The 57,671-nt window shown below is 69.1% G+C and carries 48 protein-coding genes and 4 pseudogenes (2 of these 52 cut by a window edge); 23 read left to right on the top strand and 29 right to left on the bottom strand.

Annotation, left to right across the window (positions count from 1 at the left end; all coding sequences use genetic code 11):
- Window positions 1-612, top strand: the 3' portion of a protein-coding gene (locus JE024_RS36160) for an IS630 family transposase (RefSeq protein WP_205371596.1). Its footprint begins 522 nt before the window's first position; the window shows 612 of its 1,134 coding nt (coding positions 523-1,134); its start codon lies off the left edge, out of view; the stop codon is at window positions 610-612.
- Here JE024_RS36160 and pglX read toward each other — a convergent pair.
- The gene (gene pglX / locus JE024_RS36155) at window positions 577-3,108 is read right to left on the bottom strand and encodes a BREX-2 system adenine-specific DNA-methyltransferase PglX (protein ID WP_205378070.1); all 2,532 of its coding nucleotides are present in this window, start codon (window positions 3,106-3,108) and stop codon (window positions 577-579) included. The two genes, JE024_RS36160 and pglX, sit on opposite strands and share 36 nt — an antisense overlap.
- A gap of 63 nt (window positions 3,109-3,171) precedes the next feature.
- On the bottom strand, window positions 3,172-7,845 hold the full coding sequence (gene pglW, locus JE024_RS36150; protein WP_205378069.1) for a BREX system serine/threonine kinase PglW: 4,674 nt from the start codon (window positions 7,843-7,845) through the stop codon (window positions 3,172-3,174).
- Window positions 7,846-8,144: 299 nt separating this feature from the next.
- Here pglW and JE024_RS36145 point away from each other — a divergent pair.
- Window positions 8,145-8,707, top strand: a pseudogene (locus JE024_RS36145) (HD domain-containing protein).
- Here the strand turns inward: JE024_RS36145 and JE024_RS36140 are convergent.
- Both JE024_RS36140 and JE024_RS36135 read right to left on the bottom strand, forming a co-directional pair.
- On the bottom strand, window positions 8,695-9,162 hold the full coding sequence (locus JE024_RS36140; protein ID WP_205378068.1) for an NUDIX hydrolase: 468 nt from the start codon (window positions 9,160-9,162) through the stop codon (window positions 8,695-8,697). The pseudogene JE024_RS36145 and the gene JE024_RS36140 overlap by 13 nt on opposite strands.
- Window positions 9,149-9,459 (bottom strand): annotated as a pseudogene (locus JE024_RS36135) (XRE family transcriptional regulator); the annotation flags it as partial. The gene JE024_RS36140 and the pseudogene JE024_RS36135, both read right to left, overlap by 14 nt.
- A 357-nt stretch (window positions 9,460-9,816) precedes the next feature.
- Here JE024_RS36135 and gltX point away from each other — a divergent pair.
- Window positions 9,817-11,178, top strand: coding sequence for a glutamate--tRNA ligase (gene gltX / locus JE024_RS36130; protein WP_244883646.1), 1,362 nt, complete (start codon window positions 9,817-9,819; stop codon window positions 11,176-11,178).
- A gap of 24 nt (window positions 11,179-11,202) precedes the next feature.
- Here the strand turns inward: gltX and JE024_RS36125 are convergent, their stop codons facing one another.
- From JE024_RS36125 to JE024_RS36085, 9 genes are read right to left on the bottom strand one after another with little or no spacing between them, the layout of a single operon-like run.
- Window positions 11,203-12,189 carry a glycosyltransferase gene (locus JE024_RS36125; protein WP_205378066.1) on the bottom strand — a complete coding sequence of 329 codons (987 nt, stop codon included), beginning with the start codon at window positions 12,187-12,189 and terminating at the stop codon, window positions 11,203-11,205.
- Window positions 12,186-12,800 (bottom strand): HD domain-containing protein, encoded by a 615-nt coding sequence (locus JE024_RS36120; RefSeq protein WP_205378065.1) that lies wholly within the window; start codon window positions 12,798-12,800, stop codon window positions 12,186-12,188. The genes JE024_RS36125 and JE024_RS36120 overlap by 4 nt, the downstream gene beginning before the upstream one ends.
- A gap of 5 nt (window positions 12,801-12,805) precedes the next feature.
- The gene (locus JE024_RS36115; protein WP_205378064.1) at window positions 12,806-14,521 is read right to left on the bottom strand and encodes a carbamoyltransferase C-terminal domain-containing protein; all 1,716 of its coding nucleotides are present in this window, start codon (window positions 14,519-14,521) and stop codon (window positions 12,806-12,808) included.
- A gap of 23 nt (window positions 14,522-14,544) precedes the next feature.
- Window positions 14,545-15,342, bottom strand: coding sequence for a radical SAM protein (locus tag JE024_RS36110; protein WP_205378063.1), 798 nt, complete (start codon window positions 15,340-15,342; stop codon window positions 14,545-14,547).
- 17 nt (window positions 15,343-15,359) lie between these two features.
- Window positions 15,360-16,475, bottom strand: a complete 1,116-nt coding sequence (locus JE024_RS36105) for a hypothetical protein (RefSeq protein WP_205378062.1) — start codon at window positions 16,473-16,475, stop codon at window positions 15,360-15,362.
- A complete protein-coding gene (locus JE024_RS36100; RefSeq protein ID WP_205378061.1) occupies window positions 16,475-17,584 on the bottom strand; it encodes a radical SAM protein in 1,110 nt (369 codons plus the stop codon). The genes JE024_RS36105 and JE024_RS36100 overlap by 1 nt, the downstream gene beginning before the upstream one ends.
- A 3-nt stretch (window positions 17,585-17,587) precedes the next feature.
- Window positions 17,588-18,586, bottom strand: coding sequence for a D-2-hydroxyacid dehydrogenase (locus JE024_RS36095; RefSeq protein WP_205378060.1), 999 nt, complete (start codon window positions 18,584-18,586; stop codon window positions 17,588-17,590).
- Window positions 18,583-19,893 carry a glycosyltransferase family 4 protein gene (locus tag JE024_RS36090; RefSeq protein WP_205378059.1) on the bottom strand — a complete coding sequence of 437 codons (1,311 nt, stop codon included), beginning with the start codon at window positions 19,891-19,893 and terminating at the stop codon, window positions 18,583-18,585. The genes JE024_RS36095 and JE024_RS36090 overlap by 4 nt, the downstream gene beginning before the upstream one ends.
- A gap of 40 nt (window positions 19,894-19,933) precedes the next feature.
- On the bottom strand, window positions 19,934-20,416 hold the full coding sequence (locus JE024_RS36085; RefSeq protein WP_244883450.1) for an ATP-binding protein: 483 nt from the start codon (window positions 20,414-20,416) through the stop codon (window positions 19,934-19,936).
- Between the two features lie 248 nt (window positions 20,417-20,664).
- Between JE024_RS36085 and JE024_RS36080 the strand changes: the two genes are divergently transcribed.
- From JE024_RS36080 to JE024_RS36060, 5 genes and pseudogenes are all read left to right on the top strand, one after another.
- Entirely contained in the window at window positions 20,665-22,110 is a 1,446-nt protein-coding gene (locus JE024_RS36080) for an NsdA family TPR-like regulatory protein (protein WP_205378057.1), read from the top strand.
- Window positions 22,111-22,120: 10 nt separating this feature from the next.
- Complete coding sequence (locus tag JE024_RS36075) at window positions 22,121-23,074, top strand: FAD-dependent oxidoreductase (RefSeq protein WP_205378056.1); 954 nt, start codon at window positions 22,121-22,123, stop codon at window positions 23,072-23,074.
- A gap of 317 nt (window positions 23,075-23,391) precedes the next feature.
- A complete protein-coding gene (locus JE024_RS36070) occupies window positions 23,392-23,601 on the top strand; it encodes a hypothetical protein (protein WP_205378055.1) in 210 nt (69 codons plus the stop codon).
- 58 nt (window positions 23,602-23,659) lie between these two features.
- Complete coding sequence (locus JE024_RS36065) at window positions 23,660-24,046, top strand: hypothetical protein (protein WP_244883449.1); 387 nt, start codon at window positions 23,660-23,662, stop codon at window positions 24,044-24,046.
- A 530-nt stretch (window positions 24,047-24,576) separates the two neighbouring features.
- Window positions 24,577-26,111 (top strand): annotated as a pseudogene (locus tag JE024_RS36060) (ISL3 family transposase).
- Between the two features lie 75 nt (window positions 26,112-26,186).
- Here the strand turns inward: JE024_RS36060 and JE024_RS36055 are convergent.
- Window positions 26,187-27,860, bottom strand: a complete 1,674-nt coding sequence (locus JE024_RS36055; RefSeq protein ID WP_205378054.1) for an SWIM zinc finger family protein — start codon at window positions 27,858-27,860, stop codon at window positions 26,187-26,189.
- A gap of 281 nt (window positions 27,861-28,141) precedes the next feature.
- Here JE024_RS36055 and JE024_RS36050 point away from each other — a divergent pair, with 281 nt between their 5' ends.
- The gene (locus JE024_RS36050; RefSeq protein ID WP_244883447.1) at window positions 28,142-28,444 is read left to right on the top strand and encodes a hypothetical protein; all 303 of its coding nucleotides are present in this window, start codon (window positions 28,142-28,144) and stop codon (window positions 28,442-28,444) included.
- A 621-nt stretch (window positions 28,445-29,065) separates the two neighbouring features.
- Here JE024_RS36050 and JE024_RS36045 read toward each other — a convergent pair.
- Window positions 29,066-29,491 (bottom strand): hypothetical protein, encoded by a 426-nt coding sequence (locus tag JE024_RS36045; protein ID WP_244883445.1) that lies wholly within the window; start codon window positions 29,489-29,491, stop codon window positions 29,066-29,068.
- 167 nt (window positions 29,492-29,658) lie between these two features.
- Between JE024_RS36045 and JE024_RS36040 the strand changes: the two genes are divergently transcribed.
- From JE024_RS36040 to JE024_RS36030, 3 genes are all read left to right on the top strand, one after another.
- Window positions 29,659-30,348, top strand: coding sequence for a hypothetical protein (locus tag JE024_RS36040; RefSeq protein ID WP_205378052.1), 690 nt, complete (start codon window positions 29,659-29,661; stop codon window positions 30,346-30,348).
- Window positions 30,349-30,422: 74 nt separating this feature from the next.
- On the top strand, window positions 30,423-30,602 hold the full coding sequence (locus tag JE024_RS36035) for a hypothetical protein (protein WP_205378051.1): 180 nt from the start codon (window positions 30,423-30,425) through the stop codon (window positions 30,600-30,602).
- A gap of 30 nt (window positions 30,603-30,632) precedes the next feature.
- Entirely contained in the window at window positions 30,633-30,863 is a 231-nt protein-coding gene (locus JE024_RS36030; RefSeq protein ID WP_205378050.1) for a hypothetical protein, read from the top strand.
- 124 nt (window positions 30,864-30,987) lie between these two features.
- Here JE024_RS36030 and JE024_RS36025 read toward each other — a convergent pair whose 3' ends face one another.
- Together JE024_RS36025 and JE024_RS36020 are read right to left on the bottom strand one after the other, a co-directional pair.
- Window positions 30,988-31,173: a hypothetical protein gene (locus JE024_RS36025; protein WP_205378049.1), complete on the bottom strand. Its 186-nt coding sequence runs from the start codon at window positions 31,171-31,173 to the stop codon at window positions 30,988-30,990.
- Window positions 31,174-31,192: 19 nt separating this feature from the next.
- Complete coding sequence (locus JE024_RS36020) at window positions 31,193-31,414, bottom strand: LexA family protein (protein ID WP_205378048.1); 222 nt, start codon at window positions 31,412-31,414, stop codon at window positions 31,193-31,195.
- A gap of 106 nt (window positions 31,415-31,520) precedes the next feature.
- On the opposite strand from JE024_RS36020, the gene JE024_RS36015 reads away from it, so the two are divergent.
- From JE024_RS36015 to JE024_RS41435, 3 genes and pseudogenes are all read left to right on the top strand, one after another.
- Entirely contained in the window at window positions 31,521-31,805 is a 285-nt protein-coding gene (locus JE024_RS36015; RefSeq protein WP_205378047.1) for a DUF6233 domain-containing protein, read from the top strand.
- A 129-nt stretch (window positions 31,806-31,934) separates the two neighbouring features.
- On the top strand, window positions 31,935-32,360 hold the full coding sequence (locus JE024_RS36010; RefSeq protein WP_205378046.1) for a hypothetical protein: 426 nt from the start codon (window positions 31,935-31,937) through the stop codon (window positions 32,358-32,360).
- Window positions 32,361-32,477: 117 nt separating this feature from the next.
- Window positions 32,478-32,948: pseudogene (locus tag JE024_RS41435) on the top strand (HNH endonuclease); the annotation flags it as partial.
- Here JE024_RS41435 and JE024_RS36000 read toward each other — a convergent pair.
- Entirely contained in the window at window positions 32,929-33,486 is a 558-nt protein-coding gene (locus JE024_RS36000) for a sugar nucleotide-binding protein (RefSeq protein WP_280521584.1), read from the bottom strand. The pseudogene JE024_RS41435 and the gene JE024_RS36000 sit on opposite strands and share 20 nt — an antisense overlap.
- Window positions 33,487-33,706: 220 nt before the next feature.
- On the opposite strand from JE024_RS36000, the gene JE024_RS35995 reads away from it, so the two are divergent.
- From JE024_RS35995 to JE024_RS35975, 5 genes are all read left to right on the top strand, one after another.
- The gene (locus JE024_RS35995) at window positions 33,707-35,020 is read left to right on the top strand and encodes an NsdA family TPR-like regulatory protein (RefSeq protein WP_205378043.1); all 1,314 of its coding nucleotides are present in this window, start codon (window positions 33,707-33,709) and stop codon (window positions 35,018-35,020) included.
- Window positions 35,021-35,080: 60 nt separating this feature from the next.
- A complete protein-coding gene (locus tag JE024_RS35990) occupies window positions 35,081-35,599 on the top strand; it encodes a beta-ketoacyl synthase N-terminal-like domain-containing protein (RefSeq protein WP_244883443.1) in 519 nt (172 codons plus the stop codon).
- A 419-nt stretch (window positions 35,600-36,018) separates the two neighbouring features.
- A complete protein-coding gene (locus JE024_RS35985; RefSeq protein WP_205378042.1) occupies window positions 36,019-36,180 on the top strand; it encodes a hypothetical protein in 162 nt (53 codons plus the stop codon).
- Window positions 36,181-36,468: 288 nt separating this feature from the next.
- Complete coding sequence (locus JE024_RS35980; protein WP_205378041.1) at window positions 36,469-36,696, top strand: hypervirulence associated TUDOR domain-containing protein; 228 nt, start codon at window positions 36,469-36,471, stop codon at window positions 36,694-36,696.
- On the top strand, window positions 36,696-37,034 hold the full coding sequence (locus JE024_RS35975) for a DUF3140 domain-containing protein (protein WP_205378040.1): 339 nt from the start codon (window positions 36,696-36,698) through the stop codon (window positions 37,032-37,034). Before JE024_RS35980 ends, JE024_RS35975 begins: the two co-directional genes overlap by 1 nt.
- A gap of 300 nt (window positions 37,035-37,334) precedes the next feature.
- Here JE024_RS35975 and JE024_RS35970 read toward each other — a convergent pair whose 3' ends face one another.
- Both JE024_RS35970 and JE024_RS35965 read right to left on the bottom strand, forming a co-directional pair.
- The gene (locus JE024_RS35970) at window positions 37,335-37,913 is read right to left on the bottom strand and encodes an SMI1/KNR4 family protein (RefSeq protein WP_205378039.1); all 579 of its coding nucleotides are present in this window, start codon (window positions 37,911-37,913) and stop codon (window positions 37,335-37,337) included.
- A gap of 31 nt (window positions 37,914-37,944) precedes the next feature.
- Entirely contained in the window at window positions 37,945-46,680 is an 8,736-nt protein-coding gene (locus JE024_RS35965) for a golvesin C-terminal-like domain-containing protein (RefSeq protein WP_205378038.1), read from the bottom strand.
- A 350-nt stretch (window positions 46,681-47,030) separates the two neighbouring features.
- Here JE024_RS35965 and JE024_RS35960 point away from each other — a divergent pair, with 350 nt between their 5' ends.
- The gene (locus JE024_RS35960; RefSeq protein ID WP_244883441.1) at window positions 47,031-47,576 is read left to right on the top strand and encodes a hypothetical protein; all 546 of its coding nucleotides are present in this window, start codon (window positions 47,031-47,033) and stop codon (window positions 47,574-47,576) included.
- A 1,019-nt stretch (window positions 47,577-48,595) separates the two neighbouring features.
- Window positions 48,596-48,799: a cold-shock protein gene (locus JE024_RS35955; RefSeq protein WP_124264726.1), complete on the top strand. Its 204-nt coding sequence runs from the start codon at window positions 48,596-48,598 to the stop codon at window positions 48,797-48,799.
- 82 nt (window positions 48,800-48,881) lie between these two features.
- Here the strand turns inward: JE024_RS35955 and JE024_RS35950 are convergent, their stop codons facing one another.
- From JE024_RS35950 to JE024_RS35910, 9 genes are all read right to left on the bottom strand, one after another.
- Window positions 48,882-50,846 (bottom strand): TnsA endonuclease N-terminal domain-containing protein, encoded by a 1,965-nt coding sequence (locus JE024_RS35950; RefSeq protein WP_205378037.1) that lies wholly within the window; start codon window positions 50,844-50,846, stop codon window positions 48,882-48,884.
- A 255-nt stretch (window positions 50,847-51,101) separates the two neighbouring features.
- Entirely contained in the window at window positions 51,102-51,671 is a 570-nt protein-coding gene (locus JE024_RS35945; RefSeq protein ID WP_205378036.1) for an SMI1/KNR4 family protein, read from the bottom strand.
- Between the two features lie 106 nt (window positions 51,672-51,777).
- Window positions 51,778-52,167, bottom strand: a complete 390-nt coding sequence (locus JE024_RS35940; protein WP_205378035.1) for a hypothetical protein — start codon at window positions 52,165-52,167, stop codon at window positions 51,778-51,780.
- Window positions 52,168-52,376: 209 nt separating this feature from the next.
- Entirely contained in the window at window positions 52,377-52,733 is a 357-nt protein-coding gene (locus tag JE024_RS35935; protein WP_205378034.1) for a hypothetical protein, read from the bottom strand.
- 40 nt (window positions 52,734-52,773) lie between these two features.
- The gene (locus tag JE024_RS35930; RefSeq protein WP_205378033.1) at window positions 52,774-53,232 is read right to left on the bottom strand and encodes a hypothetical protein; all 459 of its coding nucleotides are present in this window, start codon (window positions 53,230-53,232) and stop codon (window positions 52,774-52,776) included.
- A complete protein-coding gene (locus tag JE024_RS35925; protein ID WP_244883440.1) occupies window positions 53,229-53,954 on the bottom strand; it encodes a S26 family signal peptidase in 726 nt (241 codons plus the stop codon). Before JE024_RS35925 ends, JE024_RS35930 begins: the two co-directional genes overlap by 4 nt.
- A 74-nt stretch (window positions 53,955-54,028) precedes the next feature.
- The gene (locus tag JE024_RS35920; RefSeq protein WP_244883438.1) at window positions 54,029-55,888 is read right to left on the bottom strand and encodes an ABC transporter ATP-binding protein; all 1,860 of its coding nucleotides are present in this window, start codon (window positions 55,886-55,888) and stop codon (window positions 54,029-54,031) included.
- Between the two features lie 107 nt (window positions 55,889-55,995).
- Window positions 55,996-56,517 carry a TlpA disulfide reductase family protein gene (locus JE024_RS35915; RefSeq protein ID WP_205378030.1) on the bottom strand — a complete coding sequence of 174 codons (522 nt, stop codon included), beginning with the start codon at window positions 56,515-56,517 and terminating at the stop codon, window positions 55,996-55,998.
- A gap of 28 nt (window positions 56,518-56,545) precedes the next feature.
- A complete protein-coding gene (locus JE024_RS35910; protein WP_205378029.1) occupies window positions 56,546-57,103 on the bottom strand; it encodes a MauE/DoxX family redox-associated membrane protein in 558 nt (185 codons plus the stop codon).
- 530 nt (window positions 57,104-57,633) lie between these two features.
- Between JE024_RS35910 and JE024_RS35905 the strand changes: the two genes are divergently transcribed.
- On the top strand, window positions 57,634-57,671 hold the 5' portion of the coding sequence (locus JE024_RS35905; protein WP_205378028.1) for an AfsR/SARP family transcriptional regulator. The gene runs 2,974 nt beyond the window's last position; 38 of the gene's 3,012 nt are visible here — the first part of the coding sequence; the start codon lies at window positions 57,634-57,636; its stop codon lies off the right edge, out of view.

Here is a 57,671-nt window from a genome sequence, read left to right as displayed (position 1 = left end):
ATCGCCGACGGCGAGGTCATACCCGAGGACCGCGAGCCCGAAGTCGTCTTCTGCATGGACGAGTTCGGCCCCCTCAACCTGATGCCACACCCTGGACGGCAGTGGGCCGAACGCGGTGGCAAGCACAAGGACCCGGACCGCGAACCCCGCCGACGGCGCCGGGCGACCTACAACCGCTACGGCGGAGTGCGACACCTGTTCGCCGCCCTGGACCTGGCCAAGGACAAGCTCTACGGCCACATCAAGCCCATCAAACGGCGCACCCAGTTCCTGGAGTTCTGCCGCTACCTGCGCACGCTTTACCCGCCTACGGTGCGGATCGCGATCGTCTGCGACAACTTCTCCCCGCACCTGACCACGAAAAGATGCCAACGGGTCGGCACCTGGGCGGCGGCGAACAACGTCGAGATGGCCTACACGCCGACGAACTCCTCCTGGCTGAACCGGATCGAAGCCCAGTTCACGGCCCTGCGCTACTTCACCCTCGACGGCACCGATCATGCCGACCACAAGGAGCAGGGCAGCATGATCCGCCGCTACATCATCTGGCGAAACCGCCACGCCGACGACCGGCGCCTACACGCCGTCGTCAACAAGGCAAACGTTGCCTGATCCGGCACTAGCGAGGGCGCCGGGGGTCGCCGCGGAGAGCGTCAGGGCGAGGGCGTCAAGCTCGGTGGCGAGGGCAGTGGGGTATCTGGAGGGTAGGGGGAATTCCTGGAGCTTGGTCCCGGTGAACTCATAGAAACGCTCCCAGTCGTCGCTGGTAAATCCGCCCCCCTCTCCACGAATTCCCTTGTCATGGCTAACCATCTTGAGCCAGAACCCGGCCGTGGAGCTGTTGAGCAATCCAAGCAGCGCCAGATGCTCTTCCGCTGTGGCGTCCTCACGGAGCTTAATTACCTGCGCCGAGTCCTTCACGGGAATCCGGCCGGTCTGCAGATAGAAGTGATTGTGCGTCGTCACTTTTGCGTAGACGAGCAGCTTTTGCGCCTTGACACGGGAGCCGTAAACCTCACGCCACGAGATCCAAGGAATTCCCCTGTCTAGCATCGTGATACTGAAGCGCTTTCGCAACTCCAGTACGTGACGCAGTGGCCACATGAAGCGCAGCAAGTCCTCGATCTCCGCGCCTTCGAGGAGCTTCATATCCTGGTCGTACGGGCTGGTGAGCCAGGTCGCGCCAGCGAGACCCCAATCCCGTACCTCATCGCCATTGGCGACAGCGGTGGGCCTGGCACCTCGCTGGCGGGCGGCAGCAGTGTTCACCGAGCCAAAAGCGTTGTCCTCGCCAGTAACGATAGACAGGCCAAGCTCTTGTGCAGCAGTTCGCAGCCGCGTTCCCGCGCCTTCGACAATCTTCAGGATGTCTGGTGCGGCGCCTCCTGTCAGACTCCATGGATGCCTTGACAGGTCGTCACGTCGGGTGTCGCGAACGCTGATCCAGTTGCTCTCGGAGCCTGGGAAGTCGATCTGTTGAGTGATAGCCCGCCAGACAATTCCATCCTCCGCCTTCTCCGGAGCCCCTGGCTCCCCCTGAACGCTCCGGACGGTGCGGATGGTGGCCCGGCGAGCGCCCGTGTAATCCAGCGGCCGGCCGACGAGGATGACCGTCGGAGTCCCATGCCCCGGGATGTATGCCCCCGACGTGTCAATGATCTCAGTCAGTTCGACCTGATCCCGGAAGAAGCTCTCGATCAGCTTCGCACCGAACTCCCTCTTCATGAACGAGTTCGCCGTAATCTGGCCGACCATGCCGTAGCCGAGCCCGGACTTCTCGTCGCCCCGAACCGCAAGCTCGAAGAAGCGCTGCGCAAATGGGACCGACAGCGCGTACGTACCCGCGCACGCGCTGTACAGCTTGCGATACAGCTCGTTGAGTGTTTTGTCCTTGACTGTGATATACGGAGGATTCCCCACAACCACGTGGTAACGACCACGGTTCAGGATCTGCGGGTACTCGAACAGGTCCTCCGTGCTCAGCGCGTAGTACGGGTCCTCGGCGTCGCCCGATTCCACACTGTCGCCAAGACTCAGCTGCTCGTCGCCGAAGAGTCCCTCCTGCCGGTGCTCCGTCGGCAGCAGCGAGTCACCTACCGCGAGCTGGATCGGCCACTCGTACTGCCGCGCCTCTGCGAACGTCCGCATGCCGCTCGAAGCCATTGCCGCGACCAGCAGCCGGAAGCGGGCCACCGCAACCGCGAACGGGTTGAGGTCCACCCCATGCACGGACTCCAACGCCGCCCGCACTCGTTCGTACGGGCCGACTTCGGGTCGCTGCGACGCCCACAACCGCACCAGGCGCCTGAACGCGCCGAGCACGAAGTGCCCTGACCCACAAGTCGGATCGATCATCTTCAGTTCTTCGAAGCCGAACTCTCGCACTGCCGGGGTTAGAGTCCGGTCGAGGATGAACTCCTCCACGAACTCCGGGGTTTGCAACAGCGCGTACGTCTTGCGGGCCGCCTCGCTCAGGTCCTGGTACAGGTCGCCGAGGAACCGGGTGTCCCATCCCTCGGTGCCGTCCTCGCTCAGCGGATCGCTGAAGTCGTGTACGAGAACAGGGCCGCCGGCACCGCCATCGCCGTCTCCGCTGAGCTCCCGCTCGCCAGCACGCTGCTCCCGCCAAAACGCGAGCAGCGAGCCCGCCCCGTCGTGCGAAAGCGGGATCTGGTAGAGCGGGTTGTGGTCGCGGTCGAAGAGCAGCCGGCCGGCCTGCCCGGCGCCCAGCTCTGCGAACGCCGTCTCCAGCCAGCCTCGGTACGTCGGGTCGGCGTCCTTCTCCAGGTACTCCTCGTACCGAGCCTGCGCGGTCTCGCGCCCAGCTACATCCGGGGCGGTGATGTACGGCTCGGCGATGAGCCGGTTGTCCTCGCTGAAGCGGACGAAGACGGTGCCGAGCACCCAGGCCACCGCAACCTGGGTGATCCGCTCCCCGAGCCAGGCGTTCCACGTCGCCGCCGTACGACCCAGCTTCCGGGCCTGCTCGTACTCACCGCGCAGCCGCGTCCCTACCTCGGGGACAGCTTTGACCTGCTGTTCAAGGTCGGTCTCTGCCGCCTTGACCTGCTTCTGCAGGTCGGCGAGGAGGCTCTTGCGGTCGATCACGGAACGGCTCCTGTGGAGAAATCGGAGTGGGCGGAAGAAGGCCGGTTCAGGAGGGGAAGAGGGTCAGGCGTCCGGTGCGAGGTGTTTGCGCGCGACCCAGGCATCGGGCACGACGATCCACTCGTCGAACCCTGCCTGGTACGGCACGCTCTGCCCGGCCAGCCGCGGTGCTTTCGCCGGGTCGGACTGAGCGACGAGCAGCCACAGTGGGCTGCCACCTTGCCGCGCTTCCTCCGCGAGCCTTACGAGCAGATCCAGCGCGTCGTACCGGGCGAGCACCGCAGTGTCGGTAAGGAGCAGCGGTCCCCGCCCCTGCCTCAGTCGCTCTCGCAGCTGCGGCTCGATGCGCCCCCACGCCTTGTCTGTACGGATGCGCAGCTGCTGGTGAGCCCGGCTTCCGGGTTCGGCAGCGTCGGCCTTGAGGACGGTCTCCCAGGTCGGTCTGGCCGCCTCGCCGATCACACTGCGCAGTTCGTTCACGAAGAGCCCGGTCAACGACACCGGACGCACACCGTACGGCTCGTCCACCAGGTGTCGCACCGCGTTCTCAGCACCCCGGTGGGGCACCGTCAGGACACGGAAGCCGTCCTGTCGCGCCGAGTGACTGAGTCGCTGTTCGGCCTTGACCGCGGCGGCGACAGCCGCGTCCGCGTCGTACTGGGTGGGGGCGGATCGACGGGCCGCCGAGGCTCCCCAGCTCGCCGAGGTAAGGCCGGCGGTCGCGTCCCCGGCCGGACGGTCCGGGATGAGACGGAGCACCTTGTCGTAGCGCGTCGCCAGCTTCAGCTCGAAGCCGGCCTGCTTCAGGTAGCGGACCAGTGCGCTGCCGGTGGGCAACTCGCGTGGCACTAGCGGGTCTGTGCCCAGGTCGGGGAAGCGGGTCGTGACTCGCTTGTGCAGGGCGTCAACCGTGAGGCCCGACAGTCGCTCCTCCTCGACGCCCGGCTGCACGGCTACCACACCGGCCTGGGTGATCCTCAGCGCGCGCACCAGGTCCAGGTCACGCGGGTAGATCTCCAGTCGGGGGGTGAGAGCGGCTCGGGTGGATGCTGCCACCGCGATCTCGGCGGTGCGCCGCTCGTCCCAGCCCAGGTTTCCCGGCGGCCGTCGCACCGCGTCCAGCTCGGTAAGGACGGTACTGGCTGTCGGCAGAGATTCCAGGTCCGCGAGTCGGTCGGCCCGCGCGCCCAGGTTGAGCGCGTATTCCTGTAGAGCGGGCAGCGTCGGCGTGTCCGGGCCGTCCACGCCCTCCCGGACATCGAGGGCGAGCAGGCCAAGCACCGGATCGGCGCCCTTGGGCATCCGGGCATGGAAGTAGCGGAAGAGCGGCGGGGCCTCGTTGTTGTAGCTCTCTCGCTCGACCACGGCACGCAGCAGCGACAGGGCGAGCGCGCGCCGGTCGCGCCGCTCCACGTGCTGGGTGCCGCGCCGGGCGATCAGCGCGTCGGCGAGCTCGATCACCGGGGCCACCCGTCCGCGCTCAGCAAGGAGCTCCACCACCTCCTCGCGCAGCAGCCCAAGGGCGATGTCCTCGTACCAGCGCTCGCGCGCCTTCTTCACGATCTGCGGGATACGGCCTGCGGTCAGCCCCACCGCGTCAGCGACGTCCCGCTGCCGAACCCATGCCAGGCCCTCGGGCAGCTTGCCTGCCTCGTTGGGCAGCCGCAGCAGCAGCCGGACCGCTTCGCGCTCCTTGGCGTTGGAGCGGGCACTGCCGCTGGATGGCTTAGGGACCAGGCGAGCGGCCAGCGCGTCCAGGCTCAGCGCGCCCAGCAGCTGCGGGTCAGTGACACTTCCGCCGCCGGCGGCGACCGATTCGGCGACCGCCTGTTCCAGCTCGGTGATTTCTTGACCGGCTGCCTTGCGGGCCTCCGCGCTGAGTGGCGCGGGGGCCGATTTGCCGAGTCGGAGGTTCCACTCCTTCTGCCGGCGCTGGATCTCCTCCCGAGTGCGCGAGCCCATGCCCGGCGCAGTGAGGAACTTCCTCGCCGAGTAGTCCAGTACGTCCCCGACGGTGTTCAGACCCATGGCGAACAGCTGGGACTGCGCGGAGAGCGTCAGACCTGCCACGGACAGAGGCGTCGTACGGTCAGCCCTGGCCGCCTGCTGGTCACGCACCTGCTCGACGGAAGCATCATCGTCCTCGCGGCCGATCTGCGGCCCGGCTTCCTGCGTGGTCCCTACACTTTCCGCCGTACCGTGCCCGGAGCTCGGAGCCGTTGTCCGCTGCGCATCCAGGAAGAGTGCCTGCCAGGCACGCTCCATCGGCTTCAGGTCCGAGAACCGGTCCTTTACGTCCCGCGCCAAAGCCTTGCGGAAGAAGGCGACCAGGCCGTCGCGAACTGCCGGCTCGAAAGCGTCGGCGGCGAGCTGCGGGTACGGCCATTCCTTCGGATCGGTCTGCCGGGCCGTGACGGCACCGTCACCCCATCGGGGCAGCTCGTTCGACGCCATCTCGTGCAATGTCGCCGCGAGCGCGTAGCGCTCGGCATGACCGTCATACGAGCCGCGCGTGATGACTCCCACGAACGGGTCGAGATAGCCCTCGGTGCCCGCATCGATCTCCTTCGCCGGGTATCCGGCAAGCGAGAAGTCAATCAGCACCAACTGTCGAGTGCCGTTGGGACGGATCCGGATGGCGATGTTGTCCGGCTTCAGGTCCCGATGCCAAATTCCTTCCGCCTCCAAGTGCTCCACCGCACCGAACAGGTACTTCCCGTACGCCTCCAGCTGGTCCATGCCCAGGCGACCGTTGTCCCGCAGCTGACGGGCGACGGTGTCCTCACGCCGCCTCGGTCCCTTCCCGTCACCACGGTCCTGGTCCTTCAACTCTCGGCTGTCACCGACGTATTCGAGAGCGAGCACCCGACGACCCGCGAGAGTCATCGGCTCCCGCTCATAAAGCGCGATGATGCTGGAATCCCGGTGGATGCGGCCCAAGATCTGGGCCTCCCGGTCGAGGACCGCGTGCTTGGCCTCGCTCAGCGCGACCTTCAGCACAGCCACCGGCAGGGTGCCGCTACGCCGCGGCTCACCCGCGAGATCCCTCACCAGGAACGCCCGAGAGGTCGAGCCCGTGCCGAGCCGACGAACAACCTCCCAGCGCCCGGCCAGTACATCCCCGGCCACGGCCTCCAGCGGGTCCTTCTCCGGCTCGCCCCGATCCTCGTCCGCTTCCGATCCCGATCCCGATCCACCGTCCCCGCCCGTGCCTGCGGCTGCGGCCGAGCCGACGGAATCCTTCTCGGAGAATGCCTGCTCGACGTACTCCAGCATCTCCAGGAAGTCGTCGACCGTGGACAGGCGCCGACCCGGCTCGTACGCGGTGGATGCCTCCACCAGGTCGTCAATGTCCGGGTTGAGTCCGTCGACCAAGGCACTCGGACGCAGGCTCTCGCCAGCTTCCAGGCGGGCCATGACCTCGCTCTGGCTTGCCCCTGGTGCCTGCCCGGTGACCAGCAGATACGTGAGGACGCCGAGCCCGTACACATCGAGGCGCACCGGATCGGCCTTGGGAATCCTCAGCTCCGGCGCCAGATAGGGATCAGCCTGCTCCGAGACGTGGAACCCGGACACATTTGTTGGAGCCAGGGTCAGTGGCCGGCCACGGCTGGCGCTCTGGCCTGTAGCGATCTGCCAGTCCGCGATCTGCGGCCAAGGGCTCAGCCAGCGCTGCTCCTCGCTGAGCTCCCGCCCGCGCGGGCCGCGATCCCGCGGAATGATGTGCACTGCGTGCGCCGACAGCGTGCGGTGATGGAAACGGCGTGAGTGCGCGGAGCGCACCGTCTCCGCGAGCTGCCGTACGAGCGCGAGGCGACCCCTCAGGTCCAGCTGCTTCCCGTGCTGCACCAGAAAGTCATCCAGCCGCAGAGTCTCCGGGTGGTAGTCGAACAGGATCGTCGGCCCAGCCGGATGCCCCGACGGCAGGTAACTCTTCAGCTGTACCGCACCCGGGTGCCGGAACCGGCTGAGCACCAGCGCCTCGCGGGCAGCGGCCTGCTCCACCGAACGCCGCTCGGCGTCCGAAGCACCGCGCTCGCTGAGGAAGACCCGCACCCGCGCTAGATCATGCAGCTGGGAGTGACGGCCCAGGTAGTCGGCCCAGGTGGGTCCAGAGTCGAACGCCTTCGCGTCCAGGAGATAGGAGCCCACCTCATGCTGGCGGCGGATCGGTGCGATGCCGAGCTTCTTCAGGGCCCCGTCGACGCGGCGAGACGTCTCTGCCGTTATCCGGCGCCGGGCGTCACCTGGCGGTTCGGCCAGCATTTCCACGAGCTGCTTGATCGTGCATACGCCGTTCAGATCGGCGGCCGGCAGGTTCACGCGGAGCTTGTCATCGGTGAAGCAGACCGCCTCGCCCACCCAGATCTTCGGCCGGTCCCCGGGCCGACCGGAGACGTCGTTGATCAGGCCGGCCAGTTCCTTGGCCTTCCGATTCGCCAGGTGCAGGGGGTTGCCGTGTCGCCGCTGGGTCCCGCCGGGCGTGGTCTGCACCCAGTCGTTGCCGCCGCCGTGTACCGAACCGTGCCAGTCCTTCAGCTCGAGGAGGAACACCCCGGCCGGCGCTGTCACCAGAAGATCGATCTCGCGGACATGGCCGCTGTTCGCGGTGAACGTGAAGTTCGACCAGGCGCGCCACGGCTCCTCGTCCGGCATACGCCTGCGGATCGCTTCCAGGCCGCGGCGTTCGTGCTCGTGGTCGGACTCGGTGACCGTCGTCCACCGATCTTCCAGCATGCGACTCCCCGCCTGTGTCCGTTTGCGCATATTTGCGCGTACCGCGATCCTGCCGCCGTTCGCAGGAACGTCGGGCTGCCCCCGCTGGATGAATCTTAGAGGGCAGGACTGACAGCAAGAGGGAGAGCGGGCTTCCTGGAGGTCTTTGCCCTTCGAGCGTGATCACCGGGTTCCCGCAGGTCAGGTAGAGATTCAGCCACGGAATGTCAGTGATGGCCCCGCGCTGCCGGTTACGCGAAGGCGTAGGAAGCCAACGATGGTGGGGCTTGTGCGGGCCAAGCGCCGAGCAGAGAGCTCTAATGGGTGGTCTCACCAAGGAATGGGCGACGCAGGTCGCGGAGGCCGAGCTCAGCAGCACGCTTCCACGGAGGTGGGTGCATACAAAGGGAGTGGCCAAGCGCGCAGTCGAAGTAAGTCAGGTTTTCGGCCAGGACGCCGGCCTCCTCATCGCTGCCGCCACACTGCACGACGTCGGGTACGCGCCGCGCCTGGCCACAATCGGGTTCCGTCCACTGGCCGGGGCCCGGTTCCTTCGGGACGAGCACGGGGCCGACGAGCGGCTGGTGCGGCTGGTCGCGAATGACTCGTTCGCGCTCCTGGAGGCCGAAGAGCGGGGACTGCGGGAGGAGCTCGCGGGCGAGTTCCCCTTGCTGGAGGAGCCACTGCTGGTGGAAGCGCTCGTGTACTGCGATATGACGACCACGCCCGATGGGGCCGGACCACCGCCGCGGAGCGGGTCGCGGAGATCCTTGGCCGCTACGGGGACGACAGCGTGGTCGGGCGGTTCATCCGTCGGGCGGCGCCGGAGATCTTCGCCGCCGTGGGGCGGGTGGAGGCGGTGCTGGCGGCTCAGCCGAGGTAGGGGTAGGTGCCGGCGAGGTAGTCGCCGATCTGCTGGCGCATGCTCGCGTGGATGTCGTACTGGTCGAGGTCGGCCGGCTGGACGAAGCGCACGCTGTCGGCCTCGTCGTTGATCGTGGGCTCGCCGCCGACGGGTCGGCCGATGTAGGTGTTCTCGTACTGCTGGCGGATCTCGCCGTCGGTGTACGCCACGATGTGGTTCGGGTTGGTGTAGACGCCGAGGAAGCCGGTGATCTCGGCGACGATCCCCGTCTCCTCCAGGCACTCGCGCACCGCGCACTCGGCGGCGGTCTCGCCGATGTCCTGTGCGCCGCCGGGCAGCGCCCACTGGCCCGTGTCACGGCGGCGCTGGAGCAGGATGGCACCGCTGTCGTCGACGACCAGCAGGTTGCTGGCGGGGATGAGGGTGTTGGCTTTGGGAGCGTCGGGATCGTTGTAGTACTCAGTCCTGCCCATGTGCGGCGGTCCCCTCCCGGTCGGGTGTCCACGGCCGTGCGCGGCCCAGACGGCGTCGAAGCTCTGAGCGTAGTTGTCGAACCAGCCGCCTTCGGTGCCCTGCCGGAGGTGAAGCAGCGGATTGGCGCTGGCCGGGCACCCCCACACGTGAGGATTGACCAGCAGGTTCTCGTCGTAGAGGAAGAGCGAGGTGTACAGGGTGGTGTCGTGCAGCCGTACCTCGCACCCCGACTTGCCCAGAAGGGAACGGTAGTAGGTCAGGGAGGCGATCTTCGCCGCGAGCGTGTTGCCGATTCCTCTCGGTACGAAAGCGCGCTTCAAGGTCGGCGTTGCGATCTTTGTGGCCACGTACTTCAGCGGGCCAGCTGAGAAGTTCGCCACGACGAACGACATCCTCGCCGTCCATCGCGATCACCTCGGGCCTGTGGAACAGCGGGGCCTCGCTGCTGTCGCTCGGCACGGTGAACGGCCTGGGACAAGGGGACCGGCGGCATCGGGAGAGATGGAAGGAGACGTGAGTAGAGGGCGAAGACGGCCAGAAAACGACGGTGCGGGGGTGGGCGGGGTGGTCCAGAGGGGGTGTCCTGCGTCGGTACCCTGGAGCGCATGTCTACTGCTCCGGTTCGCGTTCGTTTCGCCCCGTCCCCGACCGGCATGTTCCATGTCGGTGGTGCACGGTCCGCTCTCTACAACTGGGCCGTGGCGCGACAGTCCGGCGGCACGTTCGTCCTGCGGATCGAAGACACCGACACGGCCCGGAACAAGCCGGAGTGGATCGACGGGATCATCAACGCGCTCGCGGCGATCGGCATCCACGGCGAGGACGCGGCCTTCGAGGGCCCGTACTTCCAGTCGCACAACGCCGACCGGCACCGCGAGGCGGCTCAGCAGCTCTTCGCGGCCGGCCGGGCGTACTACTGCGACTGCACCCGGGAGCAGCTGAAGGAGCGCACCGGATCGGACCACCTCGGATACGACGGGTTCTGCCGGGAGCGAGGGCTGGCCTTCGAGGAGGGCCGGGCGCTGCGGTTCCGGACGCCGGACGAGGGCGAGACCGTCGTGGTCGACCTGATCCGCGGGGAGCCGGCGTTCCCGAACAGCGCCATCGAGGACTTCGTGATCGCCCGCGGCGACGGGTCCCCGGTCTTCCTGATCGCGAACGTGGTCGACGACCTGGACGAGGGCATCACGCAGGTCATCCGTGGCGAGGAGCACCTGTCGAACACGCCGAAGCAGCAGCTGCTGTGGGAGGCGCTCGGCGCGAAGCCGCCGGTGTGGGCGCACCTGCCGGTGATCGTGAACGAGAAGCGGCAGAAGCTGTCCAAGCGCCGCGACAAGGTCGCCCTTGAGGACTACCTCGCCGAGGGCTTCCTCCCCGAGGCGATGGTGAACTACCTCATGCTCCTGGGCTGGGGTCCTGGCGACGACCGGGAGATCATGCCGTACGAGGAGCTGGAGCAGCTCTTCCGGATCGAGGACGTCAACACCGCGCCGGCGTTCTTCGACGTGAAGAAGCTGACGGCGTTCAACGGCGACTACATCCGCGCGCTCTCGCCGGAGCAGTTCGCCAACGCCTGCGCGCCGTGGCTCGTCGCCCCGTACGCACCGTGGGCGCCGGAGGCGTTCGACAAGGACCTCTTCGAGGTGGCGGCCCCGCTGGCCCAGACCCGACTGGCCCTGCTGTCGGAGATCACCAGCTACGTGGACTTCCTGTTCCTCGACGAGCCGGTCGAGGACGAGGCGTCGTGGAACAAGGCGATGAAGGCCGGCGCCGGCGACATCCTGTCCGACGCCCGTGCCGAGCTGGCCACCGTCCCGGACTGGAAGGCGGACGACCTGAAGTCCGTGCTTCTCGCCGTGGGCGAGAAGCACGGACTCAAGCTGGGCAAGGCCCAGGCGCCCATCCGGGTCGCGGTCACCGGCCGCACGATCGGACTCCCGCTGTTCGAGTCGATGGAGCTGCTCGGCCGGGACCGCGTACTGGCCCGTCTGGACGCGGCGGCGCCAAGAAGCTAGCCGCCGCCCAGGCGTAGTCGCCGGTCAGGCGACCTTCGCGAGAAGGTCGCCCCAGGCGTTGCCGAAGTAGTTCAGATCGAACCGGGCCAGGGCCTCGTACGCGGCCTTGGTCTCCGTCTGACGCGCGGCCGCGCGTTCCCGGACCTGCGCAGGCAGTCGGCCGAGGTCCGGGGCTGGCTGGCCGGTCAGCGCGGCGAGGTCGCCCAGGCCGGCCACCGGGCGGATCAGACAGGGCAGGCCGAGCAGCAGCGCCTCGGCCGCGCAGCGGCTCCAGCCTTCCCGCATCTGGGGGAGGAAGACGCCGACGTCGCACGCGCACAGCAGCCGCAAGTACCGCTCGCGCTCCACGTCGTAGTGGGCACCATCGAAGCCGATGGTGTTGCTACCGCTGGTGATCACCCGCAGCCCGGCCGCGCCGGCCAGGGCCGCCGAGACCTCTTCGGTGCCCTTCCAATGCACCGCCTTGCCCGCGTACACCCCGATCACATCCGGCGACAGACCGAACTCTGCGCGGCACTCGGTCCGGTCGAAGCCGCGGGCCCGCTCGACCTCCGTCATGTCGAAGGAGTTGTAGATCACCCGGACGTTGCGGACGCCTCGGGCCTGGAGGAAGCCGGCCCAGTAGGGGGCGACGCAGACCACGGCGGCGCACTGGGGCAGTACGCGGAACAGGTGCTCCCAGAGCATGGCCTCGGCCGGGGCGGAGTCGTGCTGCAGCGGCTCGTAGTGGTGCAGGAGAAATACCGTGCGGGCCCGCATCTCCGGCGTGAAGAGCAATAGGCTCAGGTCGTCCCACATGAAGGTGCCGGTGGTGCTGTCGAGCGCCCGGATGGCCGGGGCCAGGCGGGCGAGATGGCGGAGCTTGCGCCAGCGGCGGACGCGGTAGGTGCGCTTGTGGTCCGGGACCGTGCGCCATTCCACGTCGTCAGCCGTCGCCTCATGGAGCATCCGCAGGTAGACCCGGCCGCCGGTCCGGCCGACCGGCTCCATTGAGTAGACGACCCGCTTCACGTACGTACCTCCTGGTGGTGTCGGACGTACTCGGCGTGGAGCAGCGTGTACATGGCCTCCAGGTGGGGGCTGAGGCCGCGGGCGGCGTCGGCGAGCGGGAGATAGAAGTCCTGCAGGCTCTGGAGGAAACGTCGGCGTCGGTCGAGGTTGGGCGAGGCGGCGAGATCGCGCAGGTTGTGAAGGCGGTCGGCGAGCCGGACCAGGAGGTCCTCGGGCGGGAGCGCGGCCTGCTTGAAGCACCAGCGGGTCTCATCGCTGACGGCCTTGGGGCGCTGTTCGAGGCGGTGGTCGGCCGTCATCGCGCGCAGGCGGTCGGCGAACGGGCCGCCGAGATGCTGGACGAGCAGCGCCTCCGATTCGGGGGCCACCTCCAGGGCGTCGTGGAGGAGCGCGAGGAGAAGGGTCTCGACCTGGCTGACCCTGATCTCCGTGGCGAGCAGCGTGATGATGGCGAGCGGGTGTTCCAGGTAGGGCGTGCCCTGGTCGCGGGTGTGGCCGTCGTAGACGGTGAGGGCGAGGGCGCCGGCGACGCGGGCGCGGGACTGGTCGTCCGTGCTCCACGCGGCGGCGCCGAGCACGGTCAGGACGTGGTCAAGATCGATGGGGTTCATCAGCCTCACCTCGTACGAAGGGCCGTGGCACGGGGGTCCGGCACGCGGTCGGCGAGCAGCAGGGTGTCGCTGACCGCCAAGGCGTCGAGGCTCAGATCCGCCGCCGCTGCCACGGCCTGCTCGGCGGTCCGCAGGATCGGCGTGCCCTTGCGGTTGAAGGAAGTGTTCAGCAGCACCGGCAGTCCAGTGCGCCCGTGGAACTGCTTCAGGAGTTCGTGCAGGCCCTGGTGGTCGGCGGCGACGGACTGCACGCGGGCGGTGCCATCGTGATGGTTGACCGCAGCGATGCGGTCCGCTCGGCATCGGCGGACGCGGGCAACGCGGTTCATGAAGGGGTCGCCCGTCGACGTGAACCACTCCGTGGCGTGCTCGGCGAGGACGGCCGGGGCGAAGGGGCGGTACGTGGCTCGCTTCTTGATCGCGTTGAGCCGGTCGCGCGTGGCGGCGTGGCCGGGGTGGGCGAGGATCGAGCGATGGCCGAGGGCTCGCGGCCCGAATTCGAGCTGTCCCTGCACCCAGCCGACGATGTGGTGATCCGCGAGGAGCGTGGCCACCGTGGGCGCCATCCCCGGTCCGAGATCGGTCAGTGCGCGGTACCCGGCCGGCACTGCAGTGGTCGGCAGAGCGCCCGGGCGCGGGCCCCATGCGGCGTCGGTCGGCACGGGGAGCCGCTCCTGGCCGAGCTGGTAGTGCCAGCCGTAGAGCGCGGCGCCCACGGCGGTGCCCGCGTCGTGCGGGGCTGGTGCCACGAAAAGGGTGTCGAAGCCGCTGTCGGCTGCCAGCTGGCCGTTGAGGTGGGAGTTCAGGGCGCACCCACCCGAGAACACCAACGTCGAGGCCCTGGTGAGCCGTTGCAAGTGGCGGGCGATGTGGACGACGGACTCGGCAAAGACCTCCTGGACAGCGGCGGCCAGGTCGGCCCGCTCGTGTTCCGGCCGCTCCGCGACGTTGTCGGCGGTCCAGGCCCGGCCACCGAGCAGCAGCGGTGTGCTGCTGTCCGCCGAGCCCCAGGGGCGATCGATGCGGACCTCACCGTCGTCACCGAGCCGAATCAGCTCGCGGATCTGCGCTCCGTAGCGCTGGGGATCGCCGAAGGCCGAGAGCGCCATCATGCTGCCCTCGGGCTCGTCGCCGGGCGGGATCACCCGCCGCGCGAGGTTCCGGTAGAAGTGCCCGAGGGAGGAGTGGACGCGCCGGGGGCCTGCCGGGCTGGGCACGACGGTCGGCATGCCCTGGTGGAGGCGGTCGATGCGATCGGGTCGCAGGTCGTACCCGGTGATGCGCTCGCGGCCCGGGCCGAAGTCGGAGCCGAGGGAGGAACCGCCGGCGTCGATGACGAGGCCCGCCGCGTGGTCGTGGCCGGAGAGCAGATAGCCGGAGAGCACATGTGCCGTGTGGTGGGAGAGGAGACGGAGGTGTTCACCGAGCGGCGCGGGCAGCAGGGCGGCGAGCTCGTCGCGCTCCTCGGCCAGCCACCAGCCAGCGGCGGGGCTGGGACGCATGGAGGCGGCCCAGACGGCGTCGATGTCCTGCGGTTCGAGGCCGGCGGCCTCCAGGCACCACTGGAGCGCGCGGGTCGGGGCGGCGAGCGTGCCCTTGCGGATGGGGTGGTTGTGCTTGACGCCGCTCCAGCGCTCCTCCTCGACCGCGTAGAGGCGGCCGTCGACGACCAAGGCGGCGCTGGTGTCGTGGTGGAAGTTCAGTCCGAGGACTGCGGGCATGGTGGTGTACCTCCGGTCTGGGGTCAGACGGCGAGGGCCGAGGTGGGGAGGAGGGCGGCGCCGGAGTCGGTGTACTCGTGGCAGCGCAGGCAGAACCGGAAGTGGTGGCCTCGGGACGCGAACACCTTGGCTGTGAAGTCTTCGTCCCAGATGCTGAATTCGCTGTCGTCCTTCGCCATGGCGTTGAAGCAGCGGTAGCAGGAGCCGTCCATCTCGATCATCAGGTGCTGGTCGAGGTAGCGGTCGCAGATGCCGCGTAGCTCGTTGGCGGGCTGGCCGACGTCGACGTGGTGCACGTGGTTGGTGACGTGGATGGCGCCGTACGTGTCACACAGCCTCGCGAGCTGGGTGAGGCGGGTGGAACTGATGCCTTCCAGGACGCTGTTGATGACCACGGTCTTGCCTGCCTCGCGGAGGCGGGGCACGACGGCGTGGACCTCGTCGTAGTTCTCGTGCTCGTCGTCGCAGCCGATGAGGATCTGGTCGTACGAGCGGAGGGTGACCTCCATGATCCGCTTGTTGCGGGCCAGGGTGATGGCGTTCGTGCCCAGGACCATGACCTTGTCCGGCAGGCGGGTGCGGGCCGCGTCGCTGAGGGTGGGGAAGTCCCGGTGCACGGTGGGCTCGCCGCCGTTGATGTGTAGCTGTTGGAACGGGATGGTCTCCAGCCTGGCCAGGATGGTGGAGAACAGTTCCTGGGACATGTTCTCGCCCTGGGCGCCGTCGGCGAAGATGCAGAAGTCGCAGGACCGGTTGCACTTCGTCGTGATCTTGATCTTGGCCGTCTTCAGGATGCGGGGCAGGGGTGCACGCGCAGGCATGGCGGGGACTCCTTGGGTCAGGGGTGGACGTCACCGGGGGTGAGACTGAGGAAGTCCTGCACGGTGGACTTCTGCCGGTGCCAGAGCGCGAGGGTCGCGCGCAGGGTGCCGGCGGTGGTCGGCCCGGCGGGGATCAACGCCGTCATCCGGGCGGCCAGCCGCTGGGCGGGAGTGGCCTCGTCGGCCGCGAGCGCGTTCAGGGTGTGCGCGGCGGCTCGGAGTTCCTTCGCCTCACGCCGGATCAGATAGCCGGTCGCCACGCCGGGCGGCGGGTCGAGGTAGTAGAGCCAGCGGGCGACTCGGACGCGGAGCATCCCGGTGGTCATCACCCAGTCGGTACGGGTGTGCTCCTCGCCCTGGCCGGCGGGCCCCGCGGCGGGAACGCGGCACATCGCAGCCTCCAGGGCGACGTGGGCCGTGCGGAGGAGGTGACGCGGACTCCGCGGACGGGCATCGGGACGATCTTCGGCGTGCCCGAGGAACAGCTCGGCGTACCCGGCGAGCCCGTCCGGCCGCCACTGAGTGAGGGCGGCTGTCTTGCCGGGGCAGCGGGTCCGTGTCGCGAGCGCGGCGGCGGCGAACCAGCACGGGGCCATGTAGTGCCAGGCCGCGCAGTGGCGCCGGTACGCAACGATGTCCTCCGCCACGTTGTCGGTGCTGTCCGCCGCCAGTTGGTACCGGCCGCCCAGCCGCCCGTGGAGGATCCCCCGGTAGAACCGCTCGTCGACGTCGCACCACGACGCCATCTGGGCTCGGGACTTCCAGCGCTGGAAGTCCCGAGCGCTCCCGCTGATCAGCGACCAGGTTGCGAGCTCGGGCGCGGAGACGAGCCGCCCGTCTGCCTCGGCCACGGTGAACGCGAAGCCGGGCGGATGCTCCAGGAGACGCCGGTGGGAGATCTCCCGGCCGACCGCGGAGGTGTGCGCGGCGGCCAGGCGGTGGTTCCACTCCTCCCAGTCCGTCGGGGGCTGGGAGAGGAGGACCCTTACGTCGATGTCGGAGTGGGGAGCCAGCAGGTCGGCTGGCTGCCACTTGTGGGTGAGCATCATCGCGCCGATGCCGTGGGCATCCAACTCGCGTTCGTACAGCGCTCCGAGCACCGGATAGAGGGACGGCGCTTCGACCACCGCCATCACCGTTCCCCCGAGGAGGCGCGGGCGCAGGCGGGCCGGGCCGCGTCCGTGGTGAGGAGAGGCAGCACGGGCAGGACGGGGGTGCCCTCAGGGCGCTCCATCCGGTCCCAGCGCAGGTCGTAGTCGACGTAATGGAAGCCCTGCCAGGCGTCGTTGGTGTTGCGGTCGAGCATGGCGTGGAAGAGGTGGGCGAAGGCGTCGCCGAGGGTGCTTTCAGCGAGGTGGGGCTTCAGGGGAATGTCGCGGTTGTGGAGGATGCAGGGGCGGGCCACGCCCGTGGGCGTGATCTTGATGCGGTTGGCATCGGAGCATGTGGCGCAGCTGGAGTTGGAGATGAAGCCGATCGAGCCCGCCCAGCCGTCCGGGCGGAGGTACTGCCCGGGGCTGCGGACCCCGAGTTCGTCCCTGCGGACCTCGCCGGCGTTGGAGAACCACTCGTGGAGACGGTCTCGGACCTCCGCCTCGTTGATGAACTCGGTGTCGAAAAGCGCTTGGGCGGGGCCGATGTTCTGGAGCTCGATCAGGCGGACGGCGACGGGCAGGTCGCGGGCGAGTTCGGCCACGGCGAAGGCGTCATCCAGGTAGGTGCGCTGCAGAACGCAGTTGATCTTAATGCGCATGCCGAGGGAGAGGGCGGTGTCGAGGGTGCGCCGGGTGATGCGCGGGTCGCCGCCGCCCATGATCTCGGCGGACCGGGTGGGGTCGAGGCTGTGGAGGCTGAGGTTGAGGTACGTCAGGCCGGCGCGGTGGAGCTGTTCGACGCTCAGACCACGGCGCAGGTTGCCGTGGCTGGTCATGCCGATCGCTGCGCCGGGCCCGAGACCGCCCGCCAGGCCCGAGATCACGTCGAGGATGTCCACCCGGAGGGTCGGCTCACCGCCGGAGCAGTGCGCCTTCTTGATCTCCCAGGCACCGGCCTCGGCGGCGATGGCCGCGTAATCGGAGGCGGTCAGGGGACGGTCCTTGTGCCCGTAGTCCGGCATGCAGCGGGGCTTGCAGAACACGCAGTCCAGGTTGCAGAGCGAGTTCAGGGTGAAGGCCAGGTAGGGGTGGTTGCGGCCGGTCGCGGCGAAGGCGGCGGCCAGGTCGCGGTGGCGTGTGGCGGGCATCGGTCAGCCTCCTACGAGGGGAAAGCGGGCAGCGGGCACCTCGGCCAAGCCGTTGAGCGGCTGGTCGGTGAGGTAGCGACGCAGGTTGTCGGCGAAGAACGCGACCGCCTCGTTCATGTAAGTGCGGCTGAGCGTGGAGCTCTTCGGCGTGAGGACGACCCGGGGGTGCAGCCGCAGCGGATGGCGGGCGGGAAGCGGCTTCGGATCGAAGACATCCAGGGCAGCGCCGCGAAGGTGGCCGGCGTTGAGGGCGGCCAGGAGGGCCGCTTGGTCGACGGTCGCCGCGCGGCCGAGGTTGAGGAAGAGCGACCTGGGCTTGAACGCCGTGAAGAGGTCGTGGTCGAAGAAGCGGTCCGTGGCCCGAGTGGCGGGCAGCAGATCGACCACCACGTCGGCGACGGCGACCGCCTGGTGCACCGCCGACGTGTGCATCCACGCGATCCCGCCCTCGGCAGCCACCGGCGGCGTCCGCCGTACGCCGATGACGTCCATCCCGAAGGAGCGGGCCGCACACGCGAGGTGTCCGCCGATACTGCCGCACCCGACGATGGTCATCGTCGCCCCCGCCAGGTCGAAGAACTCCTCGGCCAGGTCGTCCTTCCACCAGGTCCGGTTCCGCTGGGCGAGCTGGCTCATGAACAGCCCGCGTGAGAAGCCCAGGACCATCCCCATGGCGTGCTCGGTCATGGGTCTGCCGTGGAACCCGTACGAGCGGGTCAGAGCCACCCCGACAGAGTGGGCCTCGGCGACGGGCAGATGGTCGGTGCCGGCCGCCGGGGAGGCGATCCACCTCAGATGCGGCGCGCCGAACAGCCACGACGGCTTGAACGTCCAGCCGAAGTAGACATGCGCCTCGGCCAGCTGGTGCGGCACGGCCTCCTCGGTCGCCGTACGGAACTCGACACCAGGGAAGGCGGCCGACAGCGCGCGCTCGTGCTCGGCGGACAAACGCCAGAAAGAGTGTGGGGACTCCAGACTGATCAACACCACCGGCCGGTTCATCGCACTCGGCCCACCGCACTCGACGTCGGCACCAGAGCCCAAGGAGCGATGCGCTCGACAACGGAGCCGATGCTGGCCTCGTAGTCGTGGCGCGAGCGCACCAGGGCAGCCCCGGCGCTGCGGAGCCGGTCGCGTTCGCGGGGCAGGACGGTCAGGGCGCGGTGGAGCGCAGCGGCCAGAGACCTGGCGTCACGAGGCATGGCGGTGAAGCCGGTCTCGCCTTCGACGACGGTCTGGGCCAGCCCGCCGGCCATGGTTGCCACCACGGGGCCCGCTCCAGCCGCGAACGCCTCCAGGGGGATGCGGCCGAAGGGCTCCTCTCGCGAGGGAACTACGACCGCGCGCAGGGCCGAGTTGTGCAGCCAGGCGCGGATCGTCGGGGAAAAGCGGGTGATCAGAGTCGCGTCCAGGCCGTACGCGCGGATGCGCGTCGCCAAGCTCTCCTGGTATGAGGTCGGGCGCTCGTGCTCGTCCGAGGTCACGGCTGCCAGGAGCAGATGCGGAGCGCGGACCCCGCGCTCCTTGAGGATGCGCAGCGCCTCCAGCAAGTCATCGAAGCCCTTCGTCGGCACGGCGCGCCCCATGGCCAGAAGGAAGCCGGCGCGGGCCCTGACGGGCAGGGGTGGCGCGCTGGCCGGCCGGGCCATTTCCTCCTGGATCAGCCCGTTCGGGACGCTCACGATGTTTTCTCGAGGGACCGCGTATCTGACAACAAGGTGACCCCGCATGTGGGAGGAGATGGCACCGATCCGTCCGCCTCGGACGGTCGCCGCCCGCAGGGCGTCTCGCTCCCAGTGAACTCGAGGCAGGTCCTTGGGCCGTGTCAGCGCCGTCGTCGAGCGGGGAATGAGCAGCAGGTCCGTGGTAGGCGACGTATAGGGGGCAAGCCCGAGGAGCGGGATGTCGAGGCCGATGAGAAGGCACCGGCTCGCGCGGTCGGCGATGCGCGCGGCCGCCTCGCCCGCCAGGTCGCACAGTTGTACGGAACCATGGATCGAGTCTGCAGCCGCCTGGGCCTCCGGGATCGTGATGACGTCGGCCTCGGCCTGCCGCAGCATGTGCTGGACCTCGCCGGCCCACCGTCGATCGTGCGCTCCTGCCGCCTCCGGCACGTGCGGGGTGACCACGGAGAGACGGCCCGGCGGCAGCAGGCGGGCGAGGGCCGTGAGGAAAGCGCGGTTACTGAAGCCGGTGCCCGAAGCCGCACCGAAGAATCCCTCGTGGAGGGCGACGATGACACGGGGCCTGCGAACCACCCCCGGTACGGCCGTGAGCGGGGGCGATGGAGTGGCATGGTCAATGCGCACCGTGTGGTGCCTCCTTCGAAGAGAGGTGCGGACGTGGGCATCAGGCGCTGGCGGTCGTGGAATGGGCCTCACAGATGAGTCGGCACCAGGCACGGGTGCCGTGGGTGCCGGTCGTCAGCGACCAGTCGTCGGCCAGGGCCCCGACGATGACCAGCCCTCGCCCTGATTCGGCCTCCTCGCCAGAAATCGGAGGAGACAACGGCGCGGGGTGAGAGGAGCCGCCGTCGGTGACGGTGATCTCGACCTCCAGGCCGCCGGTGGTCGGTGTCATGCGGTCGACACACAGGACCAGGGGCGGCTTGCCTGAGGCAAACGCGTTCGTCGCGAGCTCGGACGTGATCAGCCGGGCGTCTTCGAGGAGGTCCACCTCGGTGCCGTGGAGTGCGACCGCCACAGCCTCCCGGGCTACCTCGGCCGCCTTCGGCCCGTACGGCAGATCCGTGATCAGCGTGGTCGCGTCGGCGCCGCCGATGTCGTCCTGCCTGGTGACGGAGGTCGGTTGTCCGACGTCGCGCTCCAGCACACTGCCCGGACGGCTTCGGAAGGTGCTCGTGTGATGTCTCAAAGCCCACCCTTTTCTCCGTCGGCACCGAAGGCGGCGCCTTCCGCCGGGATCCAAGAACACCGGAGGAGGCCGGTCACGCAGGACCCGATCAACGGGTCAACTCGGTCAACTTCCTTGAGAAGGAGGTGAATCAGGACTACGAGAACGTCACCATGAGGGAGCGCGAGAAGTGATGGACGAACCGCTGGGGCAAGAGGTGGTCACACGTGGCACCGCAGGCAGGAGAACTCAACGTCGTACTGGCGGGGTGCCTCGACGAGCTCGGGTGGAGCCCGAAGGCGCTCGCTCGCAAGCTCAACAGGGTGTTCGGAGCGGGTACGGTGGCCGAGTCGGCGCCGTACCACTGGCGGGACGCCGGCTCACTGCCGCGCTCGCCCTTACCAATGATGGCCGCCTACGTGCTCTCCCAGGAACTGGGTAGACCTGTCTCGGTGGCCGAACTCTGGCAGGGCCGCGTGGGCGACTCCTCGGCGCTCGTTCCGGCCGACACGGATCTCGCGCGGCCCTGGACCGTGCAGGGCATGGAGGCGATCGTGGAGGACTGGGTGATGGGAGGGCTCGTTGACCGACGCCGGTTCCTCGCGATCTCGGGCGCGGGGCTCCTCGCGATCGTCGCCCAGTACCTCAACGGCACTGCGGGGCGCGGACAGTACGCGCCCAGGATCATGCCGTCCGCAGGCGCCGATCCGCTCGTGAACCAGGTCGAACAGCACCTGCCCCTACTCTCCGCGCTCGACGACGAGCACGGTGGAGCACGTCATCTCCCCTATGTAGGAGCTCAGTTCCGTGCGGTCGGCCTGCTGATCCGCGAGGGCGGTCATGCTCCCGCCGTCGCGAGCCGCCTCATCCGCGCGCTCGCGGAGATCGGCCAGCTGGCCGGCTGGATGGCCTTCGACGCTGCCGACCATGGTCTGGCGCAGCGCTACTTCGCCACGGCACTGCGGGCAGCACACCAGGTCAACGACCTGCCCCTGTGTGCCCACATCCTCGGCGACCTCTCCTTTCAGGCCGCGAGCCGGGGACACCCGGCGGACGCCATCACCCTCGGCGAGGCCGCCCGCCGCGCCAGCGACGCCGCGCCGCCGGTCGTTCGGGCATCCGTCCTTTCCCGGCTCGCGTACGCGTACGCCACCGCCGGCCGCGACAACGACTTCGCCCACACCCGCGGGGCCGCCCGTGACCTGATCGCCAGCCGGGACGGCGGCCAGGAGGAGCCTCGCTGGATGTACTTCCTCACCGACAACCACCTGGACTGTCAGGCCGGTTATGGCCTCATCCAGATGGGGCGCGCCCGGCTGAAGGCGGACGGTGACACGAGGGGACGGCGCTTCCTCGCCCAGGGAGCGGAGATGCTGAGTTCCGGGGCGTACAACGTCCCACGCGGCGACCCCAGCCAACGCAGGGCCATGTTCGAAGGGGCCTGGCTGGCCCTGGGCCACAGCGCTCATGGTGACCTAGAGGCCGCTTGCCAGATCGGCCAGATCGTCGCTGACCGCCTCGACGTCGTGCGCTCGCCACGTAGCGCGGCCCTGCTCCACCAGCTCGCCGCAGATTTACGCCGCCGACAGCGCAACGCCCACGTGCGCAGCTTCCTGCCGACCCTTGAGCACGCCCTTGCCGAACACGCCCCGTCGACGCAACCCGGCCGTTAGGGTCAGGATCATGACCGCAGGGGAGCGCGTTGTCGTTGTCGGGGCTGGGGTGGCAGGGCTCACCACCGCCGTCGTTCTCGCCGAGGCCGGAGCCTCGGTGCACGTGATCGCCGAGCAGGTGCCGGGCGTCACCTCACTGGCCGCTGGGGCGACGTGGGGGCCATACCTGGTCGAGCCGAAGGACATGGTCGACCAGTGGGGACAACGATCCCTGGAGATCTTCCGCAAGCTGGCCGAGAACCCGGCCACAGGCATCCGGCTCACCAGCGGCATTGAAGCGTCCCGCACGGCCGAAGCCCCGCCGGACTGGGCCACCACGCTGCCCGGCATCCGACCGTGCAAGCCGGCCGAACTGCCAGCAGGTTTCACCGCCGGGTACCGATTCACTGTGCCGCTGATCGACATGCCCACCTACCTCGGCTACCTCCTGCGCCGGCTCGACGCCGCTGGAGGAACGGTCGAGCGGCGGCACCTGGCCTCGCTCGCGGACGCCGCGCCTGCTCCACTGGTCGTCAACTGCACGGGCCTGGGTGCCCAGGAACTGGTCCCGGACCATGGCCTTCGGTCCATCCGCGGCCAGCACGTCGTTGTCACCAACCCGGGGCTGACCGAGTTCTTCTCCGAGGACACCGGCCTCTCTCCGGACCTGCTGTGCTTCTACCCCCATGGCGACACGGTCGTCCTGGGCGGTACGGCTATCGACGGCGAAGGCAGCCTCGCCCCCGACGACATGGCAGCGGCCAACATCCAGGCCCGCTGCGCCGAGGTCGAACCCCGCCTTGCTGAGGCCCGCGTCCTGGAACACCGAATCGGCGCCCGCCCCACCCGATCCGCAGTCCGCGTGGAGGCCGAGCGTCGAAAGGATGGCACCGTCGTCGTACACAACTATGGGCACGGGGGTGCTGGCGTCACGCTCTCATGGGGCTGCGCCGAGGAGGTTCGGATGCTGCTTGACCTGAAGTGATCTCAGGTCGCTGGTCGATACGTCTCTTACTCCTCCCAGCGCCTTGAAGGAGCAGACGTCCCTGGCGGCCCCACGGTTCGCCAGTCCTGGGCGTGGGGCCTTTGTCCCGGACGGGTGTGTCCTCGCCCTCCTCGACCCCGACACCGGCGCGACCTGGCTACCCCGCGGCACACCGGGACCCCCGGATCACGCACACCCCGAGACTTTATTGATCCGTGAAGCCCGTAAGGCCACGGCCGAGCTCGCCGGCACCCGGTACCTCGGGTACCTGCACGCCCCGACGAACCCTGTTCACGCGTCCGCTACACCGCCACCCCATGAGCCTCGGCCCCACCCCTGTCGATCCAGCCATCGGACCCACCTACGCCCGCATCCTGGCCACCCCGAAGGAGGCCCTGGAACTCTTCGATTGGGCGCCGCCCACAGCCGAGCAGCTCCAGGCGGTCCATGAGGCCCGCGTCCTCCTCAGCATTCCCCAGGCCGGTCGCCAGCCCGTCACCGAACTCGCCGGCCCCACCTCCTGGTAGCGCTCCTACCTGCCAAAGTCTGGAGGAGGCCACAGAGCAGGACTCCGCAGGCTGCTGAGTGGCCTTCATGCTGTGCGTCCGTCACTATCTGCCTGGGACGGTTGGGACGGCGCTGGCCCGCACAGTCAGAATCGACAGACTGCTGAAGGTGGAGGAGGGGACATTGCCGGATTTCGGGGCGATGCTCGGCGGTATCGGCCGGGGGGTCGCGGCGGTCGGCCGGTTGGTGTGGGCTGTGGCGACCTCGCCGACGATCGCGAGTGAGTACGACGCCGAGATGCAGATAAGCCGGTTGTCGCAGTTCATCCAGGACGAGGTGCCAGAAGAGCTGCACGGGCGGGCGTGGGGTCTGGTGGCCGACGAGCTGCGTCGAGTCGACGCGGAAATCGAGCGAATGGTAGAGGATGCCAAGGTCGAGGAACAGGCAGCCACCGACGAAGACTGACATCCAGGGAGCGGTGGGCCACGAAGAGGCTGGCATTCTGGCCGAGGCGGCCAGTATGGCGAACCCAGCCCAGGGGGTGCTGCGCCGCCGACAGGGAGGAGGCCCTGGCGGTGACGCGTAGCCGCCAAGGCGGCGGCGTCCTAAGCCGTTCTGCCTGGGGCCGAGCCGCCCTGCATGCCGTGTGGATCCTACAGACGGGATGAGCGTGTCGAGGATGCGCTGGTATCCGGCACGCGCGAGGGGTTCATCAGCCCAGGCTGGATCAGCACGCTCGTTGATGAGGTCGAGGATCCGGCCTGGTGTCGTCGACTCCACAGCCCATGCCTTACGGTCGGGCACAGCCCACCAGATCTCCTTGTGTTCTGGATCGAGGCCGAGTCGGACGGGGCCGAGGTGACGTCCGAGCGCGTCGAGACGGTGCAGGCCCGTGCCTGCGGGATCTGCTATCAGGGCCGGCTTGGGACTGTAAATCGTTCGGGTCTGTTCAGTAGTCGGTGGTGACGGTGAGTGCTCGCCTGTGATCATTGAGCGTGCATGATGCGAACACGCTTGTGGGAACGGCGTTTTCGGGGCTGTCGGCGTTGGTCATTGAAGGTGTGGCGGACGGTGGGGAGGTAGTCCGGGTTTCGGCTCGGACTCGGGATGTTCCCGTTCCCTGTCCGGTGTGCGGGGTGGTGACGGGGAGGGTCCACGGGTATCACGGCCGGACGGTGCGGGAGGTGCCGGTCGACGGCCGGCAGGTCGTGGTCCGGGTGCGGATACGACGGCTGGTCTATCCGGTCCTGGGCTGCAGGCGGCAGACCTTCCGAGAGCAGGTCCCCGGGCTCCTGGAGCGCCATCGGCGCCGCACCACACGTCTGACCGGCCAGCTTTCCGAGCTGGTCAAGGAGTTATGCGGCCGGGCGTCCGCCCGACTCGCCCGATCTCTGGCCGTGCCCGTGTCGTACGCCTCCGCCCTGCGGCTACTGCGGCGGGTGCCCGTGCCGGAGGTGCGGGACCCGCGGGTGATCGGGGTCGACGACTTCGCCCTGCGGCGCCAGCACAGCTACGCCACGATCATCATCAACGCCGAGACCGGTGAGCGAATCGAGGTACTGCCCGGCCGTGAAGCCGCCACTTTGGAAGCCTGGCTGCGCGGGCATCCGGGCATCGAGGCCGTGTGTCGGGACGGATCGGCCACCTACGCCGAGGCGGTCCGCCGAGCCCTGCCCAACGCGGTCCAGATCAGCGACCGCTGGCACCTGTGGCACAACCTCGCCGAGGCCGTCCGCAAGGAGGTCGCCGCGCACAGCACCTGCTGGGCGAAAGCGGGCCCGCCCCCGGCCGAGGGGAGACAGGCCGCCACCACCCGCGAGCGCTGGCAGCAGGTCCACGCCCTGCGCGAGCCGGAGTCGGACTTCTGGAGTGCGCGCGCCGCCTGAACCTGGCTCTCAACACCGTCAAGCGCTACGACCGCGTCGCCGAGCCCGAGCGCCTCATCCGCGCCCTCAAGTACCGCCCCACCCTCGTGGATCCCTACCGCGATCACCTGCGCCAACGCCGGCTGGAGAACCCGGCCGTCCCCGTCACCCATCTCCTCCAGGAGATCAGAGAACTGGGCTACACCGGCAGCTCGAACTGCTCGTCCGCTACATCAACCAGGGCCCGCGTCAAGGCCGACCGGCCCGCACTCTCGCCCCGGCGCCTCGCCCGCTACCTGCTCACCCGCCCCGACCGCCTAGCGGACCACCAGCGGGAACGCATCGAGGCCGCCCGCACCGTCTGCCACGAGATGACCGCTCTGGCCGACCTCATCCACCACATTGCCGTGCTGCTGGATCCCGCCGACGGCAATGCCACCCTACTGAGCACCTGGATCACCTCGGCCCAGGCCGAGGACGTGCCCCACCTGCATGCCTTCACCCGGGGCTTCGAGAGCGACCGCACCGCAGTCGACGCCGCCCTCACCCTGCCGCACCACAACGGCGGTACCGAAGGCGTCAACAATAGAACCAAGCTGATCAAGCGCCAGATGTACGGCCGCGCGAGCTTCCCTCTCCTCCGCCACCGGATCCTCCTGAGCTGATGGCACCCTCCGTCACCACCGACTACGGAACAGACCCGCTCGTTTGACAGACCCCGTCAACGCCTTACGGATGGGTCATAGGTCGTGTTCGTCCATCAGGCGCATCAGGTTCCGTTTGCGCTTCTGGGTGGCGCGCAGGTCGGTGACGTACGTGGTGAAGTCGTCCGGCGTGCCGAGGTGACGGTGGCAGTCGCGGATGCTCAGGAGCAGGCTGACGAGCTGTTCGTAGGCGTGGTTGCCGGTCTGGCAGGTGAGCGGGGCGGCCAGGCGGTGGTAGACGGCGAGGGCACCGGCGGGGCGGGCGGTGCGAGATCGGTCGGCGAGGGTGAGCCACTGGCCGTCGTGGGCGCCGTGCTCCGTGGCCGCGCGCCAGGCGGCATCCATGTCCTTGTCGTCCAGGAAGACGTCGACGAGGACGCGCCCACCGCAGCCTTTCGCCCTTTCCGCGTCGGTGCGCAGCAAGGCCAGAGCCTTCTCGCGCTCGGGCGGCCAACATGCGGCAATCCTGGCTGCGGCGCGCAGCTGCTGGTAGGTAAGCAGGCTGCGGCGGGCGGCGAAGTGGTCACGGCGCAGGGTGACGGCGTCGGCGAGCCGGCCGGTTCGGGTGTAGCGGTCGGTGAGGTGGTCGACCAGGGCGGTGTCGACAGTGGCGAGGTCCTCGGCGTCGCGGATGCCGCGCTCGGCCCACTCCAGGGCTTCGGCGGGGCGACCGGCGGTGTCCAGTTCGCGGGCGATGGCCAGGTGGGTGTGACCATTCGGCTCGAGGTCGGCGGCGTGCACGGCGATCACCGTGTCGACGTCCCGGCCCGATTTCGCCAGGCGCTGCAGCAGGTGCTTCTCGGCCCAGCCGGTGCGGTTGGCCGTCCATGCTTCCGTCGCGTACCGGCGCAGGGCGATCAGTCCCTGCTCGCCGAGCAGGCCTTCGTAGTCGAGCGGGTCGATGTCCGTCAGGTCGGCCGTTTCGTCGAGCGCGTGGGTCACCAGCCAGTGCGCGAGTTCCTCGGGCTCGGGCGTGGCTTGGTAGCAGGCGTCGCGGTGTGCGTCGGCGAGGCCGGCGCCGATCTGGCCGAGCCAGCCGTCGGAGTCGTCGACGCTCTCGGCCACCCCGGCCAGCAGCCCGATCGCCTCCCGCGACAGTGCTATCGCGTCGGAGGCCCGGCCGGAGCCGGTCAGCGAGCGGATCGCGGACACCGCCTGCCCGGCCTGGTCGGCGTAGGCGCGGGCGTCGGCGTACTCGACGTAGCCGTACTGGGCGAACGGGTCGATGTCGAGCAGCTCACGGATGCGGAACCGGATCCCGGCCAGGTCTCCGCGAGCACTCGCCGCCCGCAGCTCCAGGCGGCGCTCAAGCTGCTGGTCCTCGGCGATCTCATTTCGTACGAGAGTGAGCAGTTCCTCCCGCGACAGGGCGGACAGCCAGGTATCGAGGCTGCGCGCCCGGTCCCGGGCCGACTCCCGCAGACGCGGGAGGTCCGCCTCCTGGGCGATCACGGTCAGGCCGAGAGCGACCAGGTGCTTGCAGAAGTTGCCCTCCTGGCCGTACGGGCAGTCACACGTGCCCGCCGGCCCCTTCCTCTTGCGCCCACCCAGGACGAGCTCCGTCTTGTACCGTTTCGTTCCGTGCACCGACGCCCTGATCCAGCCGTCACCGAATTCCACACCTGACACCGCGTCGACGTAACCGAGCCCGCGCCCGAACGAACGCTCGCCGGCCAGCACCCTCAGCTTCGCCTCCGTAAGACCGCCCAAAACTCTCCGCGCTCCGCTCCGGCTCGGACTCCCCCACCAACTGCGCTCACACTAACGGCCGCCGGATCGAACAACCCCAGGAATCAGTACGGCGCCACCTCCGCACGTCGCTGCTGCTTTCAGCAACTCGCACGCCCTCCAAGTCCCGCCGGCACCGCCGCCCGGCCGACGGATCCTCCTCGCACCGGACCGTCAACGGCTGATTCCCTGGGGCGCCTCACGCCCCGCCTGTATGGTCGTCGACCACCCCGGCCCCCTGGGCCTTCCCCGAGAGACGCCGCATGACCCAGCCCGCCGCTGTGAACCGGACGAAGGCCTCGCGCACGGTCTCCCTGGATAAGCACGGCGTGACCTCGGGACTGATCAAGGTCAACCTCAACTGGACCTCATCGCAGGCCGCCGCCCATCGGGCGGCCGACGAGGCCCATGGCCTGCCCGGCCAGATAAGGGCGTCGCTACGGTCGGCCGCGGCCAGGCATATGGATCTCGATCTCGGCTGCATGATCCTCCGCCCGTCACGCAGCCATGATCCGAAGGCAGACCATTGGAACGGCCAGTCAATGACGTCAGCTTGCGGTTCTTGAGTGGGTGGAAGTCGGGAGTCCTGCCAGCGTATGGGAGACCAGCTCCTACAAGACCACCTGTCAGGCACTGCAGAACCGGGGCCTGGTCACGGTCTTCCGGAAGGGCGGGCAGTGGAGCGTCGCCCTGACGAGCGCGGGCCGGCACTACCTGGCGCGCGGCACGTATCCTCCCCGCGGGTCACGCCCGCGTAAGGCTCGGACTACTCTCCTCAACCCCCAGCCGCCCGAGCGCGGGGGGCCCTGCATCCGCGCGCAGGCCAGGCTCTCCCCCGCAGCCTCGCGTGACGTTCACGGAGCAGCTGCTGCAAGAGCTCGCGGAGGCCGACGTCCGCATCGTCACGAGCGGCAGCGGTCCAGACTTGGAGAAGTGGCCGCCCGCGTCGCTGCGGAACGCAGATCCGGAAGGGTCCCGGAGACGAAGGAGCTGTACGGCGGTTGGTGCCAGGGAGGGTACGAGATCAAGCTCGTCGACATCCCCGCTTGGCGCCTCGCCGTCCCCGAACCGTCGTCGACGGCCTCGATGACGGCTTCATGGTGAAGATCGACTCTTAGCCACGGCCGGGGGCGTGACGCCCGGACGGCGACGTGTCACGCCCCCACCACCGGGTGCATGGCGCCCTGCTACTCCGCAGGCCAGAAACGGACAAGGTAGCGCTCCACGCCGTCTGCGGTGCCCGTCTCGGCAGACTGGCGCTCGGCCTCCGACCGGCCGGCCGAGTGCACCTGCACGTGCCAGCGGCCTGCCCCGTCCGACAGCGGGATGTCCTGATCGGCCCGCCCGAGGCTCATCGACCAGACGGCCACGATGCCACTCGTGGAGACATACTCGCCCTCTGCGTATTCGTCCCACTGTCCGCGACCCTCGTCCGGCGGTCGAACGTCCCACACCTCGACGGTCACCGCGGCGGTGTGGGTGTGGCCGGCGCTGAAGATGTCGATCCGGCCGGGGAACAGCGTGAGGAACTGCCCGAAAACGGAGTCGTCCGGATAGGGCACCGGCAGGGTGGCATCGTCCGACTCCTGGAGGCAGAAGCTGTGATAGCCCACATCGGCCCCGAATCGGGCTGGCGGTCTGGCAGGGAGTGACACTCCAAGCAGGACTCCGCGCCGATCGGGCCCGCCTTCGCGCACAGGCACTGGCCGACGCCACGAGAAAAATTCTGGACACGCGCCGCAAGGAGCGTGAGGGACTAGCGGCCACCGTGCGGACAGCGATGGCCGAGCTGAATTCGCTCGAAGCAAGAATGCAAGCCGGAACCATCAGCCGCAACGAGGCCCTGGCCATCGCCACCCGCCATCAGGTCATGGCCAGAACATGGCTGGCCAGCGGCGAGGGCTCCCAGGAGCACGCGGACGCCATGATGGACGCGCTCGATCAGGCAGTTGCCGAGCTCAATGCGGCCACGAAGCGCTACGACTCGCTCATGGGCGCCACCCTCCGCCCGAACGTCGCCGCGAACCGTGCAAGCGCCCGCCTGGCCACGCTGGCACTGAGCATCGCCGGAGACAGGGGGGCCGAGTTCAGGGAGCAGTGGCAGGCAGACCTAGCCGGCGCCCCGGAAGAAGGCATCACCGTCACGCCGAGGGCGCGCCTCCGACACGCGGCCGGATTCGTGGTGGCAGCACTAAAGCTCCGCCTCCGCCTGAACGTGCTCGTTGAGCACATGTGGCGGCCGGTCGACTGGGTTCTGAGCAGGGATGAGCGGGTGCGCACGACGATCACCGCGGCCGTCGGGGCGCAGGCCGTCTACATCGTGGGCGACGGTGGGCTCGACGCGCTCGCCACTGATGTGTGGGAGCCCTGCGCCGTCTTCGGTGGCGCACTGTGGCTGGCCGCTCGCTTCCTGCGAAAGCGCCGCGGCATCGAGATTGCCGGGCATCTACCTGACGATCCCGAGCAGTAGAGCGCCGAAGGCCCCGACCGTCACGGTCGGGGCCTTCGGCGTGTCCACGCGCCCGCCCTCGCGTTGGACTCGGCATGGACATCTACGAGCTGCTCGACACCGCTGACCCACGGAAGCCGCTGCTCACGGTCGGGGAAGCTCACGCAGTGCTGGCCCTGCTGCGGCAGGTCGTCGACGGCGAAGGGCAGGATGCCGTCGCGGCGGATGAGCTGGCCGTGCGTCTCGCGCAGCGTGTCCCGGCACCCCCTGAGTAGGCGGCGCTTCCCGGTTCGTAGGATCCGGCCATGGCCGACAACTCTGCTCCCCCGGAAGAACTGGTGCGCCTCCAGCGCGAGGCGAACGCAGCAGGTCGGCAGGCCACGGCCGAGGAGTACAGCGCGGAGGTCTGGAGGCCATGGCTCACGGCCGCTGCTGCGGCGCAGAGGGCAGTTGCCGAGTACGCGTCAGAGAAGAATTTGGACCGGGTCGACCTGGAGATGGCGGTCAAGAAGGCCGCCCGCGAGGCGGACGCCTAACCGGTGCGGTACCCGCCCGCCGGTCGCTGTCCCCGCAGGGGGTCGGCGGGCGGGCCCGGTAGCAGCCCGTCGCAATCAGTGGATGGGTGCCTGGAGTATCGCAGCGGCCTCTGACAGCGGCCAGCTACGGCCAGGAGAGTTCGCTGTCGTCGAGCTGGTCGACGAGGACGATGCGGACGCCGGGGGTGTCGCCATACTCCCCGGTCCACGCGGCGCGCATCCGGTCCGCCGTGTCGTGCTTCTCCCACCAGCCGTGCATGGCGGGCTTGCCGTGGATCGTGAGTAGCAGGTGGTGGCGGCCGGTCGTCATGCGGGTCTCCTGCGAGTCGTCATGCGAGCCGGACCCCTCGGTGGCGGCGGGGCTCGACGGTGACCGCGCCCTTCGCTGCGAGTTCCCCGAGCTGGTAGTGGACCGTGGAAGGTCGCAGGCCCGCCGAGGCTGCGAGCTCCCTGACGGTGGGCGCGTCCCCACTGGCGGCGATGGTCTCCCGGATGTGCCGGAGGATCCGGACCTGAGTGTCGGTGAGGTGGGGGACTTTCTGCCTGGACATAGCCCCAGTAGAACCCTTGTTCGATTTCAGGTGCAAGCTGGAGAGGTGACCGACCTTCCGCCCGCCGGCCGATCTGCCACGCCTCCGGACCCTAGAGACGTGGATCATGCAGATCCTCAGCTGGGTCCGGGAGCGGATCGCGGACCTGGAGCGCCAGGATCGTGAGCGCCGCGCGGGCGAGGAGCGGCGGCGGCCGCCAGTGCCAGCCTGGGTGATCGAGACGGGGATCGGGGCCGACCGGCCGCGACCGTACGTCCACGTCGGCGGGTGCCACATGGCCGGCTGCCGGGTTTACCCTGCGGCCCGGGAGGAAGCGGCGGCCGCGGCCGCCGACGGCGTCGAAGCTTGCACCCACTGCCAGGCGGACACTCTCCTCGGAAGGGTCGGCTAACGAGCCAACTGCCAGGCGATTGCTCCGCTTGCGGTCGCCCATTGGCGGCCAAAGTCTCTCCTGCCCGCCAAGGTTGACGCGCGAGCGGGCAACCCTTCGAAACCGACACTCAAGATCGAAGGGAATCCGATGTACAGCGGCAGATACACCATGTTCCAGAGCGACGCCTTCACCTTCGGCCTGGAGGTTGATGGCGGCTCGTTTGGCGGTCAGTACAGCGGCAGAGCGACGGCGACCTTCTCCACCGTCATCTTCGGGCAGGCCACACTCACGGCCCCGTTCACCGGGTTCTTCGACGAGGACAGAATGCACACCGCGTTCACCGTCGACTGGACGAAGGCAGAATCGGAGAATCCGCTCGGAGTGTCCATGTGGCCCTACTGGAAGATGGGTCGCTTCACCGGTTGGGAGAGCCGGCTGCCTCAGGACGAGCCGACGCCCATGCCTACCGCCTGGCCCATCACACGGGAACGCGTCTGGGTCGGGCACATGTACGAGGTCATCCAGCCCCAGATCCAGCGCACCTGGTACGCGCACGGGCCCTCGGGCGACTAGGTTGCGGCGGCGCGGGGCGACGCGGAACGTTTCACCAGGTGAAAGGACTCACCTGCCTGAGTGGCTCTCACGCAGGTAGTTGGCTTCGCGGACGGCGCGGCCGGTATCCACGTCCTCGTGATCAAGACCTTCCTGCGCGGGCTCACCGCGCTCACCCTCGCTCTTGCCCCGCTCACCGCTGCCACGCCGGCCCAGGCCCTGGAGGCCGTGCCGCTCGCCGACGCCGTCGAGCTGCTCCCCGTCGTCGTCGAGGACCGCACCGGCTACACCCGCTCCAGCTTCAAGCACTGGACGAGCGGGGACGACCCGGCCGACGGATGCAACACCAGGGCCGAGGTGCTCCTCGCTGAAGCCACACTGGCGCCCGAAGTCGGCACCGGCTGCGCCATCAGCGGCGGATCCTGGACGTCGTACTACGACAGGCAGACCGTCATCCATGCTGGCTCCCTCGACATCGACCACATGGTGCCCCTCGCTGAAGCGTGGGACTCGGGCGCCAGCGCCTGGACGGCGGCCCGCCGGGAGGCGTACGCCAACGACCAGGGGGCAGCGACCAGCCTCGTCGCCGTCACCGCGCGGTCGAACCGACCGGGGCACCGGAGGCGACCTGGCGGGCGATCTCGGTCAGGTTCGTCTCGGCCGCGAACCGCACGCGCCCGTACAGCACGGGCAGCCGCAGGATCGCCGCGTCCGGGCAGGCCCTGCGCACTGCGTGCTCGGCCAGCAGCTTCCACCGGCCGTAGGCGTTCAGCAGATTCGGGAGGCTGCCGGGCCGGTAGGGCGGCGCCGTCCCGTCGAAGACGTAGTTGCTGGAGATGTGCACCAGCCGGGCCCCGCACCGGCGAGCGCCCTCGGCGATCAGCCCGGCCGCATCCACGTTGCCGGCGCGGGCCCTCTCCGGTGCACCAGCCCACACCGCGGGGCGGCGCTCGCCCACGCAGTTCACAACAACGTCCGGTCGCACCCGGCCGAGCAGGCGCGCGATGGCGTCGGCCGACGTCGCGTCGACCGCGACCAGGCCGCCGGCGGTCCGGCTGTAGGCGGTGCCCGTCACGGTCATGTCGCCGAAGGCCCGCATCACGGAGCGGCCCAGGAGTCCGGATGCACCGAAGATCACTACTCGCATCCCTCACCTCCACGTTCCTGCGAGGTGAGACAGACAAGCGGAGGCGGAGGCGTGATCGCGAGGGGTCGCCGCGGTGTACCCGGTGCACACACCAACTCGGCGTACGGGCACCGACGTTGCGGCCTGGTGTACGTACACCAGGCCCCATTCGTCCCATCTTCTGGCGGCCCCCTGAGCGGTGGTACCTTCCGACCAGGACCCCGCCGGACTTGGAGTGCCCATGGAGCCAGCAGCGGTTGACGCCCCGCCGGCCAACGTGCTCGGCGCCCTGTTACAGCAGCTGGGGATGCGGCCGGAGCAGCTCATCGCCCGCATCAACCAGCGGCGGGGCCGCCGCGGCTGTTCCCCCCTCAGCCCGAAGGCGGCCTACCCCTGGCTTCGCGAGACCCCCTCTCTCCCGCAGCCCGATAATCAGGCGGACGCCCTGGCCGTCCTCACCGCCAGGGCTGGACGGTGCATCACCGCGGCCGACGTCGGATGGGGCCTTCACCGCCCCCGGACCCGTCACCGTCACCTCGACGCGCCCGGCGACGCCCCCCTGGAGGCCCTGCTCCAGGAGATCAGCCAAGGAGACCTGATGGACCGCCGCAACCTGCTCATGCTCACCGGAGCCGCAGCCACCGCCCCCGCCCTCGCGCTGCTGCTCGGCCCGATAGCGGAAGCCTCCGCCGCCCCTTCCGGTCAGCTGAACGAACGGCTCGTCAGGTCGATCGAAAGAGCAGTTCGCGACCTGCGGGAGATCGACGACTCCACCGGCAGCGCCAGCGGCGACCTCACCTGGGGCATCGGCATCTGGCAAAGCGCCTCCCGGGTCGTGGCACAGGCCCGCGGCCAAGGGCCCCTCACCGACCGGCTTCATGCCGCCTACATCGAGCTGACGGAGCAGGTCGGCTGGATGTGCTTCGACGCCCGCCAGCACCCGCAGGCCCAGCGCATCTACCACACCGGCATGCGCCTGGCCCGCGAGACCGCCACCTCACTGACCACCCGTCACGCGACCGCCAACCTCGTCGCCTCCACCGCGTACCAGGCCGCATGGCTGGGTCACCACAACGACGCCGCCGCACTCCTCGACATTGCCGCACGGACTCCAGACCTTCCGTCCGCAGCCGCCGCAGTGATCGCCGACCGGCGTGTCTACGCCGCGGGACGCCGGAACGACCGTGACGCGGTCCTCCGATTCCGCGACGAGGCACTGGGCCACCTCGGCTCTCCCGACGAGCGCACACCGTGGTGGGCGACCTGGCTCACGAAGGACTCTGTGGACGCCGCCACCGGCCGAGCTTGGCTCGCCTGCCAGCAGCCGTCACGGGCCGTCCCCTTTCTGCGCAGCCGCGTCGAGGCGACCGCAACCGACTACCCGCGCGACCACCTCCACGCAGTGCTCGACCTGGCCGACACCGTCCGCCAGTGCGGCGACGGCGACCAGGCACGCGAACTCCTCGACCAGGCCGAAGGGCTCATCGGTACCGTCAGCTCCCAGCGTATGATCCACCGGTTCGACGCCCTGTCGTCAGCCGTCGCCGCCGTGTGAAAGCCGGTTTCGACACCGGAGCCGCAGGCGAGTGGGTGGCATTGATCGACCCGACGGGCGATGCACCCGTCGCCGGGCCCCGCGAGGGCCCTCGGACCGCTGCCCGTCGAGGGCGGCTTCGACCCGGCCACCGGACTGCGCGGACGCGAGATGCGCCACACGAACCGCGCCTCCCGGCTCGCCCTGCGGGCCGCCGAGTTCGCCCTCCACGACGCGGGCTTGACCGACGCCCACGCGAAGAGCACGGGCGTGGCCGGCTCGACCGCCGTCGTGGTCAGCACCAACCTGGGCAGCGCGGACAGCGTCTGCGAAGCCGCCGACACCATAGCCAGGGAAGGCTTCAGGGGCCTCAGCCCCCTGAAGCTGCCCCAGACCTCGAGCAACGTCATCACCGGCTGGGTGGCCATCGGTCACGGGCTGCGCGGCCCCAACCTCACCGTCTGTAACGGCACCGTCATCGGTCTGGACGCCCTCGCCTGGGCCCGCAACCTCATCGTGGCCGGGCGTACCGAAGCAGCCGTCGTCGTCAGCGTCGAACCGGCCCCCGGCAACGCTGCAGGGCGCTTCGGGCGTCAATGAGCGCATGGCTGCCAGGGACGACCAGCCGGCTGAAGTGTCGGCCGCGGGTGCGTCGACGCCACGCACCGCAGGCCCCTGCACAGGGGGCGCCGGATCGGGCTACAGGCCGAACTGCCGTGTCATTCGGGTAGAGGTGCGAGTCCCGGGGCAACCCCCAGCCCGTGCCGCCGACCGCAGCCCGGCAGGCGAAGCACCGCCTCCCGGCGCAGAAATGCGCCATCAGCAAGTGGTGCAAGGCATCACCCGGGTTGGGCCGTTCGGCCTACCGCAGCAGGCCGCGGCGCAGGTCGCGTGTTTGTGTCGCGAGGTGCGGCCGGATTACGGCGGGCCTACCCCAGTAGGAGGCACTCGATGCGCATATCCATCCTCGCCTCCGCCGTCGATCCCGCCGTAAAACTGTCGATCACCCTTAGGGAGGCATGAACACCGGCGGCGTCCTCGCCGCCAACCGCCAGGGCACCACCGGCACCGCCATCAGTACCGCCGGCATTGCTGCAGGCAGCGTCCTTGTTCTCGGTGAGGCAGGTCTCGCCGGTGGGCGCACCGTCACAAGGCGGCGTCAAGGTGCGCACCGGATCTGAAGGCCGGTTCCGTTTCAGCGATTCCTTTCATGAGTGCTCGCCGACATCAGCGGCGCGCCGAGACGATGCGTTAGCAGCTCGTGCTCAACCGCGCCGGCTACGACACCGCCAAGCAGGACGCCACCGAGAACCGCGCCGTCTACTCGCCCAATCCCGCCGCAATCAGCGCCACAGGGAGCGGCGCCGCCCAACCGGTGACCCGTTCAATGCACGTGCCTGGACCGCATTACCGCAACGAGTACAGCAAGTGGTAGCCGACCCATCCCCACCTCCGTGTAAGGAAGCTTCGTGGCCAAGAAGAAGGACCTCAGCAAGGGTGACAAGGTGTCATGGAAGAGCCATGGCCAGAACGTGCCCGGCAAGGTGAAAAAGAAGATCACCGACCGGACCCGCGCGGCGGGCCGGGACGTGGACGCTTCGAAGGAGGACCCTCAGTTCGAGGTGGAGAGCGAAAAGTCCGGGCGCACCGCCGTGCACAAGCCCGGTGCCCTGCGCAAGAAAGGCAAGAACACCTGATGGCCCCGCGCGAGGACGACCGGGACCAGACGCTTGAGGAGTTCGACGCGGCGGTAAACATGACCGCCGGGCAACTGGAGAAGTGGCTGGAGTCGGACGAGTCGAAGAGCGTCGGGCAGAGCGACGGCGGGGAGAGCGTCGGCCACAGATCCGGACGACGGATCGTCGAACTCCTGCACACGAACAAGAGCGACCTCAGCGACGACGACCTGGCCCATATGCGCAAGGTCACCGGCTACGTCCACCGTCACCTGAAGCAGCGCCCCGACGGCGACATCACCGGCACCCGCTGGCGGTACTCCCTGATGAACTGGGGCCACGACCCGAAGGAACCCTGAAGTCTGGCCGAACGCGAAGTGCCACGGCCCGGCGCTCCCCTGCCGTTAGTACGTCCGGGCTGGCGCCTTGACCCTTGATCTTGGACACACGAGACACTGTGACTATCTGAGAACGGACGTCTCGTGGTCATGAAGAACTATCCGCCGGAGTTCAATGCGGACGCGCAGGGGCGGTTCAGGCTGTTCCGTGGCAGGCACAGGGCACGGTCGGGGTTGTAGTGCACAAGGAAGACCGCCGGGCACCTGTCGGTGCCCGGCGGTGTGGTCCGGCCGGTCAGCCGACCGGTCCGTAAGGAGTGGTCACCGCGCCCACGGGTCGAGCCCTTGCTCCAGCAGGCGCTCCTCTTCGCTTTCGCTCAGGAAGAGCGCGGGATGCTGGCCCCACAGCGCGAGGTCGCTGAGCGGGCACGCCGGGAACTCCGCCCGCAGGACGCGGACGAGGAACTCGGTCATCCCGCAGTCGTGGCGACGCCAGACGCCCTTGCCCCGGTGGTAGACGAGCACCGGCCAGGCGGCCGGGTCGTCAGCGGAGGCGTCCCAGCAGATGATGTCCGCCGCGGCGTCCGAGCCCCAGGCGATCAGCCGCGGCCGTGTCTGCTCCAGCTCGGGCTCCTTGGGGAAGTTCGCCCAGGCGTCCTCGGCGGTGAGGGTCTCCACGAGCATGCCGCCGTAGGGCGAGGTCAGCTCGTCGGCCTTCGGTTCGGGTACCTGGACCTGGAAGAAGTTGTCGATCGCCCCCGGCCCCCACACCTCCATGAAGGAGCGGTAGTCGGGCGGGAATGCCGTGCCCCACGATGTCTCCATGGCAGCCCAGTCGACGGGCGCCTCGGGTGCCGTGGTGGGCGGCATGAGATCCCGCAGTGTCTGCGTATCGGTCATCGCGGTGCCTCCTTCTCTTTGTCGGGGACCGTCATTCCATCGATCCCGTCGGTACCTGGCGGCCGGTGTTCTGGTCATTGAACGTGCCCAGATTGCGGCCGGCCAGGGTGTTGGAGATGAACGTGTCGATGGATATGCCGGCGCTTCCGTCCGGGTTCGATCCCTGGGCGTAGATGGCGAAGCCGGTGGGTACCGTCCGGCGGCCACTATAGCGAGGGGTCACCGAGTAGTAGACGTCCTGCCCAGCCTGCACGGCCGCGGCGATGTCCGCCTCGTACTTGGCCATGTTGTTGTCGCCCTGCTGGGACCCGATCTGTTTGGCGTTGGCGCCGCGGGCGCAGGTGGCGAGGTTCCGCGGGTCCGTGCCCGAGCCGGTGAGCTGGTTGGCCAGCAGGTGGCAGGCGTTGATGTTCTCCCGGATGGGCCGGGCGCCGAGGAAGCCGGCGGTGCGCTGCGCCCACCGGTAGCCCGGTGGTGTGAACACGCGGGTGTCCGTCTCCGAACCGGAGTGGGAGTCCACGTAGTCCTTGGTGAGGCAGGATGTCATGCCGGTCGCCCGGCTGCCGTTCTTCTGGTCCACGTCACCGAGCTTGACCCAGCCCGATCCGCAGTTTCCGCTGTCGTCGTCATCGTCCGGCGACGGCCTGGGCTGCGGCTTGGGCGTGGGCTTGGGCTGCCTGGCCCGGTCAATGGCGTCGTTGATGCCCCGGGCGGTGGAGGTCAGCAGGTCGCCGATGCTGTCGGCGAGGCTCGGGCGGCCCTGCTGCTCGGCGACCACCTCGTCGGTGGCGACCACGGCCACCGCGACGAGGGCGATGACGATGGGGATCGCGATGGCGAAGTGCCCGTCGACCTCGACGTTGCTGATCGGGTTGCCGCCGGTGAAGGCGTAGCGGTTGCCGGTGAACGGGTCGCTGCCGAGGCCCATGTCGGCGAGGGCGCCGTTGTACATGTCCCGGGTGGTGAAGCGGTTGAGGCCCGGGTCGTAGTTGCGGAAGCCCATGTCGTAGGTGCCGGACTGGGCGTCCCACCGCTTGGCGTTGTAGCGGTAGGAGTTGTACTCCTCCTTCGTGGGATCGGCGGCCTCGGGCTTGTCGATGCCGGTGAACTCGGAGGTGTCGTTGCTGCCGTAGGCGGTGTAGCCGTAGGTGGCCTTGGTGTCGCCGTTCTTGTCGGTCAGGGTGTCGACGTCGGTGTGGCTGTTGTAGCCGTAGAAGCCGTCCTCGGTCGTCCCGTCGTCGTTGTGCTTGATCTGGGAGAGCCGCTCGCCCCACGGCGAGTACTGGTACGACCTGGTGAGCTTGCCGGCGACCTCCTCGTTCAGCACTTCGCCGGAGAGGCCGAGGTACGTGTACTCGGTGGTCTTGCCGTCGGCTGTCTTCGACGTGGTGCGGTCCAGCGGGTCGAAGACGTACGTCGTCGACTTCATCGCGCCGGTGCCGTCGCGCTGCTGGGACTCCACGACATGGTCGAAGCCGTCGTAGACGTTCCGGGAGACGACCTGGCCGCCCTGGGTGACGGACTCGGTCCGGCCGAAGGGGTCGTAGGTGAAGGTGGACGCGGTGCCGCCGGTGGTCGACGTCTGCAGCCGGTTGCGGTCGTAGGCGAAGACGGTGGACGTGCCGCGCACGTTCTGGCTGACCACGTTGGCGTTGTCGTCGTGGACGTATGTCTCGGTGCCCGCGCCGTTGCCCGTCTTGACCGCCTTGGCGAGGCGGTCGGCCGGGTCGTACGAGTAGTCCGTGGTGGAGTCGAGGTACGCCGCGTGGTCGTCGGCGTTCATCTTCCTGACCACGTCCTGCGCCTTGTTGCCGTTGGCGTCGTAGGCGTAGGCGTGGGAGGCGACGAGGGTGCCGTTGCCCTTCTTCTCCGTGGTGGTGCGGACCGCGCCGTCCAGGTAGTAGGCCGTGTCGACGGTGTTGCCGTTGGCCTTGGTCTCCCGCGCGACGGCGCCGCGGTCGGTGTAGGTGTACGAGGACACCTTCGGGGACGGGTCCGTCGGGCTGGTGCCGACGGAGACCGTCCTGACCAGTTCACGCGTGTCGTAGGTGTAGCGGGAGAACTGGTCGTCGTGGGTGACTGTCTCCGGCTGGCTGTTGGCGTCGTAGGTGTAGGTGCTGGACTTCTTCTCCTGGCCGGCGAGCGCCTCGGTCACCTGCCTGACCTGGTTGAGGCCGGTGTAGGCGATCGTGTAGGCGTCGACCTTCGCCCCGGACGAGGTGTCGTCGATCGAGGTGAGGTTGCCGTTGAGGTCGTAGGCGTAGGCGAAGGTGTGCTTCTCGGTGTCGGACTCGGCGGACGTGTCGCGCACGAGCTTGACGCCGTCGGCGACGACGGTCCCGCCGCTGCTCCGGCCGAGCCGGAGCTTCGCCTCGTTGCCCTGGGTGAAGGCGTAGGAGCCGAGCCGGACCCAGGTGCCGGTCTCGGCGGTCTGGTCCTTCGTGACCTCCGCCGTTCCGCCGCCGTGGGTGACGGTGTACTTCGCCGCCGTGGTGGCGCCGGTGACCTTCGGGTACTTCACGTACGCGGTGTACGTGCCGTCCTTCGGGATGTTGAGGGTCCAGGTGAAGGCCTCGGTGCCGGTGCCCGCCGCGTGCGTGCGGTGGTCGTAGCCGGTCTGGCCCGTGGCGCTGCCGGCGGTCCAGGTGCCGGTGGAGGAGGTGTGCTGGGTGTCGGAGTTGTCGACGAGCACGACCGCGCTGCCGACCGGCACGCCGTCGTCCGTCTTGGACTTCAGCCTGCCGTTCGGGTGGTAGGTCCAGCCCATGGTGCGGCTGGACGAGCCGCCCGCCGAGGTCAGCGTCCGGGAGGTCTGCTGTCCGATGGCGTTGTAGTCGTAGGAGGTGACGATGTCCCACGGGTCGGTGGACGCCTTCGTCCAGCCGTTGTCGAAGTACGCGAAGACCGTGTCGTTGCGGACGCTCTGGCCCTCCGACGGCGGCATCGAGGTCCGGGCCACCCGGCCCACCTCGTCGTAGTACGTCTGTGTGTAGACGTCCGGCTTGTTGTAGCGCGGATCGGCCGGGTCGTACGGCTGGAACTGCTTGAACGGGCGGTTCAGCGCGTCGTACTCGGTGCGGGCGGTGAAGTCGTCGGCCGTGCTGGTGGCGGCGCCCCGCGGCGAGATCGCCTTGGTGGTGTTGCCGACCTGGTCGTACTCGTAGCGGGTGGTGCGGTACGTGATGTCCGAGCCGGAGCCGGAGTGCGGTGCCCTGACCTCGGTCTGGCGGCCGCGCTCGTCGTAGGTGATGTACGAGGTGTTGTTCTCGGCGTCGGTCGAGGAGACCAGCAGCGAGTCCTTGTCGTAGGTGCGCCTGCTGGACTTGCCGAGGGCGTCGAGGACCTCGACCGGCCGGTGGTTCAGGTCGAAGACCGTCTTGGTGGTGTAGTCGGCCGTGTCGGCCGTGAGGTTCTTCTTCGGGTCGACGACCGTGACGACGTTGCCGACCTCGTCGTAGGTGTAGGAGATTTTGTCGCCCACCCCGTTGACCACGGAGACGAGCTGGTAGATCTCGTCGTAGGTGTTGGTGGTGGCGTAGTCGGACGGGTCCGCCGGGGTGGCGAGGCCCTTCGGCTCGGTCGTGGTGCGCAGGTGACCGGCCTTGTCGTAGGAGTAGGTCGTGGTCCGCGCGGGCGCCGTCGGCGAGTCCTTCGGGGCGGTGCCCGAGGTGATCTGGTCGGCGGCGTCGTACACGGCGGTGGAGACCGCTCCGTGCGGGGCGGTGACGGTCGTGACGTTGTCGTTGGCGTCGTAGATGGGCGCCGGAGTGGTGATCAGCTCGCCGGTGGCCCGGTCCTTGGGCACGGTGGAGACCAGCGGACGCCCGAAGGTGTCGTACTCCTGCGTGGTCTTCGTCCCCAGCGCGTCGGTGACCTCGCGGACCTGGCCGCGCACGTCGTAGACGTAGGTGGTCGGCTCGCCGAGGGCGTCGGTGATGGTCGCCGGGTAGCCGGTGGCCCCGAAGTCGCCGTTGACGGTCGCGTTGCCGTTGGCGTCGGTGGCCTTCGTGAGCTGGCCGTAGGAGTCGTACGCGTACGACGTGGTGTAGTCGCCTGCCGTCGTGGTGGCGACGCCCTTTGGGTCGGTGACCGTCTTCAGGTTGCCGTAGGTGTCGTAGCCGAACTGCCACCTGCGGCCCTCGGGGGACGTCTTGGTGAACAGGTCGGCCGAGAAGCCGTCCAGCCGTGTCTGGTACGTGTACTGCTGCGAGTTCGCCGGGTAGGTGCCCGGGGCGCACTCGGCCGCCGCCGGCACGCCGGACTTGTTGTTCTCGGCGTCACGCGACCAGAGTGGGTAGCCCGTCCGCTGGTCGTAGCAGTACGCGGTCTTCGCCCCGTTGGCCTCCTCCATGTAGGTGACGTTGTTGTCGGCGTCCCACGACATCTTCGTGGTCTGCGACTTGGCGTTGACTGTCTGGACGGGGCGGCCGAAGTCGTCGGTGGTGTACGTCGTGCGCCGCGTCTCCGCGTCGGTGACGGCGGTGTCGGTGAACTTGGCGTTCGTCGCGTTCACCGCGTAGGCGAAGCCCGTGGCGCCGTTCAGACGGTCGGTGATCGTCTGCGTCCACCAGTGGTACTTCGGGTCGTCGCCCTCCTTCGGGAAGTAGTAGCCGAGGGAGGTGGCGTTGCCGCGCGGGTCGGTCGCCTTGACCAGCTTGACGTTCTTGTTCCCCTGCGTGGCGTCGTAGGTGAATCCGAACACCTTGGGCTGGGCGGAGCCGGCGCCGTCCGTGATGCGGCCGAGCAGGCCCTTGTCGGTGTAGTGGAAGTCGATCCTGCGGCCCGAGACGTCCGTCATGGACTTCACGTGGTCGTAGATCTTGGAGTTGTTCAGGTTGGAGCCGGTGACCTTCGCGCCCGTGGCGTCGATGTACTCGTAGGACGCGTCACCCTTCTTGAAGTACTCGACGGTGAGCGACTGGCGGCCGGCCGGGTCCGTGACGTAGACCAGGAACTTGGTCGGCTTGTTGTTGGACTTGCGCTCCTCGTACGTGAACGTCTGGGTGTTGCCGTTCTTGTCGACCGTGGACGTCAGATAGCCGTCGCAGCCGAAGAGGAAGCGGGTGCCGTCCGGGCGGGTCAGCGTCCAGGCGTCCGGGACGGGGTCCTTGGAGGGCTTGCAGTCCAGGCCCGCCTTCATGGTGACCTTGTAGTGGACGCCCGCCGGGGCCTTCCAGGTGCCGTCGCCCTGCTTGCGGAAGACGTGCGTGGTGCCGTCGCCGTCCGGGAGGCGGATCTCCGTCGGGTTCGGGTTGGGGTGGAAGTCCAGCGGCGCGCCGAGCCGGACCGGGCCCGCGGCCTGCACCGACCAGCCGTGGCCGGCGACGGTGTCGGAGGTGTCCTGGGTGTTGTAGGCGAACCGGACGAAGGTGCTGAGCCCCCGGCCCGGGTTGCTGAACGCGTTGTACTGCCAGACGCCGTTGCCCGAGGCCAGGTTGTTCATCAGCGTGGAGCCGGCGCCCGTGTTCTTGCCGGTGTAGCTGTAGAACTTCTCCAGGCCGAGGCTGTTGGAGGTGGGGTCCTCGACCGCGACGTTCTGCTTCAGCGACGGGATGCCGCCGGTTCCGGCGGAGAGCCAGCTCCCGTCGGAGATCCTGCGGACGTCCCAGCCGAGCGTGTACTCGCCCCGCTTGTTGCCCGAGTCCGAGTTGACCGGGGTGGCGACCTGCGCCTGAATCGTGGCCGACTTGCCCGGCAGCAGGGCCGGGATCGCCGTCCTGAGCTGGTTGCCGCCGGTGGTGACGTCGGTGCCGTCGGGCAGCTTCCAGGTGTAGGACAGCTCGCGCTCACCCGCGGCCCACGCCGTGGACGTGGTGTTGGTGACGGTGAACTCCACGCCGTAGGTGGTGTTCGGGGTCATCCGGGACGGTGTCTGCGGCGCGTAGTAGGTGTCCTCCGTCGTGGAGTCCACGTAGATCACCCGCAGCAGCGGGCGCAGCTGGGGGTCGGGCGCGGCGGAGGACAGGAAGATGGAGCGTTCCTGCGGACCGGCCGTCGTCTCGTCCTTCAGCTTGATCAGGGCGCCCTTGTTGGCCGTGGGCGTCCTGACCCAGCCCTGGGTGAGGGACGTGGCGTCCCACCAGTGGCGGCCGAGGTCGGTGGTGAAGGCCGGGACGTAGTCGGAGACGACCGCGGAGCGGTCGCCGCCGGCCGTGGTCCAGGCGGTGGTGGAGGTGGCGTTGTTCCAGGTGGCCTGGGTCTCGGTGAAGTCCCGGGTCAGTCCGTGGAGGTCGTACTGGGCCTTGGTGGTGCCGGTGCGCTCGGTGAGCGTGGACCACAGGAAGACCCGGCTCTCCAGCACCGTGGCGGTGGCGGGAATGGTCGTCGTGGGCCACTTGAGGACCGAGCGGGTCTTGCCGTAGGTCGCCGAGTTGTTGCCGACGGTCAGCCAGTCCTGGCCTACGGTGCCCTGCTCGATGGTGTTCAGGTTGGTCGTCGGCTTCAGCGACGACAGGGTGGTGTCGGTGACCCCGGCGCCCGCCTGGATCAGCCGCATGGTGCGGCCTGCCTTGGGGATGCCGACGACACGGGTCGGGGAGCCGAGGAGCTGCCCGTCCGCCGTCCTGACCGCGATCTGGTAGTAGTACGACTTCCCGATCTCGGCGCTGCTGGAATCCGGCGTAGGGACAGCCGTGGTGTCCGTGTACGCGGTGACGGTCTTGGCGACCGGCGCGACCAGAGTCGCGGCGGACGGGGTGAACACCTGCTGGGTGGAGCGGTGGAGCTGGTACTCGGAGATGTCGAGACCGGCGTCGCCCGTGGTGTTCCGGTACGCGGCCCAGGACAGCTCGGGGCCGGTGCCGTGCACGACCGTCGGCGAGTTCAGCGAGGTTCCGACCTTGCCGAAGGTGACGGTCAGCCGCGGGACCGTAGAGGTCTCGCCGCCGTAGTCGTAGTCCCCGGCCTGGTACTGGGGACCGCCGAGCGGGGCGGTGGAGGTCTCGTCGACAGCCTTGACGACGAAGCCGTGGTTCACGGCACTGCCGGAGACCCACTTCTGGACGGTGTCGCCGACCCGGAAGTTGTGCCAGTTGTTGTACTCGCCGACGTCCTTGCGGATCTGCGCCGGGTTGACCAGCCGGACGGCGTCCGCGACCGTCCGCTTCGTGGCGTCGCCGGTGTCCCCGAGGACGATCTTCCCGGCGTTGCCCTTGGCGAAGTCGATCTGCGCGGTGCCGAGCTGGCGCCAGCCGGTGGTACCGGTCGCCTGGTTGACCGTGAAGTTCGCGGCCGGCTCGGCGGAGGTCACCGTGTACGGGGCGGCCGTCGCACCGTCCGTCTGCACCGGGGTGTGGACCTCGACCTTGTAGTCGGCGGCCTCGGGGACCATCGGCTGCCAGGTGTAGGACTCGCCCGTGGCGGTGTTCTTGTTGTACGCGTGGTCACCGGCGTTGCCGGTGCCGCTAACCCGGGGCCACTCGCCGACGGCGGCGGTGCCCGTGTCGCCGTCGTCCAGGGTGACGGTCGTCGCGGACTGCTCGCCGACCAGCGTGCTGGTCTTCTCCCACGTCGCCGTCGTCTCGTCCCAGGCGCCGGTCGCCCGGCGCACCTCGACGTCGACATCGGTGGACCCGGTGGTGTGGACCTGGTCGAAGTACAGGCTGAGCTGCGCCGTGTCGATCGTCGAGCCGGCCGGGATCTCGTCCAGCGGGAACTTGATCAGCGAACGGGCGATGCCCGTGCCGCTCGTCTTGCCCGCCGACATGTCCCAGGTGCTGTTGAAGTTCGTCGTGGGCGCGTCGGAGCGGACCATGACGTCCTGGGACGCGGTCACCGAGGGCGCGATGGTGATCGTGGGATCGATCACCACCGGGTACCGCCGCTCGGGCGCGGAAAGCCACCTGGCATCGGGGGTGACCGTCAGCCGCCACTGCTTGCCGTGGCGGCTGAGGTCCTGCGAGACCTTCGGGCTCCAGGACGTGCCGTACGGGGACGCCTTGTCCTTCCTCGCGTCCGTCATGAACGCGGGCGGGATCACCAGCACCGGGTGGGCCGGGTCCTCCCCGAACAGCGCGATCGAGCCGTCGCCGCGCTCCTTCGGGACGAGGTCGCCCGTGTCCAGGGAGAAGACGAACTTCACCGGGGAAGCGGGCCGTTCGGCAAGGGTGATGTTCTCCTTCACCCGGCCCGCGCCCACCTCGTAGGAGACGTCGGCGCCCTGCGCCAGACCCCGGTAGGTGACCGTGGCGCCCTTGGCCGTCGGCGCGACGCCGCGCGCGGCGCCCTCCAGGCCGAGGGTGACCGCCCGGCCGTCCGCCGTCTCGAAGCGCAGCAGCTTCGCGGGGTCCGCGCCGAAGAAACTCCGGGCGCTGTTGGCCGTGTTGGAGAAGGCGAAGCCCTTCTCCCGCGTCGCGCGGACGGTGGTGTCGATCGGCTTCCAGGCGGAGCCGGAGCGGTAGGACACGGGCGACGCCGCGAGTTCGGCCTCCGTCCGGCCGTCCGACATCTGCCAGAACCGGGCCTGCGGGGTGCGCAGACCGGTCAGCTCCTTCACCCGCTCGGCGGGCGGCAGCTTCTTGCCCTTCGGCAGCTTCTGCCGGCTCGGGATCTCCAGGCTGCCGCCGACCGGCGGCTTCGGCTCCTTCTCACCGTCGTCGTCCGAGAACCAGCCGGCGATGGTGTCGACGACGCCCTTGTCGTCGTCCTTCCCCGCCTCGGACGGGGCCGCATAAGCGACCTGCGGCAGCAGCGTGCCTGCCACGGCCGCCACCACCAGACAGGAGATATATCTCCTGTACGAAATTTTCACGTCACTACCTTTCGGCATCGGCGGGCCTGTTCCGCCGAATGCGAAATGGGCACACCGAACGAGCCGAGACGGAAATTCCCGCTCGGCCTGAACATGGCTGCGCCACACAGCGCATCCCGGTAAAACGCCAGGTCGCGTGGGCAGCAGCGGATTATTGATCATCTGGCTGACGCCGCGTCAACCCCTCGGACAATCAGGGCAATAGACCACCGGAAGAGGGGTGGTTGTGCCCCGGTTTCTCCGGTCGCTCGCGCGGCGAGTTCCGCGTGGTGTATAAACGCCCGGTCCGTCGCCAACCGATTCGTCGCACGTACCGAAAGCCGGGGCCTTTCATGCCGTCAAAGGAATCCACGCCGTCCGCGCCGCCAGTGGAGAGGCACCCCGGGGCGGGCCCCGACGACGGGCCGGGGCAGCCCGGCACGGACACGGGCGAGGGCGCCGGAGCGGGTGACGGCACCGGCGAAGTGGGCGCGCCGGAAGGGGGGCCCGAGACAGGGGGGCCATCTGCAGACGGGGGTCGGACCGGGCTCGCCATCGCCGGGGCACTGCTGCTCGCCTGCGGCGGACTGGTGGGCTACGGCCTGCTGGACACCGAGGAGCGGCCGAAGCCCCGCGCGGTGCCGACCGCCGAGGTGACGTACGAGGTCACAGGAGAGGGCCCGGTCGAGATCGCGTACCTAGCCCGCAGCGAGTCGGGCACGGCGACCGTGGTCCGGGACGCCGAACTGCCCTGGCGCACCACGGTCCGGGTCCCGCTCGGCCAGGAGCCGTCCGTCGCGATCACCCTCGGCGAGAAAGGCGGCCGCGCGGTCTGCACCCTCGCCGTTCGCGGCGAGCATGTGCAACTCGCCACAGCCTCGGGCGGTTACGGCCGCGCGACCTGTGCGGGCACGCTTCCCCCGGCGGCGAACTGACCGCCGCCGGGGGATCCCTCGCGGGGACACCGAGGAGCGTCAGCCGTGACGCGTGCCCGGCGAGGGACGACGGCGCCCCGCACGCGGCGCCCCTTCGTGGGGATCTCCAGGGCGTGGCGCAGGGCCATGTGCGAAGCCCGTACGCACGCAACGGTGCAGTGAGCGTGCCAGGGCACCCGCTCGGGGCACGGATCCCGCCGAGTACTTCCAGGCCTACCGGGGTGCATCGCGGCGAGGACGGCTCCTGTGACTAGCAGTCCGAGGGCGGTGAAGGTGCCAGAACCGGCTTGATCGGCGATCGCGCGAGCAACCGGGGCAGCGCTCCGCGCTTCGCTTGGAAGCGAGCTCCGGCGCTCCGCGCCTGCGCGCGAAGGCGTGCGATTCCTCCCGGCGCTAAAGCACCGGGGTTCCTAGCAAGATCAGGCTGATCACGCACACCTGACCTTCGCCATCCCTACCAGGAGGCAACCGTGCCCGCCGAGGACACCAACACCCGGGCCTGGCAGGTGTACGGCCAACGCCACGTGGCCCGGGCTTTCACACCGCCCGTCCCCGACCGGCTCGGCTGGACGCCTTGGGAGGGGATCGAACCGGGAGCGGAGGTCCTCGGCGATGTCGCCGGCCGCCGTGTCCTGGACACCGGTTCCCGGGGCTGGATACCACGCCGTCCAACTCGCCCAGGCTTACGGAGCCCGCGTCACCGGCATCGAACTGTCCCCGACCCAGCACAAGCCAGCTTGCGTACCGCGTTACCCGTCGCGGACGCACATGCTGCGGCTCCGGCCAGAGCACGCTGACGAAGGCGCCAACCTCACCGCACGATGCGTCCTCGCACTCCCAGCGCTCCTCACCTGACCACCTCGGCCCGATCCCCCGGCGAGCGCAGTACATGTCGGGCACGGGGGTCCAGGTCATCACCGGGGGTGTGGGGCAGAATGATGTTCGAAGCGTCCCAGTCCGGGATGCTCGTGGATGCCGAGCCGCCGTGGACGGACTCGGGTGAATAGAAGGATCGCAGTATGGCCAGCGGCACCGTGAAGTGGTTCAACAGCGAAAAGGGCTTCGGCTTCATCGAGCAGGACGGCGGCGGCCCCGACGTCTTCGCCCACTACTCCAACATCTCCGGCGGCGGCTTCCGCGAGCTTGTCGAGGGCGAGAAGGTCAGCTTCGACGTCACCCAGGGCCAGAAGGGCCCCCAGGCGGAGAACATCGTCCGCGGCTGACCCCACGCCGCCGACAGTCATGTGGGGGTGCCCGACAGTCACGGCGGGCACCCCCACATGCTCGTCTCGCGACGCCTGGTGGTCATCCGGCATTCCAGCGGGCGACCAGCTGCTCCTTCCAGCCCTTGGGAGGGGGCCAGGGAACGCCCCAGTCGGCAAGTTGCGCACGGCTCCAGCCTCCCGCGGGAGAGCGGGAAGCCTCGATGTCCTGCGGCGAGGGCAGGACGAGGGGCCGGGCGACACCTTCGACGGAGCGATCCCCACGGGACCTCTCTGGGGTCTGCGTGGCCGGTGCCGGCCGGGCCCCCGCTCGGTCCGCAGGTGGGCTCCCTCGCAGCCTGAACGGGCTGGTACGCCACTGCCACTCCCTACTCAGGATGAGGGCGGCCAGGTCCAGCGAACCCATCGGGAGCACGCCTGCCGCGGCGCGGATCTGCGGCCAGCTCAGTTCGTGCCCCGCGGCCAGAGCAAGGGAGAGTGCATTCTCCAGGCGCGGGTCGACCGCCTGCTGTTCGAGGAGCCGGCGTGTGCGAGAGCCATCCGTGGCCACCAGGCCCCAGCCGCGGAGACGGCAGAAGTCGGCGGTGGCACGGTACTTGGCGATGTTGATGGCCATCGCCATCTCGTACACCGGCTTGACTTCGATGAGGATGCAGCTGCCGTCTGCGGTCGCCGCGAGCAGGTCCGGGTAGTAGGTGCGCTGTCGCCCGTCGTATTCGTAGCTGATGGCCAGCGGCTGTTCCTGGTAGTAGGTGATCTGGGAGGCGAAGCTGAGCAGTTGGATGACGCGCAGTTCTGTCTCGGACTCGTACGACACGGCCCGGTCGAGCTTGGGACAGTGCCATGCTCCGAAACGTCCGCGGGTGAGGTTCTCCTCTTCGCGGAGCACTTCCAGTTCGGCTCGAGGTGGCGCCGGACTGCGATCACCAAACCAGTCCACGTCGGCTGCGATTGCTGACCAGCGCCGCGTCGATCGGTCGATGCGGCCCGCTCGCACCGCCTCCCGGCGCACCTCGTCGTGACGCAGAGTGCGTATGGTCAACGCTTCTGCTGCGAGGTTCTCCGCACGGACCTTGTCGGCACCGGCAAGGCGCGCCAGCAGAGGCACCGCCTGCCGGGGGGCGACGGACGGCAGCAGCATGTCCGCCAGGTCGAGCAGCCGTTCCGCGGCCGGCGGCTGAGCCCCGGGCCCCTCTCGACCCACGCAGCTCAGCTCGCTCAGCACCTGCCGCAGCCTCCGGGACGCCGGAGAGGTATTGCGCACGAAACGGCGGATCGCTCTGGTCTGCAGCTGGCGGACCCGCTCCCGGGAGACGCCAAGGCCCTCGGCGGCCGTCTCCAGCGTCTGCGCCGGCTGATCGTGAAGCCCAAGGCGACGGCCGAGAACATCGCGATCCCTCGGCTCGGCCAACTCGTCCACCGCTGCGGCGACCAGTTCCCGCAGCACCAACACCGTGTCGGGGTCCCGCGCATCGATCAGGTGCCAGTCGCTCGTCAGATGCACGGCGCCAGGGCAGACACACTCAAGCAGCCAGTCGTCCAGAAGGAGCGTGCCCGCTTGCCGCCACAGCCGTCGGGCCGCTGTCCGGCGGTCAGTCTCATCGGCTGCAGCCAAGTCCCAGACGACCCGCCGGGCAAGGAAGGCTTCGCGCCGCTCGGGCCGCAGCACGTGTCCCGTGGCACCCTCCCAGTCCGCCATCACCCCGGTCACCCGGCCCGTCAGATCCTCCGTCGGCACATCGCGGGAGTCCGGCGCGGTGCGCAGCGACCGGCGATCCTGGTGCCGTCGAGCAACCGCCACGCTTCTCCACGGGTACGACGGCTCGCGATCCAGACGCGTCTTCAGCCACTCAACCGGGTCGTCAACGAGCGCGCCGTCCTGTGACACCGACAGCTCCACTCGTGCACTGATCGCGGCCGGGGTTCGGCCGTGGCGCTCTGCCAGCTGTGCAAGATTCAGCCCCTCGACCACGCCCGCGACAAGCCTTTCGTCCTCCGCCTCGCTCCAGGCACGGCCACGCCGAGATCCGAGTACCTCGTCCGGCACGTCGCTCCCTTACCACTCTGAGGGCCGCGCAGGCATAGTGCACCTGAGGGGTCATACGCTCGCAGCCACACGCTCCAGCGATCAAATGTGCCTTGCCCGCTCCCATCCTGTCCACAGCATCCCACGCATCACAGACCCCAGCCCGGCCCCCGCCACAGCCAGCGAGAATCGACTGAGGCCCCACCCGTGTGCGTCGACATCGATCCGTGAGTGTTCGCCGCACCGCGTTCCTCACGGAGGCTGGGTCAGACCCGATCAGCGCGGGGGCACTTCCAGGTCGATCGGCGGCAGCCCCCAGTGTTCTAGGGTTCCGTTGCAGTGCTCCGCCAGGAACTGGACTGAACCGCCACCGTAGTGCCACCACGCCCCGCCACGAGAAGCCACCGTGACGATCCAGTCCTGCGGCGATCCTCCCGTCGTACTCCACATGAACTTGTCGCTGTCGCACGACTCACCCCAGGGCAGCAGCCCACCAGGAGCGGGGTGAGCCAGCAAGCCGACACTGGGTTCCAACCAGGCATCGGTGAGTACTTCAATGGTGTCGCGGCTGGCCTGAAGCCAGCGGTCCTCTTCGTCCGGCTCGGGAAGACGAACCAGAAGGAAGGCACCGACGTCGAAGGTCGGATACCACTCAGCAAGGTACTTGTAATCGGAGGGAAGGCCAGTGCCCAGGCTCTCCTCGAGCCCGGCCCAGTCGATCACTGCCCCCGCCCTCCGACGGAGGTCGGCCAATCCGGGGACGGCACGCTCCAGCAACGCAAGCGCCTCTTCCGGATCGGCTATGCGGCGCTGCGGCGTCTGTATGCCGACGAGATCGTCATCCATGGGACGCAGCGTGCCACACGCATCCGACGTCGCACGACCGCTCCAGAGCGTAGGCAAGACGCTCCTAGCGGTGCCGGTCACATACGCGACCACGACCGTCGACGTCTCACTGTGGGCCGCGGTGAAGGGGGCCGCCGTTTGCGCCCACCGCAGCGAGGCCGCCCGCCCGCGCCCCCTGCCCGGCTTGCTCGCCCGTCTGCCCGAACCGGAACGCAACGAGATCATCAGCGGCCGAGCACTTCACCCGACTCTCCCCCGGCCCCGCGCCGGGGCGCCCGCACCTGCTCGTCGTCTGACCGGCCAACCGCCCACAGCGTCCGGCCCGCACGATCGGAGACGAGATGACCACCACGCCCACCCCTGACGCGCCGCCCAGCACGTCGATGAGCGACGAGGAGTACGGGGCCTTACGCACCTCAGCAGCCATGTGGGCCGGAACGTCCGCGCGCTGATCACCGATCAGCGCGGCCGGGTCCTGATCCAGCGCGTCGACCACCCTACGACCTGCCTCCTGCAAGGCGGGGCCGTCGACGAGAATGAGTCCCCAGCTCAGGGCCGCGCGGGAACTGCGTGAGGAGCTCGGCGTCACCATGGTCGTCGGCTCGCCGTGGACTGGGTCAGCGCAGACAGCCTCACCGTGCCCGGCCCCCGTCGCAGTGACGGGGGCCAGGCTAATGAGGCCCATTCGGCTTACGACCGCGTGACTCAGTTGCCGATCCGGTCGGTCACGGGCTCGCTGCACTCGTCGTTGCCCAGGCCGGGCCCCGTGGTGCAGACCCAGATGGTGATGGTTCCGTCTTCGCGCATGTCGTAGTTGCAGGTTTTCGAGACCTCCGGGGTGGTCACACTGCAGGAGTCCGAGCGGCCGTAGTTCGTGTACCACTCGACGGAGCTCGTGCGGCCCTCGTAGTGCTCGACCCAGACCTTGTCGCCGTAGCTGATGAATCCGCCATAGGCGTAGCCGTTGCCGACCACGGCATCGGCGTGGGCCGATGTCGAAAACCACAGGACGGTCGCGACGGCGCCGACGGCGGCCACTGCGAAGCGGGAGACGTTTCTCATGGAAGTCCCTTCTTTCACTGGGAGTCGGTGATGGTTGATGTCAGGCGTAGGTGATGTCGGAGGCGCAGCGAGCGCCGCTCTGGCCCGGGTAGGTCTTGCCGAGGCACACCCATACGCGGACCCAGGCGACGTCGGAGTCGGTCGATTCCCAGACGATGTCCTGGCCGTCGGAGGTGGAGGTGTCGTCGGTGGCGAGCGGCCCATAGAAGAAGCCGGGGGTGGTTACGTACGCGCGGGCGGCGACACCGTCGGCCTGGTAGTCCTGGACGTAGTTGAAGTACGAGTCGTTGAAGTCCGCGCTGGCGCTGTTGATGCAGACCGTTGCCTGGACGTGTCCGCCGCTGAGTCCGGCGGAGTTCCGCACCGTGGCGGACAGGGTCTCGCAGCCGGCCGCCTGGGCCGAAGCGGGCAGGGCCACGCCGAGGGCAGTGAAGGCCAGCGTGGCGGCGCCTACGGCGGAGAGGGCGCCTCGGGTGCGCCGCGAGATACGGGCGGTCATGAGGATTCCTTTCGTTTCGGAGTGTGCTCGGGGTAGTGGGAGGTGGTGTTGTGCGTGGCGCGTCCCGCTCGAGTCGCCTGCGCGGCGATCCGATGCGACTTCCGTTCCCGCGTGGTCCGGTGGCCCGGGGCCGGATGCGCTCCGCGTACAACGACGCCGAGCACGCGTTCTGCGGGGAAGTAGCCGATCAGCCGCGAGTCGAGGCTCAGCCGCTGGTTGTCCCCGACCAGCACCACCTTGCCCGGGGGGACGGCGTCCTCCTTGGCCTGCGACAGCGATGGAAACCCCGCACGCGGCACCGGGTCACCGGGTACGGCCTCGACGCGTTTGATGAGCCAACGGCGTCGGGACATCCGCGCGTTGTCGGCTCCGGCCGGCAGTGGGGGGCCGAGCCACTGGCCGTCGACTCCCGGCTGCTCCACCACGACGACCTGTCCCGCCGCAGGGGTGCGGATTCGCCGTACCAGGACGCGGTCGCCCTCGTGGTAGGACGGCTCCATGCTCCTGCCGCGCACGGTGACCGAGGCGATACGACGGGCGAGGAGCCGACGGGCAACCAGTAGGACGCCGAGCAGCAGCGGCAGGATTGCGTACAGCAGCCCGCGCTCCGGAGTGAGGTAGGCGCCTACGGTGATCGTCGCAGCCGCCGCCAGGGCCAGCGCGCCGGTGACGGCGGCGGACGAGCCGGAACGGCGGCGGTGCGGGTCCTCCGGCCGTGGCACTGCTGCGCGGGGAGCCGGCCCGCACGACGCATGACGTACCCGAACCACGCCCTGATCCGTCCTGGGTTCGAGGGTCATCGCTCTCCGATCGGTTTGAGGACCTTCGATGACGGGTGCCGGTATCCGGCTGCCTGGAGCATGAACAGCTGGGCGTACCGGCCATCGGCGGCCATGAGTTCCTCGTGCGCGCCCTGTTCCACGATCCGTCCGTCGGACAGCACGACGATGCGGTCGGCGTCGCGGACGGTGTTGAGACGGTGGGAGATGAGCAGACAGGTCTGCCCTGCGCCGTACCGGCGCAGGGACGTGTGGACCTCGTGCTCCGCCTCGGCGTCGAGTCCGGCGGAGGGTTCGTCGAGGATCACCAGATCCCGCTGCTCCCGGATGAACGCGCGCGCCACGGCGAGTCGCTGCCACTGCCCACCGGAGAGCATCACCCCGGTCGCGGGGTCGTCGTCGTCGGGCTCATGGACGAACAGGCGGGTCAGCAACGTCTCGTAGCCTTGCGGCAGTTGGTCCAGCACCTGGTGCATTCCGGCGCGGTCCGCGGCGGCCCGTATGCGGGCCATGTTTCCCTGTGCTGGGGCGTCCCCGAGCGAGATGTTGTCCGCCGCAGTCATCTCGTACTGCACGAAGTCCTGGAAGGTGGCGCTGATGCGCTCGCGCAGCTGGGTCACGTCCGCGTCGCGGATGTCCACCCCGTCCCAGAGGATGACGCCGCGGGTCGGATCGTAGAACCGGCACAGCAGCTTGATGAGTGTGGACTTGCCGGCGCCGTTGAGTCCGACGAGTGCGAGGGAGCCGCCCGTCGGGATGGTCAGATCGACATCGCGCAGGATCCAGGGGTGGTCGTCGGAGTAGCGGAACCATACGCCGCGCAGTTCGATGCCGCGTCGCAGCGGGGGCAGTGCGGTGGGCGGGACGGTCACCGGTAGGTCCGGTCCGGCCGTGGTCACCGCCACGTAGTGCTCGAACAGCAGCAGTGCCTGGTAGGCGCGGGCAATCTCGGCGGCCAGCATGGTGATGGCTGTCTGTACCCCGGCGACCGCGGCGACGAACACCGTGACGTCGCCGATCGAGAGCTGGCCCGCCCGAGCCGCGGAGATGACCCACAGCAGCCCAAGGCCGGGGACGACGGCCGCCAACAGCCCGAGCCCGCTCTGCACCCGCGTCTCGCGGACGTCCAGCGCGCGCTTCTCGGCGTTGACCTCGCGCCGGTCGTGCAGCATACGGCCGCGCAGCAGATCACCGATCCCGAAGAGCCGCACTTCCTTCGCCGCCGCGACGGTCGACATAAGCTGCATGTAGGTGAACTCGCGGCGTTCGGTGGGAGTGACCGCCCAGTGCATGCGTGCACGACGGCGCGACAGTGCCATCTCCGCGAGGAGTACGGGGATTCCGGCGGCCAGCACCAGGGCTGGCATGAGCGGGCTGAGGATCATCAGCACGCCCAGGAATCCGATGATCGTGATGAGTGCCCGAGCCGCGGCCAGAACGCTGTCGAGCAGCTCGTTGGGCTTGGTCCCGCCGGTCTGGAGGGCGAGTCGCAGCCGGTCCAGGAAGCGAGGGCTCTCGAATTGGCCGAGCCCGGCCTGGCCGTTCAGCGCTCCGAAGAGGCGGTCCTGCGCTCGCAGGCCCACCCGCCGCGCGGCCTCCTGCCGCAGGTACCGCGCGACATGCGGCATGACCGTGGCGACCGTGCCGACCGCCGTCAGTCCCACTCCGACGGCTATCAGCGAAGAGGAGCCGTCCGGGGCGGTCAGCGAGTCGAGCAGCACTTTGGTCAGCCAGGCGGTCGCGACCGGCAGCGCACCGCCCGCCAGCGTCAGCACGGCATACGACGCGGTCAGCCCGGGAGCCACCGTCACCCCCAGCGCAACGGCCGCGCGGACCGTCCGGCCGACGGCGCGCAGCGACCTGGCCCGCCCGGGCACCTCCCCGGCAGGGTCCGGGCCGGACGGTGCACCCGTGCCACTCCCGGAGGACCTGCCGGACGGTGGGCTCATATCCTTCCCAGACGGCCCCCCGCCCCGTCGCCCGCTCACGACGCCAGCGCGGCCGAGCGCGCCACCCTCACCAGGCGGCCGTCGGCGTCCGGTGCGACCCACAGCATCGTCGGGTAGCTGGACGCCCGGAAAGCAGCCCCCAGCGGCCCGCCGGAACCCTCGACCGCCACGCGGGCGACCGGACGCAGATCGGCGGCGAAGGAGCGGGACTCCTCGGTGTCCCCGACGACGACGGCCAGCATCTCCTCGCCCACGTCCCGCAGCCTGTGGGCATAGCGCACCAGCTCGGGCAGCTTCTCCTTGCAGGACCCGCAGGTCGGCGAGATAAAGGCGACAAAGGTGGCGGCCCCCAGGGTGTCCCGACTCAGCGGCGCGCCGTCGACGTCCGTGGTCCGGAACCCACCCACCGTCTCGCCCACACCGAGGCCTGACGCGCGCTCCATCGCGGACAGCAGGCCACTGTGCTCCCGCAGCCGCTTCACAACTCCGAGCGTGAGGACGAGGTCGACGGCACAGAGCAGTCCGACGAACACGACCGCCGTGATGAGGAATGGCATTTCTGCTCCTTGAGTTCTACCAACGCGGTTACCGCCCGCTCCGGACCGTGCTCGGCGGGGCGTGAGGAGTGGAACGGAACAGTTCGAGGACGTCGTCGAGGCGAACGACCAGCGCTCCCAGCACCAGGCCGCCGAGCGCGGCCAGGACAGCTCCCCCGGGGTGCGCGCGCAGGTCCGTCGCCGCGACCGCACCTGCCACGGCGAGGGCGGCCAGTGCCCCGTTCCTGGCGATGTGACGTCGGCCGAGCACGGTGGCCGACGCGCCGAAGCAGTGACAGGGGGCCGCGATACCGCGCCACACGACAAGAGTGACCCCGGCCGTGAGGCCGGCCAGCAGCGATGCGGCGACGACGAGCCCGGCGACGTTGAACGCGGGGGCCGTCGGCACCACGAGCAGCGCGCAGACCGCCAGTTCGGCGGTGACCAGGGCCGGTGCCATCACACCCGTCAGACCCGGCAGCAGCCGGGTGGCGCGCAAGGAGGCGACGAAGCCGGCGTAGGCGGCCCGCCCCGCCGTCTTACCGAGGAACGACGTCAGAAACACCGTCCCCAGCAGGTAACGAACACCGATCTCGAAGTACTGCATCAGGGGCCTCCCCAAGATCCTGCGACCGGTGCCCGGCGGTCGCAGGCCGGACACCGCGGTCTCAAGTCCCGGAAGCCGGCCTTCGTACGGAGGCCGGCTTCCGGGACTCGGGCACCTCCCGCGTGCGCCGTGGTCAGGTGCCCTCACCACGGACGCGGCACCGGGGCGCTCCGGTCAGCACTCGGCGCAGCGGCAGTACAACCACTCGCCGGGCTTGTCCACCGCGCCCTCGGTGCACCCCTCACAGGGAGCCCAGCAGCCGCCGCACGCCGAGGCGCACTGCCAACAGCTGGGCCATGAGCCACAGCCCGCCGCAGCCTCGATCCGGGGAACGAAGATCCCGAGCAGCGCCGTGCCCAGCGCTTCCAATTTTCGGTACATGACCACTCTCCTGAGGTCCGGGTACGTGCTGCTCACAGTGGCCGGGCGAACGTCGGCAAACCTTCGGAAAAGCTTGAATCCGCCTAGATCCGCACGTCGGTGGCACCCAGAGTGAGAGGTAAGGGCTGTCTGTTGACCCAGGGGGTGTGATGGCCACGCGCTTCGGAATCCTCGGGACCATCGAGGT

It is taken from the genome of Streptomyces zhihengii (assembly GCF_016919245.1).
GTDB classification, from domain to species: domain Bacteria; phylum Actinomycetota; class Actinomycetes; order Streptomycetales; family Streptomycetaceae; genus Streptomyces; species Streptomyces zhihengii.
The sequence above is the reverse complement of the archived record's forward strand: the minus strand, read 5'-3'. Positions and strand labels throughout refer to the sequence as shown.

Coding starts and splice junctions, on each gene's coding strand:
- JE024_RS36030 (WP_205378050.1), top strand. CDS start 30,633: ATGGCCGACAACTCTGCTCCCCCGGAAGAACTGGTGCGCCTCCAGCGC.
- gltX (WP_244883646.1), top strand. CDS start 9,817: ATGTTCCATGTCGGTGGTGCACGGTCCGCTCTCTACAACTGGGCCGTG.
- JE024_RS35970 (WP_205378039.1), bottom strand. CDS start 37,913: ATGACCGATACGCAGACACTGCGGGATCTCATGCCGCCCACCACGGCA.
- JE024_RS36025 (WP_205378049.1), bottom strand. CDS start 31,173: ATGACGACCGGCCGCCACCACCTGCTACTCACGATCCACGGCAAGCCC.
- JE024_RS35975 (WP_205378040.1), top strand. CDS start 36,696: ATGGCCCCGCGCGAGGACGACCGGGACCAGACGCTTGAGGAGTTCGAC.
- JE024_RS35965 (WP_205378038.1), bottom strand. CDS start 46,680: ATGCCGAAAGGTAGTGACGTGAAAATTTCGTACAGGAGATATATCTCC.
- JE024_RS35930 (WP_205378033.1), bottom strand. CDS start 53,232: ATGACCGCCCGTATCTCGCGGCGCACCCGAGGCGCCCTCTCCGCCGTA.
- JE024_RS36015 (WP_205378047.1), top strand. CDS start 31,521: ATGCAGATCCTCAGCTGGGTCCGGGAGCGGATCGCGGACCTGGAGCGC.
- JE024_RS36115 (WP_205378064.1), bottom strand. CDS start 14,521: ATGCCCGCAGTCCTCGGACTGAACTTCCACCACGACACCAGCGCCGCC.
- JE024_RS36075 (WP_205378056.1), top strand. CDS start 22,121: ATGACCGCAGGGGAGCGCGTTGTCGTTGTCGGGGCTGGGGTGGCAGGG.
- JE024_RS36110 (WP_205378063.1), bottom strand. CDS start 15,342: ATGCCTGCGCGTGCACCCCTGCCCCGCATCCTGAAGACGGCCAAGATC.
- JE024_RS36140 (WP_205378068.1), bottom strand. CDS start 9,162: ATGGGCAGGACTGAGTACTACAACGATCCCGACGCTCCCAAAGCCAAC.
- JE024_RS36105 (WP_205378062.1), bottom strand. CDS start 16,475: ATGGCGGTGGTCGAAGCGCCGTCCCTCTATCCGGTGCTCGGAGCGCTG.
- JE024_RS36070 (WP_205378055.1), top strand. CDS start 23,392: ATGAGCCTCGGCCCCACCCCTGTCGATCCAGCCATCGGACCCACCTAC.
- JE024_RS36020 (WP_205378048.1), bottom strand. CDS start 31,414: ATGTCCAGGCAGAAAGTCCCCCACCTCACCGACACTCAGGTCCGGATC.
- JE024_RS35955 (WP_124264726.1), top strand. CDS start 48,596: ATGGCCAGCGGCACCGTGAAGTGGTTCAACAGCGAAAAGGGCTTCGGC.
- JE024_RS36035 (WP_205378051.1), top strand. CDS start 30,423: ATGGACATCTACGAGCTGCTCGACACCGCTGACCCACGGAAGCCGCTG.
- JE024_RS36010 (WP_205378046.1), top strand. CDS start 31,935: ATGTACAGCGGCAGATACACCATGTTCCAGAGCGACGCCTTCACCTTC.
- JE024_RS36050 (WP_244883447.1), top strand. CDS start 28,142: ATGACCCAGCCCGCCGCTGTGAACCGGACGAAGGCCTCGCGCACGGTC.
- JE024_RS35935 (WP_205378034.1), bottom strand. CDS start 52,733: ATGAGAAACGTCTCCCGCTTCGCAGTGGCCGCCGTCGGCGCCGTCGCG.
- JE024_RS36040 (WP_205378052.1), top strand. CDS start 29,659: ATGGCCGAGCTGAATTCGCTCGAAGCAAGAATGCAAGCCGGAACCATC.
- JE024_RS35990 (WP_244883443.1), top strand. CDS start 35,081: ATGCACCCGTCGCCGGGCCCCGCGAGGGCCCTCGGACCGCTGCCCGTC.
- JE024_RS35910 (WP_205378029.1), bottom strand. CDS start 57,103: ATGCAGTACTTCGAGATCGGTGTTCGTTACCTGCTGGGGACGGTGTTT.
- JE024_RS36120 (WP_205378065.1), bottom strand. CDS start 12,800: ATGAACCCCATCGATCTTGACCACGTCCTGACCGTGCTCGGCGCCGCC.
- JE024_RS35985 (WP_205378042.1), top strand. CDS start 36,019: ATGAACACCGGCGGCGTCCTCGCCGCCAACCGCCAGGGCACCACCGGC.
- JE024_RS36100 (WP_205378061.1), bottom strand. CDS start 17,584: ATGCCCGCCACACGCCACCGCGACCTGGCCGCCGCCTTCGCCGCGACC.
- JE024_RS35945 (WP_205378036.1), bottom strand. CDS start 51,671: ATGGATGACGATCTCGTCGGCATACAGACGCCGCAGCGCCGCATAGCC.
- pglW (WP_205378069.1), bottom strand. CDS start 7,845: ATGCTGGAAGATCGGTGGACGACGGTCACCGAGTCCGACCACGAGCAC.
- JE024_RS36000 (WP_280521584.1), bottom strand. CDS start 33,486: ATGCGAGTAGTGATCTTCGGTGCATCCGGACTCCTGGGCCGCTCCGTG.
- JE024_RS35915 (WP_205378030.1), bottom strand. CDS start 56,517: ATGCCATTCCTCATCACGGCGGTCGTGTTCGTCGGACTGCTCTGTGCC.
- JE024_RS35995 (WP_205378043.1), top strand. CDS start 33,707: ATGGAGCCAGCAGCGGTTGACGCCCCGCCGGCCAACGTGCTCGGCGCC.
- JE024_RS36095 (WP_205378060.1), bottom strand. CDS start 18,586: ATGAACCGGCCGGTGGTGTTGATCAGTCTGGAGTCCCCACACTCTTTC.